A 55859-nucleotide genomic window follows, 5' to 3' on the forward strand; every position below is an offset into this window, starting at 1 on the left:
GAATCGATGAAATACTTCAGCGGCGCGGCCATGTTGCCGAAGCGGGTCGGGCTGCCCAGCGCCAGGCCGGCGCAGTGACGCAGGTCCTCCAGGTCGGCATAGACGGCCCCCTCGGCGGGGATCTCGGGGTCGACGGCCTCGCAGGTGGGTGAAACGGGCGGCACGGTACGCAGCCGTGCCTCGATGCCGGGGCAGGACTCGACGCCGGCGGCCAGCTGCTCGGCCATGCTGCGCGTGGCGCCATGCCGGGAATAATAGAGGATCAACACATAGGGCAGGGAGTCGCGCATCGTGGCTCCGATTCGAGTGGGCAGGCGATCAGTCGTGGGCATGGAGCAGGGCGAGCACGTCCTCCGGCGGGCGACCGATCACGGCGCGCTTGCCGTCGTCGGCAATCGGACGCTCCAGCAGCTTGGGAAAGCGAAGGAGGGCGGCGATCACCTGCTCCTGATCCTGCAGGTCGGTATCGTCGACTTCCTGCCACTCCGCCTCCTGGGTGCGCACCAGGCGCTCGCCGTCGGCGTCCAGGCGCGACATCAGATCGCGCAGCTCTTCCTCGTTCAGCGGCTCGTCGAGGTAGCGCCGCACGGTCACCTCGGCGCCGTGCTCCTCCAGCAGCGCCAGCGCCTGGCGCGACTTGGAGCAGCGGGGGTTGTGATAGAGCGTGATGGCCATGCGCGACTCCTCGATCCTTGGAAGGTTGGTCCATATTGTAGAAGGGGCGTCACCCAGGCCACAACCGCAGCCACTCGAAACTTCCGCGCCGATCAGTCGGTTGCGCCGGCGCCGGCGGGGTGCGATACCTCGCTCAGGCGGCGGTAGACCCATGCCATGCGGCCATCCGCCAGGCGCATGGGCACGCGTCGATAGCGTATCCCCAGGCGCTCGTAGCGATCCAGGCGCTCCAGCTCATCGGCGTCGACCACCACGATTTCACCCGGTACCCGCTCGCCCGGCGCCTCGGCCAGATCGAGCCCCTCGCGGCGAAAGCCTTCGAGCACGGCCGCCTGGGTCTCTCCCGCACGGCCCATCACCACCCAGCGTATAGGGGCGAAGCGCAGTGTGCCGTAGACGAAGACGGCATGCTCGCCTTCCTCGATCGGGGGGAGATGGTCGGGACGATCGTAGCTGAAGGGGCTGAGCAGGGTCAGCCATAGCCAGCCGAGCACGGCCAATGGGGTTACCAGTGCCACGATAACGGCATGGGACAGGCGCATACACGCTCCTTGCGTTCGTGATGGGATCTATCCTGACACGGCAGAGGCGAGGCTGTCCGGTTCTCCCTCGGCTCGACGCTCTGTTAGGATGCGAAGCATGGCTCGACCACCGCGGAGGATGCCCATGGCCCAGTCGGCACACGAGGATCAGGACTTCAGGGCGTTGATGGGAGATGTAAAGCCGCTACGCCGGCGCACCAACCGAGCCGATCCGGGCCAGCGACGACGCCGGCCCACGGAGGCCCAGTTGGCACGACGCGAAAGCGCCCAGGCCGAACTCGCCGAGGACAGCTTCCTGTCGGACGATTTCGTCGAGCTGCTTCCACCGTTCGATCCCGTCGCGTTTCGCCGCGACGGCATCCAGCAGGGCGTCGTCGACCGCCTGCGCCACGGCGGCTATCCCGCCCAGTCACGCCTGCATCTGCTGCGGCGCCCGCTGGCCGAGTGCCGGCGGGTACTGCCGCCCTTCATCCGCGAAGCCTATGCCCACGACCTGCGTTCGCTGCTGATCGTACACGGCCGGGGGCAGCAGCCCGACAGCCCGGCCAACGTGCTGCGCTCCTACCTGGCCAAGTGGCTGGCCCAGTTCGATGAGGTACAGGCGTTCGCCTCCGCCCAGCAGGCCGACGGCGGTCTGGGCGCCACCTGGGTGATGCTGCGCAAGAGCGAGCGGGCGAGGGCGGACAACCGCGAGCGGCAGCAGAAGCGACGCGGCTGACGCTGCCCCTGCACCACGAAGCCGGCACGCGGCCGGCTTCGTGGTTACACCAAGGGGGCTTTATGCCAACGCTGGCTCAGTGTGCTTTACCGCTTCGCGCATGCGCCGGCGGAACAGCGGCTCATCGACATCGACGGCCGGCTGATAGGCGCGGCTGAAGGCGTTGAGGGCCTGCAGGGCGTCTTCCAGCCACTGGTCTTCGCGCAGCGACAGGGCATCGAAGCCGCAGCGGGTGAGGAAGAAGGCTTGATCGACCAGCACGTCGCCGATGGCACGAATCTCGCCATCGTAGCCGTAGCGCTCACGCAGCAGGCGCGCGAGACTGTAGCCACGGCCGTCGGTGAACTTGGGGAAGTCGATGGCGATCAGCGGGGCAGAAGCCAGCTCGTCGGCCAGTTCCGGCGTCAGCTCGGTGTCGCTGCCCAACCAGGGCGCCAGCTCCTGGCTTCCTTTCAGCTCCTGCCAGCGCGCCAACGGCACGATGGCCGGAGAGGCGGGCAGCGCGGCGTCCTCTTCGCGAATCAGCACCCAGCGGTCTTCGGCCGGCTTGCCGCCACGAATGAAGGGGCGCACGGAGACGTTCTGATCAGGCATATACCCGCTCCTTGAAAGGCTTGAGGCCGATACGGCGATAGGTTTCGATGAAGGTTTCGCCCTCGACACGCTCACCGACATAGACTTGCAGCACCTTGTCGATCACCTCGGGCACGCTTTCGCGGTCGAACGAAGGGCCGAGAATCTTGCCCAGCGATGATTCGTTGCCCTGAGCACCGCCGAGCGAGATCTGATACCACTCCTCGCCCTTCTTGTCGACGCCGAGGATGCCGATATGGCCGACGTGGTGATGTCCGCAGGCGTTCATGCAGCCGGAAATGTTGAGATCCAGCGGCCCCAGGTCATAGAGGTAGTCGATATCCTCGAAGCGCTCCTGAATGGCCTGGGCCACCGGGATGGACTTGGCGTTGGCCAGGGCGCAATAGTCACCGCCCGGGCAGCAGATCAGGTCGGCGAGAGTGCCCACGGTGGGGTTGGCCAACCCGAGCTCGCCCAACCGGTGCCAAAGTTCCTCGAGGCGATCCACCGCCACGTCGGCAAGCACCAGGTTCTGCTCGTGGGTCACGCGGATCTCACCGTAGCTGAACTCGTCGGCCAGGCCGGCCACCTGATGCATCTGCTCCCAGGTCAGGTCACCGGGCGAGTGGTTCTTGCGCTTGAGTGACAGCGTCACCGCCTTGTAGCCCGGCACCTTGTGCCCATGCACGTTATTGGTCACGAAGCGGGCAAAGGCCCGGTTCTCGCCGCGCAGGCGCTCGAACTCGGCAATTGCCCCGTCGCTGACGGTGCGCCGCTCGGGGTCGAAGAAATGCGACTGCATCGCCTCGACGGCTTCGCGGGTCAAGGTCTGCGGCCCATCCTTCAGATGCGCCCATTCGGCGTCCACCCGACGGCGGAACTCCTCGACGCCCAGCGCCTTGACCAGAATCTTGATGCGCGCCTTGAACTTGTTGTCGCGGCGGCCGAACTGGTTGTAGACGCGCACCAGGGCCTCGAGATAGGTCAGCAGGTGCTGCCAGGGCAGGTCCTCACGCACCACCTCGCCGATCATCGGCGTACGACCGAGACCGCCACCGGCCAGCACCTTGACGCGAACGTCGCCGTGTTCGTCGCGCCATAGGCGCAGGCCCACGTCATGCACCTGGATGGCGGCACGATCCTCGGCGGCACCCGTCACCGCGATCTTGAACTTGCGCGGCAGGTAGGTGAATTCGGGATGGAAGGTCGACCACTGGCGGATCAGCTCGCACCACGGGCGCGGATCGACCTCTTCGTCCTCGGCAATGCCGGCGAACTGGTCGGTAGAGGTATTGCGAATGTCGTTGCCGCTGGTCTGGATGGCATGCATCTGCACGCTGGCCAGCTCGGCCAGCATGTCCGGCACCGTCTCCAGCTTCGGCCAGTTCAGCTGCAGGTTGGTACGGGTGGTGAAGTGTCCGTAGCCGCGATCGTAGTCGCGAGCCAGATCGCCCAGCTTGCGCAGCTGGTAGGAGGCCAGCATGCCGTAGGGGATGGCAATACGCAGCATGGGTGCGTATCGCTGGACGTAGAGGCCGTTCTGCACGCGCAGCGGCAGAAATTCCTCGTCGCTGATGCGGCCGGCCAGGTAACGGTTCATCTGCTCGCGAAACTGGGCGACGCGTTCATTGACCAGTGTCTGATCATGGGTGTCGTAGCGGTACATTCAGCCGGTCCTGCTGCTAGGGGATTGGCGAAGCGTCAGGGGGCACCATAACGCCCCTGCGATATTCTATGAAAGAATAAATATTCATATTTTTTATACGTAAAGACATATAAAGCGTCAAGGGGCATGCTGCCTGCTCAAAACTGCAGCCGAAGCCACTGACGACGCTGCCAGATCGCGGCAAACCACAGTGAATTCAGGCAGCGATAGCCGAGCTGCACCCACCAGATGCCCAGCAGGCCCTGCTCCATGGTCACGCCGACCCACCAGGCCAGAGGCAGGAAGACCAGCCACTGCAAGGTAAGGGTAGTGGTCATCACGGTACGGTTGGCCCCGGCACCCAGCAGCGCCTGCCCCAGAACCAGGGCAGCGGCATCCAGCACGATCATCACGGCAGTCAACTGCAGCGGCAGCCGGGCCAGGGCGATCAGCTCAGGATCGTACAGGAACAGCCTCAGGACATGCTCGGGCCACAGCGTCATGGGCAATGCCAGCGACGCCAGGCATAGCCAGGCCAGGCGCACCACGTCCCAACCCCAGCGATGCGCCTCGCCATGAGCCTGTTCGCCAAGCGACTGGCCCACCAGGCTCATCGCGGCCATGCCCAGGCCCACGCCGGGCAGGATCAGCAGCAGCGACAGATTCACCAGCACATGGCCCACCGCCACGCTGGCGGTATCGATCCGGCCCAGGATCCAGAACAACACGGCATAGCCGGCAGCGAACCAGAGCTGCTGAAAGGAGTGCGGCGTGGCCAGGCGCAGGGTCGTCAGTAGCGTAGGGCGCTCCGGCAGTTGCCTCATGAAACCGCAGGAGACGGCGTGACGGGCGCTGACCCAGGCCCAAAGGCCAAGCCCGGCGAGCAGCGAAAGGGTGGTTCCCGCGCCGGCTCCCGCCGCCCCCATGGCGGGCATTCCCAGGTAGCCGAAGATCAGACAGAGGCTGGCGAGCACGTTGACGACGTGCATCACCAGCATGATGCGCAGGTAGTAGCCACTCTGCTGGATGCCGTTCCAATAGCCACGAAAGCAGAAGATCATCGCCACGGCGGCGAGCGACATCACTCGCCAGCGGAAGTACTCCACCGCGACCTCGGTGACCTCGGCGCTGGGGTTGAGCCACCCCAGCAGCCACGGCGCCTGCCACAGGCAGAGCAGGGTAACGGGCAGCGACACCAGCAGGGCAATCGCAAGGCCGGCATTGAGCGGCAGGGCACGCAGGTGCCAGGCCTGCTCGCCGTGCCGCCAGGCGGTCTGTGCCTGCACCCCCGACGAAAGCCCGAACACCAGCGCGGTGATCAGGAACATGGCGTAGCCGCCGATGCCCACGCCGGCCAGCGGCACCTCGCCGAGCGAGCCGACCAGGGCCGCATCGATCAGATTGATCAGGCTCTGGGTGACCATGGCAGCGATGATCGGCAGAGCGAGGCGCAGGATTCTCCGGCGGCGCAGGGAGTCGGGTAACATCCGTACTATCGGTTCGCGTACTATCGGTTCATCTGAAAAACGCCCGTGCCGGTGGCACGGGCGGTGTCGAATGGCGACACGTCAGGCCGGATCGTAGGAGAGCACCGGCGACAGCCAGCGCTCCATCTCGGCAAGCGTCATGCCCTTGCGCTCGGCCAGCGCCTCGACCTGGTCGCGGGTGATCTTGCCGGTCGAGAAGTACTTCGACTGGGGGTGGGAGAAATACCACCCCGAGACTGCCGCGGCCGGCCACATGGCGAAGTTCTCGGTCAGCTCGATACCGGCGTTCGCCGTGGCATCGAGCAGGCGGAACAAGGTGCGCTTCTCCGTGTGGTCGGGGCAGGCGGGGTAGCCCGGCGCCGGCCGGATGCCCTGGTACTTCTCGGCGATCAACGCATCGTTGTCCAGCGTCTCGTCGGGCACGTAGCCCCAGAACTCCTTGCGCACCCGCTCGTGCATGCGCTCGGCGAAGGCCTCGGCCAGGCGGTCGGTGAGGGCCTGGACCATGATCGCGTTGTAGTCGTCGCCGGCGGCCTTGTAGCGCTCGGCCAGCGCCTCGACGCCATGGCCGGTGGTCACGGCGAAGCCGCCGATCCAGTCGGGCTTGCCGCTCTCCTTGGGCGCGACGAAATCCGCCAGGCTGTAGCAGACGCCGTCGCGATTCTTGGTGGTCTGCTGGCGAATGTGATGCAGCCGCTCGATCACCCGGCTGCGCGACTCGTCGGCATACACCTCGATGACGTCGTCATCGACGCTATTGGCCGGCCACAGGCCGATCACGCCGCGCGCCTCGACGCGCTTCTCGTCGATCAGCTTGCGCAGCATCTGCTGGGCATCGGCGAACAGGCTGCGCGCCGCCTCGCCGACCACGGCGTCGTCGAGAATCTTGGGGTACTTGCCCACCAGCTCCCAGCTCATGAAGAAGGGCGTCCAGTCGATGCGCTCGAGCAGCTCCTCGATATCGTAGCCATCGAACACCTTGAGGCCGGTGACGGCAGGCCGGGGCGGGGTATAGCCGTCCCAGTCGATGGGCAGCTTGCGCTGACGCGCCTCGGCATAGCTCAGGTCGGCCGCCTTGGGTCGACGCTTGGCATTGCGGTCGCGCACCTGCTCGTACTCGGCCTTGATCTCGGCCACGTAGGTGGGCTTGAGCGCGGGCGAGAGCAGCTTGCCGGCCACGCCGACCGCCCGGGAGGCGTCGGCCACGTAGATCACCGGCTCGTCGTACTGCGGCTCGACCTTTACCGCCGTATGCGCCTTGGAAGTGGTGGCGCCACCGATCAGCAGCGGCAGCGTGAAGCCCTGGCGCTGCATCTCCTTGGCCACGTGTACCATCTCGTCCAGCGACGGGGTGATCAGGCCCGAGAGACCGATAATGTCGGCGTTCTCCTCGCGGGCCGTCTGCAGGATCTTTTCCGCCGGCACCATGACGCCGAGGTCGACCACGTCATAGTTGTTGCACTGCAGGACCACGCCGACGATGTTCTTGCCGATGTCGTGTACGTCGCCCTTGACCGTGGCCATCACGATCTTGCCCTTGGCCTGCTGATCTTCCGCCGCGAGCTCGCTCTTCTCGGCCTCGATATAGGGAATGAGATAGGCCACCGCCTGCTTCATGACCCGCGCCGACTTGACCACCTGGGGCAGGAACATCTTGCCCGCGCCGAACAGGTCGCCGACCACGTTCATGCCGTCCATCAACGGCCCCTCGATCACCTCGATGGGGCGGCTGGCCTGCTGGCGGGCCTCCTCGGTGTCGTCCTCGATATAGGCCGTCACCCCCTTCACCAGGGCATGCTCGATTCGCTTGTTGACCGGCCAGGAGCGCCACTCGAGGTCCTCCTTTCTGGCCGCACCGCTGCCATCGCCCTTGTACTTCTCGGCCAGATCGACCAGTCGCTCGGTGGAGTCGCTGCGGCGATTGAGCACCACGTCCTCGACCGCCTCTCGCAGCTCCTCCGGCAGGTCGTCGTAGACCGCCAGCTGGCCGGCGTTGACGATACCCATGGTCAGCCCGGCACGGATCGCATGGTAGAGGAAGACCGAGTGGATCGCCTCACGCACCGGGTTGTTGCCACGGAAGGAGAACGACACGTTGGAGACGCCGCCCGAGACCATGGCGTGGGGCAGGTGCTCGCGAATCCAGCGGGTGGCCTCGATGAAGTCGACGGCGTAGTTGTCGTGCTCTTCGATGCCGGTGGCGATGGCGAAGATGTTAGGATCGAAGATGATGTCTTCCGGCGGGAAGCCGACCCGTTCGACCAGCAGCTCGTAGGCGCGCTGGCAGATCTCGGTCTTGCGCGCGAAGGTATCGGCCTGGCCGGCCTCGTCGAAGGCCATCACCACCACGGCGGCGCCGTAGCGGCGGCACAGGCTGGCCTGCTCGAGGAAGGCCGCCTCGCCTTCCTTGAGCGAGATCGAGTTGACCACCGCCTTGCCCTGCACGCACTTGAGCCCGGCCTCGATGATCTCCCACTTGGAGGAGTCGATCATGATCGGCACGCGGGCGATGTCGGGCTCGCCGGCGATCAGGTTGAGGAAGCGCACCATCGCCTCCTGGGACTCGAGCATGCCCTCGTCCATGTTGATGTCGATGACCTGGGCGCCGTTCTCCACCTGCTCCAGCGCCACCTCCAGCGCCGTGGTGTAGTCCTCTTCGACGATCAGCCGCTTGAAGCGCGCCGAGCCGGTGACGTTGGTGCGCTCGCCGACGTTGACGAACAGCGAACTCTTCTCGATGTTGAACGGCTCGAGGCCGGAGAGGCGGCAGGCGCGCGGGCGCTCGGGCACCTGGCGCGGCGCCAGGCCCTGGATGGCGGCATGGATCGCGGCGATGTGCTCTGGGGTCGAGCCGCAGCAGCCGCCGATGATATTGACCAGGCCGCTCTGGGCGAATTCGGCGACGATGGCGGCCATCTCCTCCGGCGTCTGGTCGTACTCGCCGAATTCATTGGGCAGCCCGGCGTTGGGGTGCGCGGAGACGAAGGTGTCGGCCTTGTTCGAGAGTTCCTCGAGATAGGGGCGCAGCTCCTCGGCGCCCAGCGCACAGTTGAGGCCGATGGAGAGCGGCTGGGCGTGACGCACCGAGTTCCAGAAGGCTTCCGTGGTCTGGCCGGAGAGGGTGCGCCCCGAGGCGTCGGTGATGGTGCCCGAGATCATGACCGGCAGGCGCTCACCGCGGGCCTCGAACAGGGTCTCCAGGGCGAAGATGGCGGCCTTGGCGTTGAGGGTGTCGAAGATCGTCTCGATCAGGATCAGGTCGGCGCCGCCTTCGATCAGCGCTTCGGCCGCCTCGTAGTAGTTGTCGCGCAGCTCGTCGAAGGTGACGTTGCGCTTGGCCGGGTCGTTGACGTCCGGTGACAGCGAGGCAGTGCGCGAGGTCGGCCCGAGCACGCCGGCGACGTAGCGCGGCACGCCGGTTTCGGCCGCCACGGCGTCGCACACCTCGCGCGCCAGGCGCGCCGACTCGCGGTTGAGCTCGGGCACCAGCGCCTCCATGCCGTAGTCGGCCTGGGACAGGCGGGTGCTGTTGAAAGTATTGGTCTCGATGATGTCGGCACCGGCCTCGAGATACTGGCGGTGAATGCGCGTGACCAGATCGGGGCAGGTCAGCGCCAGCAGGTCGTTGTTACCCTTGAGGTCGGAGGGCCAGTCGCCGAAGCGCTCGCCGCGGAAGTCGGCTTCGTCGAGCCGCGCATTCTGCAACATGGTGCCCATGCCGCCATCCAGCATGAGGATGCGCTCGCCGAGCCGTTCGGAGAGGGAGGCGGTCAGTGCAGAAGGTAGGGCGGCCATGGGTCGGGTCAGTCTCCAGCGAAAGTCACGTCCAGGAATCGAGGCCGCCCCGCGAATTCTTGTCGGCTGCTGGCGGTGGCGGTCGTGTCGGCCCGCCATGGTAGCAAAACCAGCGCCTTGAGGGCAGGGCCGATCAAAAACCGAGCAAAACAGTCGGGATTGTCTCTCAGCCGGCTTTTGCTTACCATAATGGCATGTCACTTACGGCCGGCCGACGCGGCCGAGGCCCGACCAGCGAGAACACCATGAGCGAGACCATCCAGATTACCGACAGCGCCCAGGACTACCTCGCCGAGCTGCTCGAGAAGCAGAACGTCGAGGGAATCGCGGTGCGCATCTTCATCACTCAGCCGGGAACCCCCTACGCCGAGACCTGCCTGGCCTACTGTCGCCCTGGCGAGGAGGAGCCGAGCGACGAGAGACTCGCGCTCGAAAAGATCGTGGTGTTCCTCGACAAGAACAGCCTTCCCTTCCTCGAGGAGGCCGTGGTCGACTTCAATGCCGACCGCATGGGCGGCCAGCTGACCATCAAGGCGCCCAACGCCAAGATGCCCAAGGTCAACGCCGATAGCCCGCTGGAGGATCGCGTCAACTACATCCTCTACAGCGAGATCAATCCCGGCCTGGCTGCCCACGGCGGCGAGATCAAGCTGGTCGAGCTGACCGAGGATCAGGTGGCGGTGCTGGCCTTCGGCGGCGGCTGCCAGGGCTGTGCCGCGGTCGACCTGACCCTCAAGGAGGGGGTGGAGAAGACCCTGATGGAGCGCATCCCGGAGCTGGCCGGCATCCGCGACGTGACCGATCACACCGATACCACCAACGCCTACTATCGCTGAGCCTCCCGCGGCGAGCCGCATCTGGCGGGATCGCCGCGGTTCACACCGAACGCGCCCACCGGGCGCGCCGCTCCTTTCAGCGAACGCTCTCGGAAGGCTCTATCCTGGAGCCTTCCTGGGTTTCGGCTCCCCGTTCCGCACGGCGTGACGCCTTTCCTTCCTCGTCAGGCTGCCAGGTTCGCCGCATCAGCTCCGCTTCGAGCGTACGCAGGCGTGCCGCCTGCTCGTCGATATGGCGTTTCTGGTCGTCGATGCGGGCCTGCAGCAACGACTGCTCGTGGCGCAGGGTATCGATGCGCTCCTCGGCACGGCTCCTGGCCCACTGGGTCTCGCGATGCTGTTTCTCCTCCCTGGACAGCGCCGCCTGGGTCTCGTGCAGCTGCCGCTGCATGTTCTCCTGGCGCTTCTCGAGTTGCGCCACCGTGGCGTCGTGTCGCTTCTCGGCCGACATCCGCTCTTGACGCGCCTCGTCGAGCAGGCCCATCAGTCGCGCCTCGGCGGCCTCGTGGCGCTGCTCCTCCTGGTTCAGGCGCGCCAGTTGCTGGGCGTCGCGGTCGGCCAGCGCCTGCTGGTGCGCCTGCATCTGCTGCTCGTTCTCTCGCTGCAGCTTGTCGAGCTGCTGCAGGGTGCGATTCAGGCGCTGTTCCAACTGGCGCGTGCGCTCCTGCCACTGGTCGCGCTCGCTCTCCACCTTCGCCAGCGCAGCACTACGCTGCTCGAGCCGCTGCTCCGTGCCCGCCAGGTGCGCTGACAGGGCGGCCTCGCGCTGCTCGGCATCCTCGACCTGGCGCTGCGCCTCCTGCATGGCGGCCTGCGCATCCGCCACGCGCCGGTCGGCCTGCTCGCGGTAACCCGCCAGCCCCTCGCCGGCCGCCTCCTGGGCCTTGTGCCACAGGCTTTCCGCCAGTTTCAGCACCGGTTCCGGCATGGATTGGGAGGCGGGCAGGTCGCGGCTGGCCTCACGCTGCAACCGCCACTCCCTCAGATGATCGCTGATGGTGGTAAAGCTGCCGGTTCCCAGCACGTCGCGAATCTTCTGGACGCTGGGCGCCTCCCCTTTGGCCAGCAGGGTCTCGATGGCCTGCTGGACGTCCTCGTACTGCACACCGCTGCGCGCCATGACGATCTCCTTGTGTGGTGGGGCGGCTGATCCTTGCTCTAGCGGCAGGCGTCGCTTGTTGTTGCTGTTTCCGTGCGCCCGCTTGGATACCTAAGCATAGCGACTTTCGTCCAAGGCGGAAAGCTAATTACATTATACGTAATTACGTAATTTACGTAACGCAGATCACCAAAAATTCATGATTACCCGTCTTATCTTGAATTTGTTGCCGCTACACGGGAGACTCAAGCACACGACAAGGGGCAGAAAGCACAGCGGCAGGGCAGGCGATGCACGAACGAGAGGCGTACGAGGAGAGCGGCAGTGACACCACCGCGAACCGGAACCAGGGGCGGCCGCCGGTTCGCCATGCCATCCCACCGACGGCGGTTCCTGTCGTGGCCAACGCCAATGGCGCTGCTCGTATCGCGGCCAGCAGCGATGCCGAGGCCGTGGCCCTGTGGCTTGCCGAGTACCGTGCCAGCCCGCAGACCCTGCGCGCCTATCGCCGCGAAGCCGAGCGGCTGCTGCTATGGCTGGAACACCGGGGGCGGGGTCTCGAGCAATTGCACCGCCAGGACCTGGACGCCTTCGAGGCGTTCCTGGCGTCGCCCACGCCGCGCCACCTCTGGGTGGGGCCGCCGCGGCCGCGACACGCGCCGGACTGGCGGCCGTTTCGCGGACCGCTGTCGCCGGCCAGCCGCAGGCAGAGCCTGGTGATCCTGCAGGGCATGTTCGCCTGGCTGGTCGAGGCGGGGTGGGTCGAGCACAACCCGTTCCGCTTGATGCGCGACAAGCGCCGCCGGCTCGACAATCGCCAGCCCGGCATCGATCGCTATCTGGAGCGCCCGCTGTGGGAGTGGCTGTGGCAATGGCTCACCCAGCCCCTGGAAGATGACGCCAGCGCTCGCGAGCGTTATCTATGGCAGCGTCGGCGCGTGATATTCGGCTTCGCTTACCTGCTGGCACCGCGTATCGGCGAGATGGCCGGCGCCGAGATGGACGACTTCTTTCAGCGCGAAGGGCGCTGGTGGTGGCGCGTAGTGGGGAAGGGCGACAAGGCTGCCCGGATACCGGTGCCCGACGACATGCTGGCCCTGTTGCGTGACTGGAGGCGTGAACTCGGCTTATCCGCTGAGCCTGCGCCCGGGGAGGCAGGCCCCGTGCTGCGCGGACTGGACGGCCAGCGTGGCCTGGGCGACAACCAGCTCTACCGCCTGATACGCGACACCTTTCACCAGGCCGCCTCGGCCCTGGAAACCGAGGCCGGCGATACGGCGACGGCACAGGTGGCGCGGCTGCGCAGCGCCACGCCGCACTGGCTACGCCATACCGCGCTCACGCACCAGGCCCAGGCCGGCGTGGAGCTGCGCTACCTGGCCAGCACCGCTCGCCATGCCCGACTGGACACCACCGCCCAATACCTCCATACCGAAGACGAGGAGTGGCATCGCCAGCAGTCGGCCCATGGATTGCCCGGCAGGGCGGCTGAGCCGGTATAATGGTGGACGAGCCAATACGGGAGACGACATGACTACCGAAGCCACGGCCGAACAGGCCCAGCAGGCGCTGCTGGAAGAGTTCGAGATGTTCGACAACTGGATGGACCGCTACCAGTACATCATCGACATGGGCAAGCAGCTGCCGGCGTTTCCCGAAGAGTGGAAGACGCCGGAGCGCAAGATCCAAGGCTGCCAGTCCAACGTCTGGATGCATCATCGCCGCGAGGGCGAGGTACTGCACTTCGACGCGATATCGGATGCCGCCATCGTCTCCGGCCTGATCGCCGTGCTGATGCGCATCTACAACGACCGGCCGGCCGCCGAGATTCGCGACACCAGCCCGCATTTCCTCGAGGATTTGGGACTGGACAAGCACCTTTCGCCGACGCGCAGCAACGGGCTGCACGCCATGCTCGGCAAGATCTACGAGGTCGCCGACAGCGAGGCAGCCTCGGCCTGACGCCGCCCCGGCGCGAGCGCGATGGCGTGCCGTCGCCGCTCCCGCGCGAGGATGCCCTCGGCATCCAGACTGGTGATGGAAACGTCACGCGCGGCAGGGATCTCGCCCGCCAGTTGCAGCGCCTGGTAGCGACCACAGCAGACGCGCAGGAAAGAAGCGAAGTTGGCGGGGTCGTGGCCGGCCTCGGCGCACTCCCGCGACAGCTTCGCCAACAGCTGGCTCAGGGACAGCCCGTCGCGCCTGCCGATCTCCTCCAGGATCGCCCAGAAGAAGCGCTCCAGGCGCACGCTGGTGGAGACCCCGTCGAGGCGGATGGAGCGGGTCCGGGGCTCCCAGAGGCTGGATTCGGCGCCGATGAAAAGCCTGCACATGCCGTTGTCCCCCTTGCTGGCCCGACCGACACCTCATCATGGTACCGGATGCGGGCCAGAGCAAGGCGATCAGGGCTCAATGCGCGTTCCGAGGACCTGCAGGAACTGGGCGAGCCAGGCAGGGTGGGCGGGCCAGGCCGGAGCGGTGACCAGCTTGCCATCGGTAACCGCATCGTCCACCGCAATGTCGGCATAGCGCCCCCCGGCCAACTCCACCTCGGGTCGACACGCCGGGTAGGCCGAGCAGGTACGCCCCTCCAGCACCCGGGCGGCCGCCAGCAGCTGGGCGCCATGGCAGATCGCCGCCACTGGCTTGTCGGCCTCGAAGAAATGACGCACCAGGCCGATGACCTTGTCGTTCAGGCGCAGGTACTCCGGCGCCCGGCCGCCGGCGATGACCAGGCCGTCATAATCGGCCGGCTCCACCGTAGTGAAGTCGGCGTTGAGCGTGAAGCGATGGCCCGGCTTCTCGCTATAGGTCTGGTCGCCCTCGAAATCGTGAATGGCGGTGGCGACGGTGTCGCCGGCCCGCTTGTCGGGGCATACGGCGTCGACGCGATGCCCCACGGCCTTGAGGGCCTGGAACGGCACCATGGTCTCGTAGTCTTCGGCAAAGTCGCCGCACAGCAAGAGCAGTCGCTTGGCAGGCATGGCGTGTCTCCTCATCGACTCGTCGTGGTGGATGTGCCCACGCATCAGTCTGGCACGGGCGGGCCGGAGGAGGGTGGTAGCGGGCTACTACAGCCACTCGTCAAGCAAAGGCAGGCGCGCGACGAGGCGCCGGCATGGCAGTGTCAGCGTTCAGGCAGGTGGCACGCGTGGCGACAGCGAAAGTGCTCGTCCAGCTCGGGGTCTTCGCGACAGAGCCGTTCGCTGGGTCCGCCGGGCACGGGATCAAGGCCGCCTTCGCTACCGGGGTGGCAGCGTACGATGCGCTTGGCGGCAAACCAGCCGCCGCGCAGCGGGCCGTGGACCTGAATGGCTTCCACCGTGTAGTGGGAGCAACTGGGCCAGAAGCGGCAGCGTGGGCCCAGCAGAGGGCTGATCGCCAGCTGGTAGAGCCTGACCAGGCCGATCATCGCGAACCCAAGAGCGCCGCGTAGCAATCGACCAAGGCAGGCGAGCCAGGCCGCCAGGCAGGGCATGGCTCAGCGCCCCTCCGCCGGCTTGCGGTAGAGGGTTTCCGGGTCGATCAAAGGCTCGCTGGTGATGCGCGCTTCGCCGTTTTCCAGGGCCACGTAGAAACAGCTGCGCCGCCCGGTATGGCACGCGGGGCCGGTCTGTTCGACCTGCAGCAGCAGGGTGTCGCCGTCACAGTCGAGGCTGGCTCCGCGCAGGTGCTGCTGCTGGCCCGACGACTCCCCCTTGCGCCACAGCTTGCCGCGGGAGCGCGACCAGTAGCAGACGCGCCCGGTGGCGAGCGTCTCTTCCAGCGCCTCGCGGTTCATCCAGGCCATCATCAACACTTCACCGCTGTCGTGCTGCTGCGCAATGGCGGGGATGAGGCCGTCGCCGTTGAAGCGTACGGCGCCGAGCACCTCGGCCAGCGGCACTCGGGAGTCGAGCTCGGCATGCTCGAGTTGCTTGAAGGTATCGGTCATGGCTTTTCCGTTATGACTCGCTCAGGCCTGCGCCACTGCCTTCAGGCACAGGTCGCAGCTGCCCAGCAGCTCGATGGTCTGGCGCTCGACGCGAAAGCCGAGGTCGCGGGCCTGGGCGCTGAGCTGGGCGTTGACGTCGTCCAGATGCAGCTCTTCGACGCGCCCGCAGTGGCGGCAAATCAACAGCTGGAAGCCGTGTGCATGCTCGGGGCAGGGGCAGGCTACGTAAGCGTTGAGCGACTCGATGCGATGCACCAGCCCTTGCTCGATGAGGAAATCGAGCGCGCGGTAGATGGTCGGCGGGCGGGCAGCCGCATGCTCGACGGCGAGCCGATCGAGCAGCTCATAGGCCTTGAGGCCGCCGCTGGCCCCGGCGATCATCTCGAGTACGCGTCGCCGGATCGGGGTGAAGCGCACCCCGCGAAGCTGACATTGTCTTTCGGCCTGCGCGAGCAGGGTGGTAGCGTCGGTCATGGGCGACCCAGGATTTCAGGAACAGCCACCATTCTACGTGGTGACACAAGGCTCGGCCAGCTCGGGATCGGGCAGGTCCTTGAGTTCGCCGCGGCGAGCGAAGTGCTGCTGGGCGAACGCGACCCGCGCCTTGACGCCCATCCCTTCGGGCTGCTTTTCCACCAGGTCCAGGCGTGAGCGCAGCCCCTCACCATTGGCCATTTGGATGGCGAGACCCGGGCGAGCATTGAGTTCGAGCAGCATGGGGCCGCGGTCGCGGTCGATCACCATGTCGGTACCGAGATAGCCGAGCCCGGTCATCTCGTAGCAGCCGGCGGCCAGTTCCAGCAGGTTGGTCCAGTCGGGAATGCGCAGGCTGGCCAGCTCGTGGCCGGTATCCGGGTGGTCGCGACGCGAGCGGTCGAACTGGACGCCACGCACCGCCGTGCCTGTGGCGATGTCGAGCCCCACCCCCACCGCGCCCTGGTGCAGGTTGGCCTTGCCGTCCGAGGCGGCCGTGGAGAGACGCATCATGGCCATCACCGGGTAGCCGCGGAAGATGATCACGCGAATGTCCGGCACGCCCTCGTAGGTGTACTCGGAGAGCTGCTCGTCGAAGTTGATCAGCGCCTCGATCATCGCCACGTCGGGCGCCCCCCCCAGCGAGTAGAGCCCCGACAGGATGTTCGAGATGTGGCGGTGCAGGTCCTCGAGGCTGAGCTTGGCGCCGCTGGGCTTGACGAAGCCATCGCTGTCGACCCGCTCGATCACCAGGATGCCCTTGCCGCCGCTACCCTTGGCCGGCTTGATGGCGAAGCCGCCATGCCCCTCGATCATCTTTCCGACCTGCTTGACCTCGAACTGCGTGGTCACCGTGCCGATCAGTGCCGGTGAGGTGATGCCGTGCTTCTCGGCAAGCAGCTTGGTTTTCAGCTTGTCATCTACCAGGGGGTAGAGACGGCGCTTGTTGTAGCGTCCGATATAGCGGATGTTGCGCCGGTTCATGCCGATGATGCCGCGGCTACGGAGTTGGCTTGGCCATACCCACATGATGCTCAGTCCTCGGTGACCGGTTTGAAGCGCCGCAGCTCGAGCAGGCGGTAGCCGGTGTAGTTACCCAACAGCATGATCAGCGCCATGATGATCAGCTGGACGCCCAGGAAGTTGAAGGTGATGTGACGAATCCAGGGATTGTTCATCGCCAGGTACGCCAATACCGCCGTTATGAGGCTTCCGCCGCCCTGAATCAATACCTGCTTGGGGCCTTCCTCTTCCCACAGGATCGACATGCGCTCGATGGTCCAGGCCAGGATGATCATCGGGAAGAAGGTGATCGTCAGGCCCGCGTTGAGGCCCACCCGGTAGGAGAGCACGGAGAAGATCGAAATGATGGCGATGACCGTGATGATCACCGCCGAGACTCGAGCCACCAACAACAGGTTGAGATAGGAGAGGTAGTTGCGTATCACCAGCCCGACGGAGACGACCAGCAGGAAGCCGACCAACCCGGTGGGCAGGGTCGTCTGGATGAAGGCCAGTGCGATCAACACGGGCATGAAGGTGCCCGAGGTCTTGATCCCGACGAGGATGCGCAGGAACACGACGACCAGCGCGCCGATGGGAATGAGCAGGATGGTCTGGAACAGCGCCTGCTCCTCGAGCGGCAGGCTGTGAATGGAAAAGTTGAGCAGGGTATCGTCGGCCAGCTGGCTGCGTACGGCAGCCGCAGCAGGCTGGCTGCGCGACAGCATGGAGAAGGTGACACGCGAGTTGGTGCCGCCCTGGACCTCGAGCACGGCACGTCCGGCCGTCTCCCAGAGCAGGAGATTCTCCGGCTGACCCTGGTCGGCGGTGCGCGGGTTGAACAGCGCCCAGTTCTCTTCGTCCTCGAAGACCATGATCCAGGAGGTCAGCGTCTGGCGCCGGCGCCCGTCCTCGAGCATCAATCCGCTGACTTCGCGGGCATGCACGCCGGCCTGATTGAGCAGGCGCACCAGCAGGGGCGTACGCTCGAACTGGGTCAGCAACAGGCGTGCGTTCTCGCCCTGGCGATCGTCGTTGAAGTCGCGGATCAGCTCGCGTGTGAACGTGTAGGGATCGGCGCTGCGCATCCAGGCGCGCTCGATCACCTGCGCCGCCGCGGTATCGTAGGGGCGCTCCCAACTGACTTCGCGCAGGGAGGGGCGCGAGATCTGGCGCTTGCGCTGGTCATCGGTCACCAGCAGGCGCACGGAGTAGTAGAGCTGCTGGCTGCCGGTGGCCTGGCGGATCGACCACTGCGCGCGCCGCCCGGTTTCATCCTGCAGGAACGACAGCCCGTAGCCCGGGGAGGCGGTGTTCTCGGTCAGGATCCGGTAGCCGCGCTGATGCGAGGGCAAGGCCAGTTCGACGCGGGCGGGCTCGCCCAGGGCGGTGAAGTCGACGACCGCTTCGACTTCCCAGACCTGGCGCTGCTCGCCCGGGGTCCAGGGCACCTCCATCGCGATGTGTCGATGCAGGCTCGTGCCGATACCGAGCACCATCAGCAGACCCACGATGAGATAGAAGGGCAGTCGCGACATGTATCATCCTTGGCAGATAGGCAGATAGGGTAGTGAGGCTCGGTATCAGCCTTCCTCTTCGTCCCGGTCGTTGATCTCGTCTTCCGCCGCCTCGGAGGCCGGGCGGCCGCCGGGGAATTCGGGCCGTGGGTGAATGTAGTTCTCCGCCACGTCGATCAGGGCGATATCCATCAGAAAACGTCGACCCAGCAGGACCGGATAGTTGAGGTGGGTACGGTCGTTGAGGGTGAACTCCACCGTTTCACGGATCGGCCCCAGGGTCATCAGCAGGCTGACGACCGGGCGCGACGTGCTGCCGGCGGCCTGCATCACACGCACGCGACGCTCGACCGGCCGTTCGATCCACTCGTCGCGCACGCTGTCGACGACGACATCGTCCTCGTTCAAGCCCAGCTTGAAGCGCACCCAGTCCTCGCCGTCGCGCTCGAAGCGAGTGATATCGGTAGCCGAGAGAGAGGAAGTGTTGGCTCCGGAATCGACCCTTGCCCGCAGGTAGGTGCCTACATCGGGCAAGCCGATCCATTCGGAGCGACCGACCATCGACTTGGACGAGAGCGTCTCGCTCAGTTCATTGTTGCATTCCGCCGGAATCACCTGGGGCTCGTCGCCACGCTGCTCGAGCCGCTCGATATCGCCGCGTAGATGGCGAAGGGTGACGCCGGCATCGCGCAGCTCGGCGAGCAGCTCGGCCTGTCGCTGGTCGCTGGCAGCCTGGCCATCGGAACGGTCGCAGCTCTGCGCGATCTGTTCCTCGAGCTGGCCGATACGCGCCTCGAAGGCCGTAGGGCTGAGTGTGGGTTCGGGCTCCGGCTCTGGTGTGAGGGCGCATCCGCTGATCAATAATGTACTCAGCAACCAGGGTATGGGTGCGGATAGCGTTCTCGGTCGCATTGGAATTGACAGCCTCCGGTCGGGCTACGGGCGAGGCGTAGCGGCAGTGGGCTTGGCTTGAAGGGTGCGCGCGTCGTCGCGGTGAAACATGACGGTGGATGATAAGGATTTCGAGGTAGCGTTGTCCAACGCCGTGACAGAGATCCGATTTAACATAATATACATTACACGAACTAACGGATCAGGCTAGGCGGGCCGGATCGCACCAGGCAAAACGGCCCGCTGTCTGCCGGCATCGGCTCCCGCGTGACGCTATCCACACGACGAACCCCGACTCGCCGGCCGGGGTTCGTGGCTTCGCTGACGCGGCGGCCAATCGCCTTCATCTCATGCCTCGTCGGCCGGCGCGTAGGAGCCGTCCTCGCGATGCACTTCCTTGCCGGTAATCGGCGGCGTGAACACGCAGGCCAGGTGCATGGTCTTGTGGGCGCGCAGCAGGTGCTCGTCGTGCTGGTCGAGAATGTAGATGTCACCCGGCTTGATCGGCCAGATTTTGCCGTCGGCCAGGGTTTCCACTTCGCCTTCGCCCTCGATGCAGTAGACCGACTCGTAGTGATGCTTGTAATGAATGTGCGTCTCGGTGCCTTCGAAGATCCGCGTGATGTGGAACGAAAAACCACCGCCATCATTGGCCAGCACCAGGCGCGTGCTGTCCCAGGTGCCGCTCTCCGCCTTGACCAGGCGCTCGGTCTTGCGCGCTTCCTCGAGATTGCGAACGATCATTTTCCCAAGTCTCCGTTCAATCCATGGATTGGCCGGCAGCCGCTGCAGCCGGCCGACAAAAGGTCATGGGTGCCGCGTCGGACGGACGTCGCTCAGGCCATGACTTCCTTGACACTTGCCTCGAGAATGTCCAGCCCCTCGAGCAGGTCCTCGTCGGGAATGGTCAACGGGCACAGGCATTTGACCACCTCACCGGCCTGACCGCTGGTCTCGATCACGAGCCCCTTCTCGAACGCCTTGGCGGTGATCCTGTCGGCCAGCTCGCCATCGCCGACGTCGATACCGCGCATCAGCCCACGGCCACGCTCTGACGCCGCTACGCCCTGCTCGCTGATCCAGGCCGCGATCTTCTGGAAGCGGTCCTCGACTACCCTGCCCTTGCGCTGGACATCGCGCTCGAAGGTATCGTCCCGCCAGTACTGTCGCATGGCGGCGGCGGCCGTGGCAAAGGCCAGATTGAAGCCGCGGAAGGTGCCGTTGTATTGGCCCGGTTTCCACTTGTCCAGGTCGGGACGCATCAGCACGTGAGCGAACGGCAGGCCGAAGCCGGACAGCGACTTGGAGTTGGTCACGATGTCGGGCTTGATGCCGGCGTGTTCAAAGCTGAAGAACTTGCCGGTACGGCCGCAGCCGGCCTGGATGTCGTCGACGATCAGCAGGATATCGTTGTCGCGACAGATCCGCTCCAGGCGCTTGAGCCAGTCGAGGCCGGCCACGTTGATGCCGCCCTCGCCCTGTACCGTCTCGACGATCACCGCCGCCGGAATATCCAGGCCGCTGGAGTTGTCGCCCAGCAGTTTCTCGAAGTAATCCAGGCTGTCGGCGTGCTCACCCAGGTAGCCGTCATAGGGCATGAAGGCGCTGCCCTGCAGCGGAATGCCGCCGGTGGCCTCGCGGAACTTGCGGTTGCCGGTGGCGGCAAGCGAGCCCATGGTCACGCCGTGGAAACCGTTGGTGAAGGTGACGATGTTGTGTCGCCCCTGGGCGACCCGGGCCAGGCGGATGGCCGCCTCGACGGCGTTGGTACCGGTCGGGCCCGGCAGATGGACCTTGTACTCGAGCCCGCGCGGCTTGAGGATCACCTCCTCCAGCGTCTCCAGGTAGTCGCGCTTGGCGGCAGTCCAGAAATCGAGGCCGTGCACGATCCCATCGCTCTCCAGGTAGTCGAGCAGCGCCTGCTTGAGGTGGGGGTTGTTGTGACCGTAGTTGAGGGTGCCGGCGCCGGCGAGGAAGTCGATGTATTCACGGCCGTTCTCATCGGTCAGCCGGGCGTTCCTGGCCTGGGTGAAGACGACCGGGAAGGAGCGGGAATAGGTCCGCACGTTGGATTCGAGCCGTTCGAGAGTCTGGGTCTGCATGTCGACCTCCTGTCGGGATAGTCAAGCGTAGGAAAGCATGGACGGCCGAGGGGCTCGACCATCCAGCGATTCGGGTAGGATCAGATGCGCCGTGTGTCGAAGGGACCGATGCGCACGAGGTTCTCTGGGTCGTGTTCGCCGCCGAGCTGGTCCGTGGAGAAGTATTCACGACTGTTGAGCGGTGCCTGCCAGCGATCGGCCAGGCGCCGGAAAAGCCCCCAGGACGCCTGGTTGTCCGGCGTGATGGTGGTCTCCAGATGGTGGACCTCTCCCTGCTCGGGGCGACTCATGACGGCCTCGACGAGGCGGCGGGCCAGGCCGGTGCCGCGGGCCTTCTCACCCACCGCCACCTGCCAGAGAAAGTAGGTATCCGGCGCGTTGCTCTTCACGTAGCCCGAGACGAAGCCGACGATCTCGCCCTCCTCGTTGGTGGCGACGGCACAGCTATCGCGGAACTGGGTCGCCAGCAACAGGTAGGCATAGGCGGAATTCACGTCGAGCGGCGGACACGACTTGACCAGCTCGTAGATTCCCCAGCCGTCGTCGGGGTTGGGCTTGCGAATGAACAGTGGCGAGGCATCACTGCCGACCACGGCATCGGCCACGCTGGGGCGGGCCAGGTCGGCGGAAGGTGTGAAGGGCTGCGTTGTCACGTTCATGGTTAGGCTTCGCTGTAGCGATGTTGCTCGTAATGATAACAGGGCTCATCATTAAATCAAAACTAGCATTATGAGAGCGGCACAGTTCAATAACAAAAATTTATCGACAGTTGCCGAAGCGCCAGGGAAAGTGTAGCCCAGGAAACGACCGGGAGTCGGAACGACATCGGGCCGCTCGAAGGCGGCCCGAAGTGGCGTGGAGGAGCGCTTCAGCGGCGTGAAAGGGTGCGCATGGTGACGAACTCCTCGGCACCCGTCGGATGGATACCGACCGTGGCGTCGAAATCCGCCTTGGTCAGGCCGGCCCTCACGGCGATGGCGACGCCCTGGATCAGCTCGCCGGCCTCCTCGCCCACCATGTGGGCACCGACGACCACGTCGCTGTCGTCGGCGACGATCAACTTCATCAGGCAGCGCTCCTCGCTGCCGGAGAGCGTATGTTTCATGGGGCGAAAGTCGGTGCGGTAGACCCGAATCGCCCCGTACTGCTTGCGCGCCTGCTCCTCCGAGAGCCCGACCGTGCCGATGTTGGGATGACAGAACACCGCAGTGGCGATATTGCGGTAATCCATCGGGGCCGGTGGGGCGTCGCCGAAATGCTGCTGCACCAGATGCATCGCCTCCGCCAGCGCCACGGGGGTCAGCTCCGGCCCGCCGATGACGTCGCCCAGCGCCAGGATGGAGGGAACGGACGTCTCGAAGCGCTCGTTGACCTTGACCGTGCCGTCGCCGTTGAGCTCGATGTCCAGCGCATCGAGCCCCACGCCTTCCAGGTGGGGCCGGCGCCCCGTCGCCGCCAGCACGGCGTCGACCTCCAGCGACTCGCCGTTGGTGAGCGTGACCAGAAGCCCACCCTCGACCTTGTCGATACGCTCGACGTTGGCTTCGAAATGCAGCCTGACGCCCTTGGCCGCCATCTGCTCGCGGGTGAACTCGCGAACCTCGCGGTCGAAGCCTCGCAGGAACAGCTCGCCCCGGTAAACCAGATGGGACTCGCTGCCCAGGCCGTTGAAGATGCTGGCGAACTCCACCGCGATGTAGCCGCCGCCGAGGGCCAGGAAGCGCCGCGGCAGCTGCGCCAGGTCGAACACCTCGTTGGAGGTCACGGCGAGCTCACGCCCCGGGAAGTCGGGCACCCAGGGCCAGCCACCGACGGCCACCAGGATCTTGGCGGCGGTAATGCTCTCGCCCGCCACCTCGACGCGGTGCGCATCCACCACCCGTGCACGACCATGGATCAAGCGTACGCCGGCGCTGTCCAGCAGGCGGCCGTAGATCTCGTTGAGCCGGATAATCTCGCGAACCTTGTTGTCACGCAGCGTGGCCCAGTCGAACACTGGCGCTTCGGGCAGGCGCCAGCCGAAGCCACGGGCGTCCTGGAAGGCGTCGTGGAAGTGGGCCGCATAGGAGTAGAGCTTCTTGGGCACGCAGCCCACGTTGACGCAGGTACCCCCAAGGTAGCGATCCTCGGCAACGGCCACCCGGGCACCGGCGGCCGCTGCGGTGCGGGCGGCGCGCACTCCGCCGGAACCGGCTCCGATGACGAATAGGTCATAGTCGAAGTCAGACACTCGATTCTCCTCGTCTTGCCGGGCGTGGGACGACGGCCCGGTCGAATCGCTCGATCTTACCAGCGCGACCCATGGCGTGTGGAGCCGCCCCCGCGACTGCGCCGGTTGACCCCCATCCGCAGCGGCGGTAAAAGAGGCCCTCGACAACAGCCCCGGCGAACGGACCCAGCATGGACAAGGACATCGAAACCCTGCTCGACAACAACCGCTCCTGGGCGGAGCGAATGTGCCGCGAGGATGCGGACTACTTCACACGCCTGTCGCAGCAGCAGAACCCTGACTACCTCTGGATCGGCTGCTCGGATAGTCGGGTACCCGCCAATCAGATCGTGTCGTTGCCACCGGGCGAGGTCTTCGTGCATCGCAACGTCGCCAACCTGCTGCATCACAACGACATGAATGCGCTGTCCGTGGTGCAGTACGCCGTCGACATGCTGCAGGTCAAGCACATCATGGTGGTGGGCCACTACGGCTGCGGCGGCGTGAGGGCAGCCGTGGCCGGCGGTGAATGCGGCATGGTCGACTACTGGCTGCACTCGGTGCGTGAACTCTACAGTCAGCATCGCTCCGTGCTGGCGCACCTGCCACTCGACCAGCAGATCGATCGCATGTGCGAGCTCAATGTCCAGGCGCAGGTCAACAACCTGTGCCGCACCAAGATCATCCAACTCGCCTGGCAGCGTGGTCAGCCGCTGGCCGTGCACGGCTGGATCTACGGCCTTGGCGACGGCCGCATCACCGACCTGAAGTGCACCGTGAAGGGCCTGGACCAGGTGGCTACGCTCTACCGTATCGACCGCATCGAGGCGAGCCCCGACGCCTCCTGACTCGGGCCGACTCGAAACCGTGGGCGATGCCCCCTACACTGCGAGCGACGACACCCCAGGGAAACGCCATGGCCGATCCACTCGCCACGCTTCAGCAGCAACATCTCCAGGCCCTGGAACGCCATTACGTCGAGACCCTGGCGGCCCTGGGCTACGATGGCGTGCTGATCTACAGCGGCCGCCCTGCCCTGCACTTCGGCGACGACCAGTACGCCAGCTTCTGCAGCTATGGCCATTTTCAGCACTGGACCGGCCAGGCCGGCCTGGCCCATAGCTGGCTGCTGATCCGCCCGGGACGACGGCCCGTCTGTTACCTGCATGCCCCCGACGATTTCTGGCATCTGCCGGCGCAGCTCCCCGACGAGGCCTGGACCGAAAGGCTCGAAGTGATTCCTGGACGCTACGACGAGGCGCCCCCCATTGCCGCCGGCGGTCGCCTTGCCGTGGTCGGCGATGTCTCCGCCGCCACATCCGCCGCGCTTGGTGCGGAACTCAACCCAGCCGCCCTGCTCACCGCGCTGGATGAAGGCCGTGTACGCAAGTCCGATTACGAGGTCGCCTGCCTGGGCGAGGCCAATCGCATGGCCGGGCTCGGGCACCGCGCCGCGCGGGAGGCCTTCCTGGCCGGCGGCAGCGAACTCGACGTCCACCTGGCCTATCTCCAGGCCTCGCGTCAGCGTGAAAGCGAGCTCCCCTACGGCAACATCGTCGGCAGCGGCGCCCATGCCGCGGTGCTGCACTATCAGCACTACGACACGCAAGCGCCACGTGAGCGATACAGCCTGCTGGTGGATGCCGGTCACCGCCATCGCGGCTACTGCGCCGACATCACCCGCACCTGGGCCGGGGCAGATGCCGAACCGCTCTTCGGCGACCTGGTCGCGGGGATGCACGATATCAAGCAGCGCCTCGTCGAAGCGGTCGCGCCCGGCGTTGACTTCGTCGAACTGCACGAACGGATGCATTGCCTGCTCGGCGAGCTGCTGGTCGCCAGCGGGCTGGTCACCGGCTCTGCGGAGACGGCCGTCGAAAGCGGCATCACCCGTGCCTTCTGCCCGCATGGACTCGGCCACCTGCTCGGCATCCAGGTCCACGACGTGGCCGGCCGCCGGGCCAGCGACGGCACGGCGCTGCCTCCGCCCGCCCAGCACCCGGCGCTGCGCCTGACACGGGAACTGGAAGCGGGAATGGCGGTCACCATAGAACCGGGGCTGTACGTCATCCCCATGCTGCTCGAGCCGCTCACGTCGGGGCCTGCTGGGCGGCACCTCAACCGGGCTTCGATCGAGCGCCTCGCCCCCCATGGCGGCATTCGGATCGAGGATAACGTGGTTGTCACGGCCAACTCAGCCAGGAACCTGACCGCAGACATCGAGTGACCCATGCCTGAACGGTGGCAGCAGACCGGCTTCGTTCCCCCGCGCGGGTTGGCCAACCCGCACGTGCAGACGCTGCTGCCTCGATGCCTGCCTCGGCCCCACCTCGCACGCAACAGCGAGGTCCTCGAACTGCCCGACGGCGATTTCGTGGAGCTCGACTGGATCCTCCCGGCCCCTGCCGACTCCGGCGCGCCGCTCTTCGTGCTGTTCCATGGGCTCGAGGGCTCGTTCCAGTCACCCTATGCCCGTTGGCTGCTGGCCACGGCCAGCCGCATGGGCTGGCGGGCTCTGCTGATGCACTTTCGCGGCTGCGGCAGCCGACCCAACCGGCTGCCGCGCGCCTACCACAGCGGCGACACCGCCGACGCCTACTGGCTGATCGGTGAATTGTCGCGGCGCTACCCCAAGGCGCTGAAGGTGGCCGCGGGTGTCTCGCTGGGAGGCAACATGCTGCTCAAGCTCGTCGCCGAACAGGGCGGCGGCGGTCTCGACCTGGCCGGTGCGATCGTGGTCAGCGCACCGCTCGACCTCGCCGCCAGCGCCGAGAGACTGCACCGGGGGTTTTCCCGCCTCTACGAACGCCACCTGCTGAACGCCCTCAAGCGCAAGGTCGCGCCACGTCTCGCACGCGGCGAGCTGCCCCTGGCATTGGATAGCCGTGCGCTGGCACGCATCGATAGCCTGCGCGACTACGACGACGCCGTCACCGCGCCGCTGCATGGCTTTAGCGATGCCGCCGACTATTACCGCCGCGCCTCCGCCGGGCGCCTGCTCGGCGAAGTCGAGCTGCCCACCCTGATCCTGCACGCCGACGACGATCCGTTCATGCCCGCCGGCCTGTTCGAGCGACTGCCCGATCCGGCCGATGCAGTGCGCCTGGAGATCACCCGCCACGGCGGCCATGTCGGCTTCATGGAGTGGCGCGAACGGCGCCTGCAGCCCTGGCTGGCCCGGCGCCTGGCCCATGAACTCGCCTGCTGGGCAGACACCGGCGCGTCCTGCCAATCGGCGATGGATCACCACCTCAGCCGATCGGACAACTGACCCCGGTTCCCTGCAGGCCGCAGTACCCCCCCGGGTTCTTGTGCAGGTACTGCTGGTGGTACTCCTCGGCCAGGTAGAAGACGTCGAGCGGCGCGATCTCCGTGGTAATGCGGCCACGCCCGGCCTGGGCCAGCGAGTACTGGTAGGCGTCGCGGCTGTGCTGCGCGGCCGCAAGTTGGGCATCGCTGGTGGTGTGGATCACCGAGCGATACTGGCTGCCCACATCGTTGCCCTGCCGCATGCCTTGAGTGGGGTCATGGGCCTCCCAGAACACCCTGAGCAACGTCTCGACATCCACCTCCTGCGGGTCGAAGACCACCCTGACCACTTCGGCGTGGCCGGTGCGCCCGGTGCAGGTCTCCTCGTAGGTGGGGTTGGGCGTCACGCCCCCGGCATAGCCCACCGCCGTGACGTAGACGCCGGGCAACTGCCAGAACAGGCGCTCGGCGCCCCAGAAGCAGCCGAGGCCGAAGACGATTGTCGCGTGTCCCGCGGGGAACGGCGGCAGCATCGAGCGACCGTTGACGGCATGCACGCCCGAGACGCGCATCGGGGTGTCGCGCCCTGGCAGGGCATGGGAAGGCTCGACGGTCATGGCGATTCTCCTGTTAACGGGTCCCGTTGACGCCCCGTGACGCCCGCCCCGGGGCAGCCGATCATGGCGCTTCGTCGATCCGGGGCGGCTTGCCCGGCCGGGTGAAGATGTAGACCAGGTCCACGGCCTGGGCGGCACCCGAGACGGCCTGCACGTAGAGGTTACGCCACAGGGTGTAGCGCAGCGTCAGTTCGGCGATCGGCGAGAAGATACCGACACCATAGCTGACGCGCAGATCCTCTGTCAGGTAGCCGCTCACCACCACCTGGCTTTCGTCGCCGACCCCGGTGGTCTCCAGCGACAGGTCGTCGATGCCGAAGGCCTGGCCGATCGCCCCCACGGCGCCGCCGGTACGCCCCAGGGTGAGGCCAACCAGCGCGGAGGTCAGCGCGCCATCGGCGTCGCCATCCCGCGGTGCACGCCCGCGCAGCAGGTAGGAGAGCGCGCGAGCCTCGTCCATGGCCGGTTCGGAGAAGATCGTCAGGGTCGGTTCGGCAGCGAAGCCGGTCACTCGCAGGCCAGCGATGACGCCGTCCTCGGTGATGTCCGGATTGCGAATGGCCTCGAAGTCGAGCAGCGGCTGGTCCGGCGGGCCGCTGAACAGCAGCTGGCCCTGGCGGATCAGCAGATCCTGGCCGAAGGCGCGGAAGCGGCCATCGACCAGGTTGACCTCGCCGAACAGCTGCACCGGGCCGTCCTGCTGACGCACCTGCAGGGTGCCGGCCAGCCCGGTCTCGAGTCCCGACGCGGCGAGCTGCATGTCCGGCCCGAGATGCAGCTCGAGGCGCACATCCAGCACCATGCCGGCCTCGCGCAGGGCCACGGCGGCCGCTTCGTCGTCGCCCGCGGTGGCCGGCAGGTCCTCGCGCTGCCGGGCCCGCGCCTCGTCGCGCCGGGTGATGATGATCTCGTCCGGGCTGGGGCTGACGGCCGCCGGCGGCGCTTCGCCGATCTCCAGCCTCGCCCAGGGCACCTGCACATCGCCGCGCACGCGCAGTCGCCGGGGATCGATACGCACGGCGATCTCCGGGGCGATGCGCAGGCGCCCGAACTGGGGCAGGCTCACCAGCAGCGGGCGGCGGGTGCCGTCCAGGTCCACGGCGATGCGCCACTCGTCGAGAGAGGGCCAGTTGGCGTTGCCGTCGATGACCAGGCGCCCCTCGTCGCTGGCGACGTAACCCATCAATCGCGCGCTGTCGCCGGCGAACTCGACGCGTATGCGGCCATCCTCGACGATCAGCGGCACGTCGAGACCCGAGGCCTGCAGTCCGGTGAGTTCGAGCGCCCCGTCCAGGCTCGGGTTGTCGCGGGTCCCCGATATCCCGACCCGACCGCTGACGACACCCTCCAGCGTGTCGAGCCCTTGCACCAGGGTGCGATAACGCGACAGATTGAGCCCGTCCAGCACCAGGGTGCCGCTCAGCTCGGCGGCCCCCAGCGGGTCGTCGAGACCGATATCCAGATCGAGCCGCCCGGCATCGCCCAGGGTCAGGTCAAGATTGAGTGCCGTACGCGCCTGATCGGCATCCAGCGTCACGTTGAGTCGCGTATCGGGCATCGACCAGGGCTGGCCGTAGATGTCGACTCCCTCCAGGTCCAGCGCGCTGTCCAGCTCCGCCTCGACGTTCCAGCGGTTGCCGCCCTGGCGCCAACCTGCCTGGAGCCGCAGGTCGGTCTCGCCGCTCGCGCGCCACTCCTCCGGCAACCACTCGGCGAGCAGGTCCATGGGCAGGCCGCGCATCGACAGCACAACCTGTCCCTGGTCGGCGCCGGCCTGCAGCGTCTCGTCCAGGCAGACCCGCCCCCCCTGCTCGCGACGCAGGCAGAAGGGCTGCACCTGGGCCCGCCCGTTGGCGAGGTCGGCTTCGAACTCGACCGGCGAATCGAGACGCATGTCACCGTAATCGCTATCGACCTCAAGCGGTTCGATACGCCCCGTATAGCGCTGTCGCTCGGTGGAGAGCCCACCCTCGAGGCTCAGCTCTGCCCGCGAGAGCGGCATGTCGCGCCCGGCAAGCGCCGTCAGGTTTGCCCGATGTGACGACAGGCGACCGCTCAGGTCGAGACTCACGTCACTGAAGCGCTGGCCTCCGGCATCAAGGCGCTGGAGGTCCAGCGCCAGGTCGAGTTCGGGGTCGTCGAGCCCCTCCACACTGCCCGACAGTGCCAGCGCCTCGACGCGGTTGTCAGCGAAGGCCAGCCGGTTGCCCTGCAGATCGAGGTTCAACCGCGGCCGCCCCGACGTACCCGCAGTGCGGAAGCGCCCGGTCACGCTGCCGCTGAGCTCATCGTGCAGGCTGCCGAGCTCGGTGAGCGAGATGTCCCCGCCAAGATCCATGCGCTGCTCGGAGATGGCGCCTTCCGCCGTGATGCGATTGTCACCCTGGCGGAAGTCGAACTCATGCACCTGCCATTGCATGTCGCTGTCGCCTGCCAGGCGTGCCCGCAGCGACAGCGGCAGCTCCTGCAGCACGCCGTCGATGGCGAGGCGCGGCACACTCAGTTGCCACCCCGCCGGGGTCTGGCGGAAGGTCGCGTCGACGTTGCCGCTCAGGCGCCCCTCCATCGCTTCGGTGAACAGCCCAGGATCGACATTGTCGAGGCGAGCGGTGGCATCGACGCTCAAGCCCTCCTGCCACTCGATCCGCCCGCGGCTGACCACCGAGGCATCGCCGAGTGCCAGCGACAGCGGCGTCCAGGCGAAGTGCTCGAAATCGCCGCTTCCCGACAGGGCGACCCGGGTCAGGGGAATGTCGGGGCCTTCCAGGCGCATCGACAGCGCGGCGGTGTAATTCTCCAGGCTGCCCGACGCTTTCAGCGTCAGGTCCTCCACCACGAACGGCTCGGCGACTTCCGTGCCGTCGGCCTGAGCGGCGGCCATCGGCAGCGGCCACTGCAGGAACTCGCTCTGCAGCGCGGCATCGAACGGCACGCGGGGGTCCAGCACATCGGCGCTGGCGGTCAGCTCGGCGTCCACCGGGCCGCGCGCGGTCAGCCGTGTGCTCAACTCGCCCAGGTTGCCGTCCAGCGTCAGTTCGAGGCGCTGGCCGGCCAGCTCGGGCATCGTTTCGGGCACCCACAAGGCGGCCTCGAGTCGTGCCTCGAGCGGATAGTCGTCACGCAGCATGACCCGGGCGGTCAGGCGGGCGTCGGCATCGAGGCTGGCAACCTTCAACGCCGCAATCTCCACTTCCTGGCCACTCGCCTCGAAGGCGAGCGTCAGGAACCGCAAGTCGTAGTCCACGGGCCCGCTCACCTCGATGCCATCGACATGCACGCGCGGTGCCGACACGGTCACCGGCAGGGTGATATCGGGCAGCGCGATGCGTTCGCGCTGGTCAAGGGGTAGCGACGCCGCTTCGTCAGCGCTGGCCGGCGCCTGCACGGCCTCGGCTGCCGCCAGCGCCCGCTCGTCCAGCACCGCGGCGTCTCCCGCCGCCTCCAGGGCCAGCGCGGTGGCCGCCGGAGGCATCGCGACCCGCAGCGCAACGAGCCGCGTCGGCAACAGGGTGAGCCGCTCGTCCTCCGCCTCGACGCCTGTATGCAGGCGATCCCATCCGATACGCGTCCCGTCGGCAAGTCGCAGCTCGACATCCTCCACGTCGATTTGCGGCGCCACGATATCGAGCGGGAAGCGGAACGGCACGACGGCAGCCCCGGAGGCCTCATCCACGAACGGTTCCTCTGCCGGGACCGGAGGCGCCCCTTGGCCCGCTTCCGGCGTCGGCTCCGGTGACTGCGGCAGTTCGACACGCAGGCCATCGGCGCGGGAGGCCGCCAGGTGCAGCTGGCTGTTCTCCGCCTGGGCTGCCGTCGCCAGCCGCTCGAGCTCGATCCGGGTGCCGTCCGCCAGCTCGACCCGGGTGTCCTGCAGTGTCAACTCCCGGACCTCCAGGGGCAGCGGCAACTGGATGGGGTCGCTCGCCTCGACCTGTCGTTCCGGTTCTCCCGGCTCGCCAGCCCCGGTCTCATGCAGCCTTACGTGCCCTCCCTGCATGGCCAGGCGCTCGATGCACAGCCGGCCACGCAGCAGGCAATCGTCCGCCCAGGCGAGCTCGAGCCGCTCGGCGGCGATCTCGGCGGGGCCGGCCTCGAGTCGGAAGCCATGCAGCACCAGGCGGTCCAGCGGCGCCCCTTCGACCCGCTCCAGTTGGTAATAACCGCGCTCGGCGCCCTCCTCGAGCAGCAGACCGGCGCCCCACGGTGACAGCGCCAGGCCGATCACGAGAAACACGACCCCGGTCGCCAGCACAGGCAGCACAACCAGCAGTTTCAGAATGGCAAGAATCAATGACCGCATCTTAGAATTCCGGGCCGATGGCGAAGTGCAGGCGCCACGAGTTCTCCTCGTCATCGAAGGGATGGGCGATGTCGAAGCGCACCGGCCCCACGGGGGAAATCCAGCGTACGCCGAGGCCGGCCCCGGTATTGAGGGCCTGCGGCCACCAGTCGTCGAAGGCATCCCCGCTGTCGACGAAGGCCGCCCCCCACCAGTTGCCGGTGACGCGGCGCTGGACCTCGACGCTGCCGGCCAGCATCTGCTGGCCGCCGCGCAGCAGGCCCTCTTCGTTGCGGGGCGCCAGGGTCTCGTAGCCGTAGCCGCGAACCGAACGATCGCCACCGGTGAAGAAACGCAGCGAGGGAGGGACCTTGGAGAAGTCGCTGGTCTCGATGGCGCCCAGGGCGAGACGAGTGACGAAGCGCAGATCGTCCCCCAGCATGCGTATCCACTCGGTATTGCCCGTCATGCGCAGGAAGTCGGCACCCGACCCCCAGGACGTGTCGGAATACTCGAAAGTGACGCGTTGGCGATCGCCCCAGGTGGGGAAGCGAGGATCACGGGTCCGCACGCGCGACCAGCTCACCCCCGGGTAGTAGATGAAGACGCTCTCGTCCTCCCCGCCCTGGGTGAAGTCCTCGTAGGTAGCGCGCGCGAACAGGGTCTGCACCCAGCGGTTGTCGAACTCCCAGCGTCGAGCCAGCTCAACGGTCGCCTCGTTGGATCGCGTATCCTCGTTGTCGCGGTGGCGCAAGCCGTACTGGAAGCGGTACTGATCGCGCAGGGGGTCGTCGAGCGGCATCAGGTAGGTGCCGCTCAGCTGCTGTTCCGGCTGCGAGAGAAAGACGTCGTGCTCGAGGCTGTGACCATAGCGGTTGATCCACGGCTGGTTCCAGCCGAACTGCAGCCGCGGCCCGACATCGGTGGCGTAGCCGATGCCGGTCTCGAACTGGTGGCGATCGGCGGGATCCAGCGCCACGTCGATTGGCATGCTGGGGCGCTCGGGGGCATTGAGCCGCGCGGCGGCGTCCAGCGCCAAGGCGGAGAGCCGGGGGCCTGCGGTCATGGCCGTACGCGACGACGGCGCCTGCGGCAGCGCGGCGTCGCCCTCGGTTTCCACCACGTTCCACCAGCCCAGGGTCGGCGGCGCCAGGGCCAGCTCACGACGGGCATCGAGCCGGGGTCGCACACTGACCGAGCTGAACCAGTTGGTCTGCCCCAGGCGCTGGGCATAGAGCGCCACCTGACTGGCCCGATAGGGCTCGCCGGGCTCGAAGGGTGCCAGGTTGCGCAAACGCTCCTCGACGATGTGGCTGCCGCGAATGGCGATGTCGCCGAAGGCGTAGCGCTGCCCGCTGTCGAGGGTGAGATAGAGCCTGGCACTCTGGTCGAAGGGCCGCACCTCCATGCGCCGGTCGGTGAAGGCCCAGTCGAAGTAGCCGCGCTCGAGCGCGAGATTGGCCAGCCGGCTGCGCATGCGATCCCAGGGCGCATGCACCAAAGGGTCCCCCTCTTTCAGCGGGAAGGCGCCCAAGGTGTCGTCGAACGGCTCGTCCCCGGCAGCCTCGCCTTCGAGGCGAACGTCGAGAACCTCGATCACCACCCGGGGGCCGGGGTCGATGGCGAGGCTGACGTAGCGCGGGGGATCCTGTTCATCGAGCCGTGGGCGCACCCGCGGCTCGTAGTAGCCATAGACGCGCATGGCCTCGCGCGTGCGGCGTACCGCCTCGCCTTCCAGACGACGGCGGTCATACTGCGCAGCATCCAGATCGTCGAGGTAGTAACGAACGTTGTCGGCAACGTCGCCTTCCAGTCCGTCGATACGTGCCTCGAGTGCCAGCGCTCCATGCACCATGCCGAGACACAGGGCCGCCGCCCCCATGCGTGAGATCACGCCTCTTCCCATATTCACGGCTTCCCGACTTGACTCTCGCCCGGCCCGCACCTGGGCCAGGCAGATTACCGCAGGGCTTCCAGCCCTGCGCTGAGTGACAGCTGCTCCTGACGCAGCTCACGGAGCTCGGCCTCCATCGAGGTCAAGCGCCCCCTCAGGGTCTCGATGTCCTGGGCGGCATCGCCGCGCTCGGCAACCGCCTCGAGCTCGCCGGACAGCTCGTCGAGGCGCTCCTGCAGGGCCGCTTCCCGTGTCGCGAAGCTTTCCTCCAGCGCGGCAAGCTCCTGTTCGACGAGCTGCCGGACTTGCTGATCCGTGCTGTCGAACCGCTCATCGAACGATGCTCTCACGCCCTGCTGGCTTTCCGCCAGCTCCTCCTGCTGAGAGCGCAATTCGTCAAGGCGCTGGCCGTGGCGCTCGCTGGCCTCGGCCAGCGCCTCGACCCTGGCGGCCAAGGCGTTGCGCCCCTCCTCGCCGGCACGTTCCAGCGAGTCGAGGGAGGCGCGTACCGCCACCAGCAGGGCATCACGATCCTCGGCCTCCTCGGCCAGCCGCCCGAGCCTGGCCGACACGTCATCGACACGTTCGTCGAGCGCCTCGAACCGAGAGGCGTCCCCTTCGCTGACCTGCTGGACCTCGACCTCCAGCCCCGCCATGCGTGCCACGATCGACTCGGCATGCTCCTCGGTGGAGGAGAGACGCGACTCGATGTTCTCCAGACGATCGCCGCGCCCCTCTTCCGCATCGAAGCGGGCATGGACGTTGGACATCTCGGCGGAAACTTGCTGCAGCTGGGCATTCAACCGTTCGCGCTCCTGCCAACCCAGCCATATCGCCACGAGCAGCAGGGCCAGAAGCAGCAGTACGGCGAACTTCAGTGGCCACAGGCGTGGTTGCGGTTGGGAAGGACGGCGCGGCCTTGTCAGGCTGGAATCCGGATCGGGCACGATGGGACGTCGCTCGGAGGGACGCGCTTCGGGCATGTCAAGCTCCTTGTGGGCAGATGCGGCAGGCGCCTGTCCATTGTAAGCAGGTCAAGCACCTGCGCGCACACTGCTGCCTCAACGCGTCGCCGGCCGCTCTCGCGCATCCGCGCGGCGACCGATGCCCCGGTAGGTCAGTCCCCAGCTGGCCACGTGGTTGGGGTCGTAGATATTGCGGCCATCGAGCAGCAGACGCTCGCGCAGCAGCTCGGCCAGGCGCGGCCAGTCCGGGTTCCAGTAGTGCTTCCATTCGGTGACCAGCATCAGTGCATCGGCACCCTCGCAGGCGGCATAGGGGTCGCCGTCGAACAGCGACAGCAACGGATGGTCGCCCACGGCGGCGTGCAATGCCGGGGTCGCCGCCGGATCGTGCAGTCGCACCCGCACGCCCTGGGCCCATAGCGCTTCGAGCAGCGTGAGCACCGGGGCGTGATCGATGCGCGCCGAGCCCGGCTTGAAGGCGGCCCCCCAGATCGCCAGGGTGCGCCCCTCGAGCTGGCCCTGGAAATGGGTCCAGAGCTTGCGGAAGAGCGTCTCCTTCTTCTGCTCGTTGATGTCCAGCACCTGCTCGAGCAGCGCCGAGTGACGCCCGCTGGCCTCCTGCACGTCGGCCAGGCGCATCAGGTCGCGCGAGAAATGCGGTCCGCCGAAGCCGCAGCCGGGATAGAGGTACTCGTAGCCGATTCGCGAATCCGCCCCCATGCCTTGGCGTACGTATTCCACGTCGACCCCCAGGCTGTCGGCGAGCCCCGCGATCTCATTCATGTAGCTGATCCGCGTGGCCAGCATGCCGATCGTCGCCAGCTTGGTCAGTTCGGCAGCCCGGCGCGGCATCAACTGGATCACGTCGCGGCGACGATTGAAGGCACGCAGCAGTTCGCGCACCTGGGTCTCGGCCTGCTCGTCGTCGCAGCCCAGCAGCCAGCGGCCCGGACGGGTGAAGCTGGCCCACGCCCGCCCCTCCTCGATCATGTCGACCAGGGCCACCGCGCGCCGCGCGCCGCTCTCCAGGCGCGCCTCCAGCCGCTCGGTCTCGCCGACGGGAAAGGTCGAGTTGTTGACCAGGGTCAGCGGGCCCGGTTCGCGCGAGGCGACCCGGGCGACCAGGTCACCGGCTTCCTCGCGCTGCTCAGGCGACAGCGCGAGCCAGAGGATGTCGACACCTTGCGGCGAGGTGTCGGTTCCACCCTCCCCGTTGGCCAGGTGCAGGGTCCCCTGCTCCAGCCCCTCCTCGAGGCGGTCGAGCAGGTCCGGCTCCCGGCGCAGCCAGTCGGCCTTGCTGAGCGATGGCCAACGCATGCTCTCGTGCGGCACCCAACGCACCTGATGGCCGACCCAGGAGAGTGCGGCGGCGGCTGTCGCCGCCGCCAGCTCACTGCCATGTATCTCGATGCGCATGACGCTCACCTCGCCTGGCTATAGCGGGCCAGCAGCTCGCGGAAGCCTTCGCCGAAGCGCGGGTGACGGCGGCCATAGACCAGCGTGGCCTCGAGATAGCCGAGCTGATGCCCGCAGTCGTAGGTCTTGCCGCGCATGCGCCAGGCATCGACACCGTCGCGCTGACGCAGCGTCTCGATGGCGTCGGTCAACTGGATCTCGTCGCCGGCGCCGGGGGGCGTCTCGGCCAGCAGGGGAAAGATGCTGCCCGGTAGCACGTAGCGACCGATCACCGCCAGGTTGGAGGGCGCCTCCTCGCGAGCAGGCTTCTCGACCACGCCGGCCAGCGGACAGGCATTGCCGGCAGTCGGAGCCTCGCCTTGGGGACTCACGATGCCGTACTTGTGCACGTTCTCCCAGGGCACCTCCTCGACCATCAGCTGCGAGCGCCCGGTCGCCTCGAAGGCCTCGAGCATGCCGGCGAGGTCGTTGCGCTCGAGTCCCTCGTCGTCGACCAGCACGTCGGGCAGCAGCACCGCGAAAGGCTCGTCGTCGCCGATGACGGGGCGCGCGCAGAGCACGGCATGCCCCAACCCCAGCGGCTCGTGCTGGCGCACGCTGATGATGTTGACGTCGGCGGGCACGATGGCACGCAGCTCGTCGAGCAGCTCCTGCTTGTTCTTGGCCTCGAGCGTTGCCTCGAGCTCGTAGTGAGTGTCGAAGTGGTTCTCGATGGCGCTCTTGCTGGCGTGGGTCACCAGCACGATGTCACGGATACCGGCCTTCACCGCCTCGTTGACCACGTACTGGATCACGGGACGGTCGACGATCGTGATCATCTCCTTGGGAATTGCCTTGGAAGCCGGCAGGCAGCGGGTGCCGAAACCGGCCACGGGCAGTACGGCCTTGCGGATCATGGGTGCCTTCCTTGTCGGTTGATGAATGGACGTGAACGATACTCCCCGGGCCGGTCCTTGATTCCGTCATGGGAAAGCCCGGGCAGCTACGGGTACAATGTGCATGATACCGAAGGTAAAGAATGTTGCCAGGGTGCCGGACCAATTGACACGGAGAGACCACATGAGCGCTACCCTCCACCACAATGTCGACCAGGGCGAGATCGCCAAGTTCGAGGCCCTGGCCAGCCGCTGGTGGGATCCGCACAGCGAGTTCAAGCCGCTGCACGACATCAATCCGCTGCGCCTGGACTTCATTGACGCCCGCTGTGGCCTGGCCGGCCGCGAGGTGCTCGACGTGGGCTGCGGCGGCGGCATTCTGGCCGAGGCCATGGCGCACCGCGGCGCGCGGGTCACCGGCATCGACATGGGCGAGGCGCCGCTTGGCGTGGCACGCCTGCATGCCCGGGAGAGCGGCGTCGAGGTCGCGTATCGCCAGGCCAGCGCCGAGGCCATGGCCGCCGAGCACCCGGGCAAGTTCGACGTGATCACCTGCATGGAGATGCTCGAGCACGTGCCCGACCCCGGCTCGGTGATCCAGGCCTGTGCCACCCTGGTCAAGCCCGGCGGCCACCTGTTCTTCTCGACCATCAACCGCAACCCCAAGGCCTATGCCCTGGCCATCGTCGGCGCCGAGTACCTGCTGCAGATGCTGCCCCGCGGTACCCATGAGTATCGCAAGTTCATCCGCCCTTCCGAGCTGGCCGGCTGGTGTCGCGAACACGGGCTTGCCGTTCGCGAGCAGAGCGGACTGGTCTTCAACCCGCTGACGCGCCGCTATCGCCTCTCGCCGCGGGACGTCTCGGTCAACTACCTGATGCACTGCCGCCGGGAGCCGGCATGACAGCTTCGCCCCATGCCCTGCTGTTCGACCTCGACGGCACGCTGGTCGACACGGCCCCGGACCTGGCCCGCGCCACCAATGCCCTGCGCGCCCACCATGGCCTCGCGCCGCTGCCCTACCCGCTGATTCGCGCCCAGGTGTCGAACGGTGGCAGTGCCCTGGTCACCCTGGCGCTGGGGATCGAGCCGGCGCACCAGGACCACGACGCGGCGCGTCAGTTCCTGCTCGACGCCTATGGCCAGGCCGTGGCGGAAGAGAGCTGCCTGTTCCCCCACCTCGACCGGCTGCTGGCCAGCTGGGAAGCGGGGAGCCGCCCCTGGGGCATCGTTACCAACAAGCCCCGCGCCTATGCGGCGCCGCTCGTCGAGGCGCTGGGTCTGGCACCGGGCGCGCTGCTGTGTGCCGATGACCTGCCGCAGCGCAAGCCGGCGCCGGAACCGCTATGGGCCGCCGCCGAACAGCTGGGCGTACCGGCCTCGCAGTGCTGGTACATCGGCGATCACCTGCGCGACATGCAGGCGGCCCGCGCCGCCGGCATGGTCGCGGTGGCCGTCGGCTACGGCTACATCGAGGAGGGAGACGACTACCGGGAGTGGCCGGCCGACTGCTGGTTCGAGACCTGCGAGAAACTGGTCGAAGCCCTGCTGGAGCCTGCCTGAGACGCCCCAGGCAGTCCCGCGCAGCCATTTGCTTACCTAGGCGGCTGGGCGTCGAAGCGCTCGCCGTTGTGCCCTTTGCTCTCCGGCCCCATCAGCCACAGGTAGGTCGGCATGATCGCTTCCGGCGTGCGCAGGGTATTCGGGTCTTCTGCCGGGTAGGCATTGACACGCATCGCCGTACGGGTCGCCCCGGGATTGAGCGAATTGACGCGCAGCGTACCCAGGTGCTCGACCTCGTCGGCGAGGACTTCCATGAAGCCCTCGGTGGCGAACTTGGACACCGCGTAGGCCCCCCAGAACGCCCGCCCCTTGCGCCCGACGCTGGATGAGGTGAAGACCACCGAGGCATCGGGCGAGGCCTGCAGCAGCGGCAGCAGGGCCTGGGTCATCCAGATCGGCCCGTTGAAATTGACCTGCATCACCTGCTCCCACAGCTCCGGGTTGTACTGCTCGAACGGCGTGATGCGACCCAGCAGCCCCGCGTTGTGCAGGATGCCGTCGAGCCGGCCGAACTCCCTGTCCAGGGTCTCGGCCATGTCATGGTAGTCCTTGTGCGTGGCGCCCTCGAAGTTGAGCGGGAAGATGGCCGGCTGGGGGCCGCCGGCGGCCTCGATCTCGTCGTAGACCTTCTCCAGCTTGGCGATGGTGCGGCCCAGCAGGATCACGGTGGCACCGTGTCGAGCGAAGGCCAATGCCGCCGCCCGACCGATACCGTCGCCGGCCCCCGTCACGAGGATGATGCGATCGGCGAGCAGGTCGGCCGGTGCCACGTAGTCGATCTTGCAGGTCATCTTGGCTCCTTGGACGAGACCAGTCCGCTACAGGGACTGGCGCAGGAAATCGTTGGCAAGCCCCGCCGCGCTGGAGTCGGGGTAATCGTCACGCACGCGCTCGAGCAGCCCACGACTCTCGTCGAGTTCGCCCTGACGCGCCTTGATCAGGCCCAGCTTGTAGAGCGCATCGGGCACCTTGCTGCTCTGCGAGAAGTTGTCGATGACCTGGCGAAAGGCGGCTTCCGCCTGGTCCAGGTTGGCTTCCGCCGAGTGCAGCTCGCCCAGCCAGTAGTAGCCGTTGGCGGTCAGGTTGGTATCGGGGTAGTCGGTGACGAAGGCTTCGAAGGCCTGGATGGCCTCGGCGAACTCCCGCGACTGGACGCGAGCGAAGGCGGCCTGGTAGGCGGCCTGGGCGTCGGGGCTGTTGCCGCTTGGCGAGGGGGTCTGCGCCACCTGGCGGGCCGACTCCTGATCGACCTGCGGGTTGGCCTCGATGCCGGCGCTGCCGGCCATCAGCCGCTCGTCGAGATCGAGGTACTGCTGGCGGGTCTGGTTGCGCAGCTGCTCGAGCTGGTGGCGCAGTTCCTCGATCTGTCCGCGCAGCTGCTGAATCTCGCGCTGATGCTCCTGCAGCTGGTTGTACATCACCAGACTGCCGCCGGCCTCCTCGCGCACCTCGGCCTGTTCGAGGAACCCCCGCGGCTGTGCGGTGCGGTCTTCGACGATCGGGCGCTGCTGGGCTTCTACAAGGCTCATCACGGACAGCGGGAGCACCAGGGCTCCCGCGCCGCACAGCCTTTTCAGACTGTGTCTCATGCTTCACTCCATTGGCGCACGTCGGCGCCAGTTCGCTCAGTAGGCAAACACGACGCGGCGGTTCTGGGCATGAGCATCGTCGCTGTTGCCACGTGCAGCCAGGCGCTCCTCGCCATAGCTCACCACCTCGAACTGGGACGGGGAGACGCCCTGCACCTCGAGGAAACGCTTCACCGCGTTGGCACGACGCTCACCCAGCGCCATGTTGTACTCGCGGGTGCCGCGCTCGTCGGTGTGGCCCTGCAGCACGACGCGTGCATTGCTATTGGAACGCAGATAGCGCGCATGCGACACCAGCACCGATTCGAATTCCGGACGGATGCTGTCGCGGTCGAAGTCGAAATAGATGGTGCGAACTTCCGGGATGCGGCCGTCGGCCTGCTGGCCGGAACGGTCGCCGCTGACGCCGGAGCCGCTGACCTGGCCCGAGCCGGCCGTTCCGGTCCCGACGCCGCCATTGGCGCCCGTGCCATCCATGGACCCGTCACGGCTTCCCCCGGTGCTCGAACAGCCGGCAACCAGAGCCAGGGACAGGGCAATTGCCAGGATTCTGGCATGCGACTTGAATTGCATCGTCAAACTCCTCACAGGATTCGAATGACACGTACCATTAGTTCAAGAACGGTGACCATGCGGGTTCACGCACGTCACCCTGTGCCGAAGGCAACCGGTAGGACGCCCGTCCATCGGCCGACACGGCCCCCAACACCCCGCTGTTACCTTGCTGGGTGGCGAAGATTACCATGGTCCCGTTGGGTGCAACACTAGGGGATTCATCCAAACGGGAGTCACTGAGTACGACCAGGCGGCCGGAATCCAGGTCCTGCCGCGCCACCTGATAGCCGTCATTGCTGCGATGGATCAGGAACAGCGACTCGCCGTCCGGCGAAATGCGTCCCCGCGCATTGTAGTTGCCGGTGAAGGTCAGGCGCTCGGCCTCACCGCCACCGAAGCTGTAGCGATAGATCTGCGGCCCACCGCTGCGATCCGAGGTGAAGATCAGGCTGCGCCCGTCGGGCGACCAGGCCGGCTCGGTGTCGATGCTCGAGTTGTTGGTGATGCGCTCGAGATTGCGCGAGCCGACATCCATCACGTAGATCTCGGGCTGGCCGTCCTTCGACAGGGTCATGGCCAGGCGACGTCCGTCGGGCGACCAGGCCGGCGCCCCGTTGATGCCGTCGAACGAAGTCAGCCTGGTCCGCTGCCCGGTGTTCACGTCCTGCACGTAGATCGCCGGTCGCTCGGTCTCGAAGGAGACGTAGGCCAGCCGACGGCCATCCGGCGACCAGGAGGGAGACAGGATCGGCTGGCGCGAATTCAGCACTTGCTGGCTATTGTGGCCATCGGCATCGGCAACGTAGAGAGCATACTGTGCGTCGTCACCGGTGCCCTGGGCGGTGACATAGGCGATCCGGGTCGAGAAAGCCCCTCGGATGCCGGTGATGGCCTCGAAGATCTGATCACTGACGAAGTGAGCGACGGCACGCAACTCGTTGGCGCCACCAGTGACGCTCTCGCCGAGCATGCGGCGCTGACCGCTGACGTCCATCAGCTCGTAGCGGATGCGGTAGCCCTCCGCCCCGCGGCTGACCTGACCGACGACCAGATAGCGCACGTCGAGCGCACTCCACTGGCCATAGCGCACCTGGTCGCCGGAGCTGGGACGGTCGTACATGGCATCGCGCGGCAGTGGCTCGAAGAAGCCACTGCGCTCCAGATCGTCACTGATGATCTGGGCCACGTCCCCGGGCAACTCCTCGCCGTCTGCTGCGAACGGCACGATGGCGATGGGGGTCGCCCGGTCGCTGCCGCGGGTGATCTCGATGGTCAGGTCGGACTGAGCATGGGCGAGCGCGCCGAACATCAGCAGCACGGCAGCCAGCCAGGTGGTCATCAGGGCTTTCATCAGCGTACATCTCCCGGTGTGAAACGCAGATTGAACTGGCGGAAGTCACGTTGCGCCGTTGGCGGCAATTGGCGCAGTTCGTTGAACGGGGCGGCAGCTTCCACCGCCTGAATGGCGGAGCGGTCGAAGCTGCTGTCTCCGCTACTCTGACTAATGGTAGCGCCAAACAACTCTCCCGAGGGCCCGAGCTGGACCTGAACGGTAGCAGACAGCCCGCCGCTGGCCCCGGGCGGGATCACCCAGGCCTGCTCCACCGCACGGCGGACCAGGTTGATGAAGCTGTTGGCCGCCTCCTGGCCCTGCCGGGCATCGGCCACGCTATCCGACTCGCCCTCGATGGCACGCTCGAGTCCCTGGGAGGCAGCCTCCGCTGCACGGCGCGCCTCCTCCTCGCGACGCCGCTGCTCCTCGGCCTCGCGCTGGCGCTGGGCTTCCTCCTCGGCCTCGCGCTGGCGTTGGGCTTCCTCTTCGGCCTCGCGCTGGCGCCGGGCTTCCTCCTCGGCCTCGCGCTGGCGTTGGGCTTCCTCCTCGGCCTCGCGCTGGCGCCGGGCTTCCTCCTCGGCCTCGCGCTGGCGCCGGGCTTCCTCCTCGGCCTCGCGCTGGCGTTGGGCTTCCTCCTCGGCCTCGCGCTGGCGCCGGGCTTCCTCCTCGGCCTCGCGCTGGCGTTGGGCTTCCTCCTCGGCCTCGCGCTGGCGTTGGGCTTCCTCTTCGGCCTCGCGCTGGCGCCGGGCTTCCTCCTCGGCCTCGCGCTGACGCCGGGCTTCCTCCTCGGCACGACGCTGCTCCTCGGCCTCGCGCTGGCGCTCGGCCTCCTGTTCCTCGCGCAGCTGGGCCTGCCGCTCGGCCTCCTCGGCGCGGCGCTGGGCCTCCGCCTCGGCTTCCTCGCGGGCCTCCTGCAAGCGGCGCGCCTCCTCCTCGCGTTCGGCCTGCTCCTGCTCGGCCTGGCGCGCCTGCTCTTCGGCCGCCTGCCGTTCGGCCTCCTCACGCGCCTGCTCCTCGGCCTCGGCCTGCCGGGCCTCTTCTTCCTGTTGCGCCTGCTCCTCGGCCTGCCGGGCCTCGGCGCGCGCGCGGGCCTCCTCGGCCCGCTGGGCCTGGTCGGTCGTGGTCTCGGTGCTGACGAGCGTGGCCTGGACGATGGAGGTCGTCTGCGACTCCGGCTGACGCTGGGGCAAGGTAACCACGCTGAGGATCAACACCAGCACGTGCAGGCCAATCGCCAGCAGCGCCGGCACGCCATAGCCGACCGGTCGGTCACTTACATGAGCAGGTCCACGCTGACGTCGGGCCATCACGTCTCCTACTTTGCTAATCAAGAAGCGCCTAATCACGCGGTGGCGGCTCGGAAATCAGCCCGACATTGGCCACGCCGGCCACCTGCAGAGTGCTCATCAGGGTCACGATTTCGCCATAGGGGACGTAGCGGTCGCCGCGCACCATGACCGGCGTGCCGGGCTGGCGATCGAGCAGGATGATCACCCGGTCACCCAGCTCCTCGAGCTCCACGTTCATCTCCTCGCCGCCGATCGAGAGGTAGTACTGCCCCTCTCGATCCACCGACACGATGATGGGTTCTCGGTCCTCTTCGACGTCGATCGGCTCGGAGGTGACCTGGGGCAGCTCGACCTGCACGCCCTGGGTCAGCATCGGTGCGGTGATCATGAAGATGACCAGCAGCACCAGCATGACATCGATGAAGGGGACGACGTTGATCTCCCCCATCGGCTTGCGGCGGCCACCGCGGTTGAACGGTCCATGCATGTCGCGACTCCCTCAGGCGGCGCCGGCTTCGCTGCGGCCCTGCAGATTGCGATGCAGGATGGAGTGGAACTCTTCGGCAAAGTCCTCGTACTTGCCCAGCATGCGGTCGGTTTCGGACGACAGGCGGTTATAGAAGATCACCGCCGGGATGGCGGCGAACAGGCCCATGGCGGTTGCAATGAGCGCCTCGGCGATCCACGGCGCCACGGTGGCCAGCGTGGCCTGCTGGGCCATGGAGAGCGACTGGAAAGAGCCCATGATGCCCCACACGGTGCCGAACAGGCCGATATAGGGGCTTGCCGAGGCCACCGTGGCCAGGAACACCAAGTGCAGGGTGAGGCGCTCCTCCTCCCGCGACCAGGCGACACGCATGCTGCGCTGAACGCCGTCGAGGATGGCATCGGCGCTCTTGGTCTTGGCCATCAGGCGATTGAACTCACGAAAACCGGCGCGGAAGACATGTTCGGCGCCCTGGGTCTCCTGCTCGGAGGGTGTCTCGCGGTAGAGCTCGTTGAGGTCGACCCCCGACCAGAAGCGCTCTTCGAATGACTGGTGCGCCCGGCGTGCCCGACGCAGCACGAAGGTGCGCTGGAAAATCACCACCCAGGAGAGAATCGAACCTATCACCAGGATCAGCATGACCAGCTGCACCACGGTGCTGGCGCTCATGATCAGGTGTGGTATTGACATGGAGTCGTTCACGGGCTTCCTCGCTGATCTTGCAGTTGACCGTTGAGAACCGCGGCGAGCGCCGGCGGCCAGGGCATGGGTTTGAGACGCACGGCATCCACACAGGCGATGTCGACCCGCGCCTCGCACAAGGGTTCCTCGCCACGCATCACCGCCTGAGAAAATCTCAACCGGCAGCGGCCGGTGGTTTCGACGGCCGCCGTGACCGAGAGTTCGTCGTCGAGATGGGCGGGCTTGGCATAGCGGCACTCGAGCCGGTGCACCACCAGTTGGATACCGGCGTCGAGCAGTTCACGCTGGGTGAAGCCGCGCTGGCGCAGCCACTCGCTGCGCGCCCGCTCCATGAACTTGAGATGGTTGACGTAGTAGACGATGCCACCGGCATCGGTATCTTCGATGTAGACCCTCAGCGGCAGGCGAAAATCACTCACTGACGCACCTCGCCAGAGGCATCCAGAGCCTGCTCGTGCGGCACCAGGTCGAAGTGCTGCCAGGCCTGGCGGGTCACCACCCGACCACGGGCAGTACGCATCATCAGGCCCTGCTGGATCAGGTAGGGCTCGATCACGTCCTCGATGGTATCGCGCTCCTCGCCGATCGCCGCCGCCAGCGAATCGATACCCACCGGGCCACCGTCGAACTTCTCGATCATGGCCAGCAGCAGGCGACGGTCCATGTGGTCGAGCCCATGGTGGTCGACGTGCAGCATGTTCAGCGCCTGATCGGCCACTGTCGCGTCCACCTGGCCATTGCCGCGCACCTGGGCGAAATCGCGCACCCGGCGCAGCAGTCGGTTGGCGATGCGCGGCGTACCGCGCGAGCGGCGCGCCACCTCGCGGGCACCGCCTCGGTCCGCCTCGACGCCGAGCAGCCTGGCCGAGCGCGCAACGATCTCGGTGAGCTCCTCGATGTCGTAGAACTCCAGGCGCTGGACGATGCCGAAGCGGTCACGCAGCGGAGAAGTGAGCAGGCCGGCCCGGGTGGTGGCGCCCACCAGGGTGAAGGGCGGCAGATCGAGCTTGATGGAGCGTGCCGCCGGGCCCTCGCCGATGACGATGTCGAGCTGGAAGTCCTCCATCGCGGGATAGAGGATCTCCTCCACCACCGGCGACAGGCGGTGGATCTCGTCGATGAAGAGCACGTCGCCGGGCTGCAGGTTGGTGAGCATGGCGGCGAGGTCGCCGGCTCGCTCCAGCACCGGCCCGGAGGTGGCCTTGAGCCCTACCCCCATCTCGGCGGCAATGATGTTGGCCAGCGTGGTCTTGCCCAGCCCGGGAGGACCGAACACCAGGGTATGGTCGAGACTCTCGTCGCGCCCCCGCGCCGCACTGATGAAGATCTCCAGCTGCTCGCGCACGCGGGGCTGGCCGATGTACTCGGCTAGCCGCTTGGGGCGAATCGCATGGTCGACGCGGCTCTCGCCCTCGCGCTCGTCGGCGGCGATCAAGCGATCATTGTGCATCATGTCGAACACTCGTGGCGCTCATGAAAATGCCCTCTGTCACCGATCGGATGAATCCTGGCACCGTGATGGAGACATGCGTCGAGCCTCGCCCTAACCCGCCATGCGCCGGGTCAGCGCCGCCTTGATCATGGCCTCGGTCGACAAGCCTTCGTCGAGCCCCGAGAGCATCCTGGCCGCCTCGGTGGGCTTGTAGCCCAGGCTGACCAGCGCGGCCTCGGCGTCGGCCAGCGGGTCCTGACGCCCCTGTCCGGTGGCGGGTGACGGCTTGGCGCCGGCGAGGTCGGTCGCTCCCGGGTGTTCCCAGTGGGGAAAGCGGTCGCGCATCTCGACGATCAGGCGCTCGGCGGTCTTCTTGCCGACACCGGGCAGACGCGTCAACGCCTTGGCGTCATCCTCCATCACGCAGCGGATGAAAGCCGTCTCGTCCATGCCGGATAGAATCGCCAGGGCCAGCTTGGGGCCGACGCCATTGACCTTGATCAGCGCACGAAACAGTGCCCGCTCCTGCTCGCTTGCGAAACCGAACAGCAGATGCGCATCCTCGCGCACGGTGAGGTGCGTATAGAGAGAGACGGGCTCCCCCGCCCCGGGCAACGCCATCAGCGTCGTCATCGAGGCTTCGAGCTCGTAGCCGACGCCGGCCACGTCCACCACCAGCCAGGGGGGCTGCTTCTCGAGCAGGGTGCCACGCAGGCGTCCGATCATGGAATTCAGTGTCCCGATCCGTATACGACCATGGCCAAAGGCCTTCCTGGCGCCACTATACTGATCACTCAAGCGCCTGACCAGTCTAGAGTAAACGGTGTTCGACAATTAATCGACTGCCGCTGCCCGGCCTCATTCAAGGGCGGAAATCGCGCCAGGAACCGCCTCGGCGCCGCGAGCGATGCCCGCCGAAACTGCCTCGGGTCAGCAGCCCGAGCCTGGCATGGGCGTGGGTCAGCGCGATGGCCAGGGCATCGGCGGCATCGGCCTGCGGCGAGGCGCCGAGCCCCAGGATCGCGACCACCATGTGCTGCACCTGGGCCTTGGTCGCCCCACCGCTGCCGGTCACCGCCTGCTTGATCTGGCGCGGCCCGTATTCGTCGACCGGCAGGCCATGGTTGGCGGCGCAGACGATCGCCGCCCCTCGCGCCTGGCCGAGCTTGAGCGCGGAGTCCGGGTTCTTCGACATGAACACCTGCTCGATGGCCACTTCCCCCGGACGATACTCGCCGATCAATTCGGCGATACCCGCATAGATGCGCGCCAGGCGCTGCGGCAACTCGACGTCCTGCAGGCGGATGCAGCCGCTGGCCACGTAGCGCGGCGTGGGTGTGCTGACGTCGAGCACGCCGTAGCCGGTGATGCGCGAGCCCGGGTCGATACCGAGGATCAGCACGCTGCGTTCCCCCGTTCGCGGGCGACCGACACGCGCCCGGCATGACGTCGCTTGACGCGTCGTGAAACCGGCGCCACGTGGGCGCCGGTTTCTTTCATCGCACAGCAGGCTGGCGTATTCACTCCTGCCCTTCCGCCTTGGCCTTCTGGCGCAGGCGGATGTTGAGCTCGCGCAGTTGGTCGCCGCTCACCTCGCCCGGGGCGTCGGTCATCAGGCAGGCCGCGCTCTGGGTCTTGGGGAAGGCGATCACTTCACGGATGGTGCGCGCCCCTGCCATCAGCATCACCAGGCGGTCGAGACCGAAGGCCAGGCCGCCGTGGGGCGGCGCGCCATAGTGCAGGGCGTCGAGCAGGAAGCCGAACTTCTCGCGGGCCTCCTCCTCGCCGATGCCGAGGATCTCGAACACGGTGCTCTGCATCTGCTGGTCGTGGATACGGATCGAGCCGCCACCCAGTTCGGTACCGTTGAGCACCATGTCGTAGGCTCGCGAGAGCGCCGCGGCCGGGTCGGACTTGAGCGCCTCGGGGCTGCACGAGGGCGAGGTGAACGGGTGGTGCAGCGGACTCAGGCGCCCGCTGTCGTCGGTCTCGAACATCGGGAAGTCGACCACCCACAGCGGCGCCCAGTCACGGGTATAGAGGTTGAGGTCCTCACCCAGCTTGACCCGCAGCGCCCCCAACGCCTCGTTGACCACCTTGGCCTTGTCGGCGCCGAAGAAGACGATGTCGCCATCCTCCGCACCGATGCGGTCGAGCAGCTCCTCGATCACGTTCTCCATGAACTTGACGATCGGCGACTGCAGGCCCTCGAGCCCCTTGGCGCGCTCGTTGACCTTGATCCAGGCCAGGCCCTTGGCGCCGTAGATACCGACGAACTTGGTGTAGTCGTCGATCACCTTGCGCGACATGCTGGCCCCGCCCGGCACCTTGAGCGCCGCCACGCGGCCGTCGGCGGCATTGGCCGGGCCGGAGAAGACCTGGAAGTCGACCTGCTTCATCAGGTCGTCGACGTCGACCAGCATCAACGGGATGCGCAGGTCGGGCTTGTCGGAGCCGTAGCGATCCATGGCGTCGGCCCAGCTCATGCGCGGGAACTCGGGCAGCTCGACGTCGAGCACGTCCTGGAACAGCTCGCGGATCATGGATTCGGTCACACCCATGATGTCCTCCTCCTCGACGAAGGAGGCCTCGATATCGATCTGGGTGAACTCGGGCTGTCGGTCGGCGCGCAAGTCCTCGTCGCGAAAGCACTTGGCGATCTGGTAGTAGCGGTCGAAGCCGGCCACCATCAGCAGCTGCTTGAACAGCTGCGGCGACTGCGGCAGGGCAAAGAAGCTGCCCGGATGGGTGCGGCTCGGCACCAGGTAGTCGCGCGCGCCCTCGGGCGTGGCGCGGGTCAGGATCGGCGTCTCGATGTCGAGGAAGCCCTGGCCTTCGAGGAAGGCGCGCACGTGGTGCGAGATGCGCGAGCGCAGGCGCAGCTTCTCGATCATCTCGGGCCGACGCAGGTCGATGTAGCGATGCTTGAGGCGCACCTCCTCGCCCACCTTGCCATGCTCGTCGAGCTGGAACGGCGGCGTGGCCGCCGTGTTCAGCACCTCGACGTCCTTGGCCAGCACCTCGACCAAACCGGTGGGCATCTTGGGGTTCTGGGTGCCTTCGGGGCGCAGCCGCACGCGACCGGAGATGCGAAGCACGAACTCGCTGCGAGCCCGGTCGGCAGTGGCGAAGGCCTCGGCGGTGTCGGGGTCGACCACGACCTGGGCGATGCCGTCGCGATCGCGCATGTCGAGGAAGATCACGCCTCCGTGGTCACGGCGGCGGTGAACCCAGCCGCACAGGGTGACCGTCTGGTCCACCAGGGTCTCGTTGAGCTGGCCGCAATAATGGCTGCGCATGTCGTATCCTGTTTCGTTAAGCGTTGTCTGTGAAATGGTCGGTATGGGTCACGGTCAGGCCGCGGCGCCGTCCTTCGCCGGCGCCTTGCTCTGCTTGCCTTCTCCGCCGCCACTTCCCGAATCGCCGGCGAGGTTCTTCTTGCTGCCGGATTTGAAGTCGGTCTCGTACCAGCCGCCGCCGGCCAGACGGAAGCCCGCCGCGGAAACCAGGCGGCCGAGCGCCGGTGCTTCGCAGGCGGGACAGTCGGTCAGGGGAGCGGCGCTGAGCTTCTGGAGCTTCTCCAGTCGATGGCCGCAGGCCTTGCACTGATATTCATAGATGGGCATGGTTCAATTCACTCCTGATTCGACAGCGCGCAACCAACGGCGATATAGGGTCGAGCGGTGCACTTTCCAAGCCTGCCGTGAAAGCCCGATAGTATAACGTGCCCTGCAAGGCCTGTCCCAGCCCTGCCGCGGCGAACCAACACAAGGAATCCAGCATGAAAGCCGTGATACTCGATGCCGCCAGCCTGGGCCCTGACGTCGACCTCACCGCCATCCGCGAGCAGGTCGATACGCTGGAGGTCCACCAGACCAGTACCACCGCGCAGAGCCGCGAGCGCCTGGCGGGCGCCGAGATCGCCATCGTCAACAAGGTGGTACTCGACGGCGCCACCCTCGAGGCGCTGCCCGAGCTCAGGCTGATCTGCGTGCTGGCCACCGGCACCAACAACATCGACATGGCCACGGCGGAGCGCTTGGGCGTTCCGGTGCGCAACGTCACGGCCTACGGCACCGCCAGCGTGGCCCAGCATACGCTGATGATGATCCTGGCCCTGGCCAATCGCCTGCCGCTCTACCAGCGCGACGTGGCGACCGGGCGCTGGAATCAGAGTCCCTTCTTCTGTCTGATGGACCACGGCACGCTGCAGCTCGAAGGCAAGCACTTGGTCATCGTCGGCCAGGGCGAGCTGGGCAGGCGCGTGGCTGCGCTGGCAGAAGCCTTCGGCATGCGTGTCAGTTTCGCCGCCCGGCCCGGCAACGAGGCCGGCGACAGCCGCCCTGGCATCGCCGAGCTCGCCCCCGAGGCCGACGTGATCAGCCTGCACTGCCCGCTCACCGAGGCCACCCGCCACCTGATCGGCGCCGACCTGCTCGCCTCGCTGAAACCCGGTGCCCTGCTGGTGAACTGCGCCCGCGGCGGCATCATCGACGAGGAAGCGGCACTGGAAGCGCTGCGCGGCGGGCGCCTGGGCGGACTGGGTGTCGACGTGCTGCCGGTGGAACCGCCGCGTGACGGGCATCCCCTGCTCGACGCCCTGGGCGAGCCCCTGAACCTGATCGTCACCCCGCACAACGCCTGGATCACCCCCGAAGCGCGCCAGCGCATCGTGGCGCTCACCGGTGACAACCTGCGCCGCTGGAAGGCCCAGCGGGACGGAGCATGACCATGCTGCACAACTCCATGCTTCACAACCTCGGCTCGATCAACCTCGACCACTTCTATCGGGTACCGCACCTGGTCCACCCCGGCGAGACGTTGGCCAGCCGCAGCTATCAGGTCGGCCTCGGTGGCAAGGGCGCCAATCAGTCGCTGGCCATGGCCCTGGCCGGCGGCCAGGTGTGTCACTGGGGGCGGCTGGGCCGACAGGACGGCTGGGCCCGCGACAGGCTGGCCCGCGCCGGGGTCGACGTCACGCATGTCGAACTGGTGGACGAGCCCAGCGGCCATGCCATCATCCAGGTCGACGACCATGGTGAGAACGCCATCATTCTCTGCCCCGGCGCCAACCACGGCTTCACCCGCCGCCACCACGAAGCGCTGTGCGAGACGGCCAGGCCCGGCGACTGGCTGCTGGTGCAGAACGAGTGTAACGCCCTGCCCGAGCTGCTCGAGTGCGCCCGCCAGCAGGGGCTCGCCATCGCCTTCAATCCCGCGCCGATGAGCGACACGGTGCTGGCGCTGCCGCTGGAAGCCTGCCAACTGCTATTCGTCAACCGCGGCGAGGCCGCCTGGCTCGCCGGCCTGCCCGAGACGAGCGACGCCCGCGTACTGCTGGAAGGCTTGCACGCGCGACTGCCGGCTACAGCCACGGTGTTGACCCTCGGTCGCGAGGGCGCCTGGTACCAGTCCGGCAGCGAGCGTCACTTCCAGCCCGCGCTGCCGGTGGCGCCGGTGGATACCACCGGCGCCGGCGACACCTTCATCGGCTTTTTCATGGCGGCGCTGCAGGAGCAGCGCTCACTCCCCGACTGCCTGGCGTTCGCCGCTCATGCCGCGGCGCTCGGCGTACAGCGCCCCGGCGCCGCCGACAGCATCCCGTCCCGCGACGAGGTCGAACGGTTCCTCGCCAGCCCCTCAAACGCCTGACACCCACAAGGAGGCAACGTGTCGCATCCGATCATCTTCGATACCGACCCCGGCGTCGACGACGCCCAGGCCATCGCCATCGCCCTGCGCCATCCCGAGATCGAGCTGCTCGGCCTGACCACCACCTACGGCAACGTCGACATCGAGACCGCCACTCACAACGCCCTGCTGCTGAGCGAGCTGGCCGGTCGCGACATCCCCGTCGCCCAGGGTGCCGCCGGCCCCATGGTCAAGCCACGCCACCCGGCGCCGGCCCACATCCACGGTGCCAATGGCCTGGGCAACATCGAACTGCCCGAAGTGAGGGGCGAGAAGGATCCGCGCAGCGCCGCCCAGTTCATCGTCGATACGGTGAATGCCCGCCCCGGCGAGGTCACGCTGGTCGCGGTGGGGCCGGTGGGCAACCTGGCCGCCGCCCTGCAGCTCGACCCGGGGCTGACCGAGAAGGTCAAGCGCGTGGTGATCATGGGCGGTTCGATCCGTGAGGGTGGCAACGTCACTCCGGTGGCCGAAGCCAACATGTTCAATGACCCGCATGCCGCCCAGCGCGTGCTCACCGCCGGCTGGCCGCTGACCCTGGTCGGGCTCGACGTCACCCACCGCTGCGTGCTCAGCCAGGCGCACATGCATCGCATCGAGGCGGGCCAGGGCGAGCTCGGCAAGGTGCTGGCCGGCAGCTACGCCTTCTATCGCGACTTCTACCGTGAATTCCTCGGCATCGACGGCTGCTGTCCCCACGACAGCTGCGCGCTGGCCTGGCTGCTGCGCCCGGAGCTGTTCACCACCGCCCCGGGGCACCTGTCGGTCGTCACCGAGGGCATCGCCGAGGGCCAGACCCTGTTTGCCCCCGAGGGGCGCGGCTTCATTCAGGAGCGCTGGTCGCAGACGCCCCTGGCGGAGGTGTGCCTCGAGGTCGACGGCGAGGCCGTGGTGGAGTGGATTGCCGACACCCTGAGCTAAGGGGCCTCCCCGGCATTACAAACAGACGAAGTTGTCCGGGTCATGACACTCCAGCGCTTCCAGCTCGACGTGCGTGACCCGGGCATTCGGCGGCCCCTGCCACAGCCAGTTGGCAACCTGATTGACCGCCTCGCCGTCACCGCACAGCAGCACCTCGACCTGGCCGTCGGCCAGGTTTCTGGCATGGCCGGTCAGGCCGTGCTGCAGCGCCTGCTCCTGAACCGCCCGGCGGTACCACACACCCTGTACCTTGCCAGCCACCAGGGCCTTCACGCAGCGCTTGTTCATGCTTCCCTCCTCGCTCCGCCAGTTGGTGTTCGTCCATCCCAGTCTGGCCACTCGCGTCAAGCCTGAACAGGAGATCGGTATCAACGCTCGAAGCCGGCGAGCGGGATTCCAGCCATCTGCCCAAATGCTCTAATCTAGATAGTAGGGATGCGGCCTCGCCACAAGCAACGGCCGCCCCACTGGAAGCGCTGCCACCCACCGCGCTTACGACCACAACAATGGATCCTCACAAGGGAGATAACGCCATGCGGGTCTTCGACCACCCCGAGTTCGACCATCACCAGCAGATCGTCTTCGGCTGCGATGAAGCCAGCGGTCTGCGCGCCATCATCGCCGTCCACGACACGCGCCGCGGTCCCGCCCTGGGCGGCCTGCGCATCTACCCCTATGCCAACGAGGTTGACGCCCTCACCGACGTGCTGCGGCTGTCCCGCGGCATGACCTACAAGTCGGCCCTGGCCGACCTGCCCCTCGGCGGCGGCAAGGCGGTCATCATCGCCGATCCCCGTCGGGACAAGACGCCTGCCCTGCTGCGCGCCATGGGCCGGCTCGTCGAATCGCTGGGCGGACGCTACATCACCGCCGAGGACTCCGGCAGCGGCGAAGAGGACATGCGACTGATTCGGGAGGAGACCCGTCACGTCAGCGGCCTGGGCCATGACGGCGAGTCCGGCGACCCTTCGCCCTTCACCGCCCATGGCGTGTTCTGCGCGCTGAAGAGCACCGTGCGTCATCGCTTCGGTCGCGACGACCTGAAGGGCCTGCGCGTGGCCATCCAAGGTGTCGGCCACGTCGGCGCCCACCTCGCCCGCGAGCTGCACGAAGCCGGCGCCCAACTGCTGTTGACCGACATCGATCGCGGCAGCCTGGGCCTGCTCAGCGACGAACTGGGGGCGCGAAGTGTCGCACCGGGGGAAATCTTCGATGTCGATGCAGACGTCTTCGCTCCCTGCGCCATGGGCGCCGTGCTGACGGAAGCGGTGGCCGAACGGCTCAAGGCCAAGGTGGTCTGCGGGGCGGCCAACAATCAGCTCGCCACGCCCGACGTGGCGGAGCGCCTGCATGCGCGTGGCATCCTCTACGCCCCCGACTACGTAGCCAACGCCGGCGGCGTCATCGAGGTTGAGGCCCAACGCCATGACCACTACGACCGGGAAGCCGTGATGCGCCACGTGGAGCGGATCTCCGCCACCATCGACGAAATCCTCACGCGCGCCCGGGAAGAGGACAGCAACCCGGCAGAGGTGGCCGACCGGCTCGCCCGCGAGCGCCTGCAAGGCTGAGCCGTTGCCGGGCGCCATCGGCGCCCGGCTTCGTCACTCGCTCACTCCGTCAACAGCTCGCGCCTGACGATCACGGCGCTGTTGCGCGGTACCACCTCACGCCCCATCGCGACCACGTAGCTACGCGTGAAGGCGGCGCCGAACAGCAGGATCAGCGAGCTGTAGTAGACCCACAGCAGGATCATCACCAGCGAACCAGCGGCGCCGTAGGTCGAGGCGGTCGCGGTATAGGCCAGATAGTAGGCGATGGCACTGCGACCGATGGCGAACAGCAGTGAGGTGACCAGCGCTCCCAGCAGTACGTCCCGCCAACTCAGCACCACATCGGGGAGCACCTTGAAGATCGTCGCGAACAGCGCGGCGATCACAGCCAGGGAGATGAGGAATTCCGCCCCGGCCGTCAGCGGCCCCACCAGCGGCATGGCGTCGTCGATGGCCTGCAGCACGGCACGCAGCATCACGCCCACCAGCAGCGAGACGAGCAGGATGAAGCCGATGGCGAGCACCACCGTGAGCGACAGCAGTCGCTGCTTGAGGAATACCAGGACACTGTTGCGGCTGGGCTTGGCGGTCACGCCCCAGATCATGTTCAGTGAATACTGCATCTGGGCGAACACCGTGGTGGCCCCCACCAGCAGGCCGCCAAAGCCGAGCAGGGTCGGCACGAGACCCGACTCCTCGATACGCGACGCCGCCACCGCCTGTTCGACCGCTCGCGCCGCCTCTTCACCCAGCGTTCCCTGCAACTGGGCGACGATCTGCCCCTGGGCGGCATCCTCGCCGAACACCACGCCGATGACAGCAACGGCGATGATCACCGTCGGCGCGAGCGAGAACAACGTGTAGAAAGCCAGCGAACCGGCATAGCTGAAGGCATTGCGCTCCAACCACAGGCTGAAGCCTTGCTGCAGCGCATTCCACCAGAACCTTAACGAGAGACTGTGCACGCCACCTCCTTGTCAACAACTTTCGTACCCAGCTTAGGCAATCGAAATGCTCCTGTCGGCCAAAGGCTTGCATTGCAGCCCCAAACCGACCGCGCCCATAATAAGGCCCCCGAGCCACACGCGAAGGATACGCCGATGAGCGATACCGATCACGATTTCGACTGTCTCGTCTTCATCGGGCGTTTCCAGCCTCCCCACCTCGGGCACCTGGCCGTGATCAACGAGGCCCTGCGCCATGCGCGTCAGGTCATCGTGCTCGTTGGTTCGGCCTGGCAGGCACGCTCGCTGCGCAACCCCTGGCGCTTCGACGAGCGACAGGCGCAGCTGCGCAGCTGCTTCGACGAAGAGGAAAATGCACGGCTGGAGATCGTGCCGCTACTCGATGCGCTCTACAACAACGACGTCTGGGTGCGCGACGTGCAGCGCAAGGTGCGCGACATCGCTGGCCATCACCACGCCCGGCTGCCACGCATCGGCCTGATCGGCGCGAGCCGCGGCCAGTCGAGCTACTACCTCTCGCTGTTCCCCCAGTGGGAGTCGGTCAGCGTGCCGCTGGTCGATGGCATCTCCGCCAGCCAGATCCGCGAGCGCCTGTTTCGTTCACCCTCCTCCACCGAGGATTACCTCAGCACCGGGGCAGCCCACGACCTGCCGCCCGGGGTGTGCGATGCGCTGCGCGACTTCGCCGGCAGCGACGCCCACCTGCAGCTGATGGAAGAGCAGACGCTGCTCGACCAGTATCGCAGGGCCTGGGCCAACGCCCCCTACCCGCCGATCTTCGTCACCGTCAACGCCGTGGTGGTGCAGTCGGGCCACGTGCTGCTGGTGCGGCGCACCGCGGCACCGGGCAAGGGGCTGCTGGCGCTGCCGGGTGGCTTCGTCAACCCGCACGAGCGCCTGCTCGACGCCTGCCTGCGCGAACTGCGCGAGCGGGTCCGTCTCAAGGTACCGGAACCGGTACTCAAGGGCTCGCTGCGCGGCCAGC

General features: G+C 67.0%; 55 protein-coding genes (2 of these 55 only partly in view). 14 read left to right on the forward strand and 41 right to left on the reverse strand.

The features are described 5' to 3' along the window. From wrbA to I4484_RS10870, 3 genes are all read right to left on the reverse strand, one after another. On the reverse strand, positions 1 to 290 hold the beginning of the coding sequence (gene wrbA, locus I4484_RS10860) for an NAD(P)H:quinone oxidoreductase (RefSeq protein ID WP_197447326.1). The gene continues 334 nt to the left of window position 1, outside the view; 290 of the gene's 624 nt are visible here — the first part of the coding sequence; the start codon lies at positions 288 to 290; the stop codon falls past the left edge of the window. Between the two features lie 28 nt (positions 291 to 318). Then, a complete protein-coding gene (arsC, locus tag I4484_RS10865) occupies positions 319 to 675 on the reverse strand; it encodes an arsenate reductase (glutaredoxin) (protein ID WP_197447327.1) in 357 nt (118 codons plus the stop codon). A 92-nt stretch (positions 676 to 767) separates the two neighbouring features. After that, a complete protein-coding gene (locus tag I4484_RS10870) occupies positions 768 to 1217 on the reverse strand; it encodes a gamma-glutamylcyclotransferase family protein (protein WP_197447328.1) in 450 nt (149 codons plus the stop codon). A gap of 124 nt (positions 1218 to 1341) precedes the next feature. Here I4484_RS10870 and smrA point away from each other — a divergent pair, with 124 nt between their 5' ends. After that, a complete protein-coding gene (gene smrA / locus I4484_RS10875) occupies positions 1342 to 1935 on the forward strand; it encodes a DNA endonuclease SmrA (RefSeq protein WP_197447329.1) in 594 nt (197 codons plus the stop codon). A gap of 60 nt (positions 1936 to 1995) precedes the next feature. Here the strand turns inward: smrA and I4484_RS10880 are convergent, their stop codons facing one another. From I4484_RS10880 to metH, 4 genes are all read right to left on the reverse strand, one after another. Then, positions 1996 to 2529, reverse strand: coding sequence for a DUF934 domain-containing protein (locus tag I4484_RS10880; protein WP_197447330.1), 534 nt, complete (start codon positions 2527 to 2529; stop codon positions 1996 to 1998). Beyond that, complete coding sequence (locus I4484_RS10885; protein WP_197447331.1) at positions 2522 to 4174, reverse strand: nitrite/sulfite reductase; 1653 nt, start codon at positions 4172 to 4174, stop codon at positions 2522 to 2524. Before I4484_RS10885 ends, I4484_RS10880 begins: the two co-directional genes overlap by 8 nt. A 137-nt stretch (positions 4175 to 4311) precedes the next feature. After that, the gene (locus I4484_RS10890; RefSeq protein WP_197447332.1) at positions 4312 to 5640 is read right to left on the reverse strand and encodes an MATE family efflux transporter; all 1329 of its coding nucleotides are present in this window, start codon (positions 5638 to 5640) and stop codon (positions 4312 to 4314) included. Between the two features lie 81 nt (positions 5641 to 5721). Next, positions 5722 to 9435 (reverse strand): methionine synthase, encoded by a 3714-nt coding sequence (gene metH / locus I4484_RS10895; protein ID WP_197447333.1) that lies wholly within the window; start codon positions 9433 to 9435, stop codon positions 5722 to 5724. 245 nt (positions 9436 to 9680) lie between these two features. Here metH and nfuA point away from each other — a divergent pair, with 245 nt between their 5' ends. Then, the gene (gene nfuA / locus I4484_RS10900) at positions 9681 to 10271 is read left to right on the forward strand and encodes a Fe-S biogenesis protein NfuA (RefSeq protein ID WP_197447334.1); all 591 of its coding nucleotides are present in this window, start codon (positions 9681 to 9683) and stop codon (positions 10269 to 10271) included. A 76-nt stretch (positions 10272 to 10347) separates the two neighbouring features. On the opposite strand, the gene I4484_RS10905 is transcribed toward nfuA, so the two are convergent. After that, the gene (locus tag I4484_RS10905) at positions 10348 to 11391 is read right to left on the reverse strand and encodes a DNA-binding protein (protein ID WP_197447335.1); all 1044 of its coding nucleotides are present in this window, start codon (positions 11389 to 11391) and stop codon (positions 10348 to 10350) included. 269 nt (positions 11392 to 11660) lie between these two features. On the opposite strand from I4484_RS10905, the gene I4484_RS10910 reads away from it, so the two are divergent. Together I4484_RS10910 and I4484_RS10915 are read left to right on the forward strand one after the other, a co-directional pair. Beyond that, positions 11661 to 12872, forward strand: a complete 1212-nt coding sequence (locus I4484_RS10910; RefSeq protein WP_197447336.1) for a site-specific integrase — start codon at positions 11661 to 11663, stop codon at positions 12870 to 12872. A gap of 28 nt (positions 12873 to 12900) precedes the next feature. Further along, positions 12901 to 13332: a SufE family protein gene (locus tag I4484_RS10915; RefSeq protein ID WP_197447337.1), complete on the forward strand. Its 432-nt coding sequence runs from the start codon at positions 12901 to 12903 to the stop codon at positions 13330 to 13332. Here I4484_RS10915 and I4484_RS10920 read toward each other — a convergent pair. From I4484_RS10920 to gorA, 12 genes are all read right to left on the reverse strand, one after another. Beyond that, a complete protein-coding gene (locus I4484_RS10920; protein WP_197447338.1) occupies positions 13296 to 13703 on the reverse strand; it encodes a ribbon-helix-helix domain-containing protein in 408 nt (135 codons plus the stop codon). The two genes, I4484_RS10915 and I4484_RS10920, sit on opposite strands and share 37 nt — an antisense overlap. A 69-nt stretch (positions 13704 to 13772) precedes the next feature. Then, entirely contained in the window at positions 13773 to 14354 is a 582-nt protein-coding gene (locus tag I4484_RS10925; protein WP_197447339.1) for a DJ-1/PfpI family protein, read from the reverse strand. A 143-nt stretch (positions 14355 to 14497) separates the two neighbouring features. Continuing rightward, the gene (gene yidD / locus I4484_RS10930) at positions 14498 to 14848 is read right to left on the reverse strand and encodes a membrane protein insertion efficiency factor YidD (protein WP_197447340.1); all 351 of its coding nucleotides are present in this window, start codon (positions 14846 to 14848) and stop codon (positions 14498 to 14500) included. Between the two features lie 3 nt (positions 14849 to 14851). Beyond that, complete coding sequence (gene hisI, locus I4484_RS10935; protein WP_197447341.1) at positions 14852 to 15304, reverse strand: phosphoribosyl-AMP cyclohydrolase; 453 nt, start codon at positions 15302 to 15304, stop codon at positions 14852 to 14854. Positions 15305 to 15325: 21 nt separating this feature from the next. Further along, the gene (locus I4484_RS10940; protein ID WP_197447342.1) at positions 15326 to 15778 is read right to left on the reverse strand and encodes a transcriptional repressor; all 453 of its coding nucleotides are present in this window, start codon (positions 15776 to 15778) and stop codon (positions 15326 to 15328) included. Between the two features lie 33 nt (positions 15779 to 15811). Further along, positions 15812 to 16807, reverse strand: coding sequence for an alpha-L-glutamate ligase-like protein (locus tag I4484_RS10945; RefSeq protein WP_197447343.1), 996 nt, complete (start codon positions 16805 to 16807; stop codon positions 15812 to 15814). Positions 16808 to 16812: 5 nt separating this feature from the next. Next, positions 16813 to 18318 carry an inactive transglutaminase family protein gene (locus I4484_RS10950; protein WP_197447344.1) on the reverse strand — a complete coding sequence of 502 codons (1506 nt, stop codon included), beginning with the start codon at positions 18316 to 18318 and terminating at the stop codon, positions 16813 to 16815. Positions 18319 to 18363: 45 nt separating this feature from the next. Further along, positions 18364 to 19158, reverse strand: a complete 795-nt coding sequence (locus I4484_RS10955) for an ATP-dependent zinc protease (RefSeq protein ID WP_234283489.1) — start codon at positions 19156 to 19158, stop codon at positions 18364 to 18366. Between the two features lie 378 nt (positions 19159 to 19536). After that, complete coding sequence (locus I4484_RS10960) at positions 19537 to 19932, reverse strand: ectoine synthase (RefSeq protein WP_197447346.1); 396 nt, start codon at positions 19930 to 19932, stop codon at positions 19537 to 19539. Positions 19933 to 20024: 92 nt separating this feature from the next. Beyond that, a complete protein-coding gene (gene ectB / locus I4484_RS10965; RefSeq protein ID WP_197447347.1) occupies positions 20025 to 21290 on the reverse strand; it encodes a diaminobutyrate--2-oxoglutarate transaminase in 1266 nt (421 codons plus the stop codon). Positions 21291 to 21370: 80 nt separating this feature from the next. Then, entirely contained in the window at positions 21371 to 21949 is a 579-nt protein-coding gene (gene ectA / locus I4484_RS10970) for a diaminobutyrate acetyltransferase (protein WP_197447348.1), read from the reverse strand. Positions 21950 to 22158: 209 nt separating this feature from the next. Continuing rightward, positions 22159 to 23520 (reverse strand): glutathione-disulfide reductase, encoded by a 1362-nt coding sequence (gene gorA, locus I4484_RS10975; RefSeq protein WP_197447349.1) that lies wholly within the window; start codon positions 23518 to 23520, stop codon positions 22159 to 22161. Between the two features lie 170 nt (positions 23521 to 23690). Here gorA and can point away from each other — a divergent pair, with 170 nt between their 5' ends. The 3 genes from can to I4484_RS10990 all read left to right on the forward strand — a co-directional run bounded on the left by can (position 23691) and on the right by I4484_RS10990 (position 26770). Beyond that, positions 23691 to 24347, forward strand: a complete 657-nt coding sequence (gene can, locus I4484_RS10980; protein ID WP_197447350.1) for a carbonate dehydratase — start codon at positions 23691 to 23693, stop codon at positions 24345 to 24347. 68 nt (positions 24348 to 24415) lie between these two features. Next, positions 24416 to 25726, forward strand: coding sequence for a Xaa-Pro dipeptidase (pepQ, locus tag I4484_RS10985; protein WP_197447351.1), 1311 nt, complete (start codon positions 24416 to 24418; stop codon positions 25724 to 25726). A gap of 3 nt (positions 25727 to 25729) precedes the next feature. Continuing rightward, positions 25730 to 26770, forward strand: coding sequence for a hydrolase (locus tag I4484_RS10990; protein WP_197447352.1), 1041 nt, complete (start codon positions 25730 to 25732; stop codon positions 26768 to 26770). Here I4484_RS10990 and msrA read toward each other — a convergent pair. From msrA to galU, 6 genes are all read right to left on the reverse strand, one after another. After that, positions 26751 to 27365 carry a peptide-methionine (S)-S-oxide reductase MsrA gene (msrA, locus tag I4484_RS10995; protein WP_197447353.1) on the reverse strand — a complete coding sequence of 205 codons (615 nt, stop codon included), beginning with the start codon at positions 27363 to 27365 and terminating at the stop codon, positions 26751 to 26753. The two genes, I4484_RS10990 and msrA, sit on opposite strands and share 20 nt — an antisense overlap. A gap of 61 nt (positions 27366 to 27426) precedes the next feature. Continuing rightward, complete coding sequence (locus I4484_RS11000) at positions 27427 to 31665, reverse strand: translocation/assembly module TamB domain-containing protein (protein ID WP_197447354.1); 4239 nt, start codon at positions 31663 to 31665, stop codon at positions 27427 to 27429. Position 31666: 1 nt separating this feature from the next. Then, positions 31667 to 33538, reverse strand: coding sequence for an autotransporter assembly complex family protein (locus I4484_RS11005; protein WP_330932856.1), 1872 nt, complete (start codon positions 33536 to 33538; stop codon positions 31667 to 31669). A gap of 65 nt (positions 33539 to 33603) precedes the next feature. Beyond that, positions 33604 to 34521 carry a hypothetical protein gene (locus I4484_RS11010; RefSeq protein WP_197447355.1) on the reverse strand — a complete coding sequence of 306 codons (918 nt, stop codon included), beginning with the start codon at positions 34519 to 34521 and terminating at the stop codon, positions 33604 to 33606. A 78-nt stretch (positions 34522 to 34599) separates the two neighbouring features. Beyond that, complete coding sequence (locus tag I4484_RS11015; RefSeq protein ID WP_197447356.1) at positions 34600 to 35919, reverse strand: UDP-glucose/GDP-mannose dehydrogenase family protein; 1320 nt, start codon at positions 35917 to 35919, stop codon at positions 34600 to 34602. A 5-nt stretch (positions 35920 to 35924) separates the two neighbouring features. Continuing rightward, on the reverse strand, positions 35925 to 36815 hold the full coding sequence (gene galU, locus I4484_RS11020; RefSeq protein WP_197447357.1) for a UTP--glucose-1-phosphate uridylyltransferase GalU: 891 nt from the start codon (positions 36813 to 36815) through the stop codon (positions 35925 to 35927). A gap of 163 nt (positions 36816 to 36978) precedes the next feature. On the opposite strand from galU, the gene ubiG reads away from it, so the two are divergent. After that, entirely contained in the window at positions 36979 to 37698 is a 720-nt protein-coding gene (ubiG, locus tag I4484_RS11025; RefSeq protein ID WP_197447358.1) for a bifunctional 2-polyprenyl-6-hydroxyphenol methylase/3-demethylubiquinol 3-O-methyltransferase UbiG, read from the forward strand. Next, positions 37695 to 38357, forward strand: a complete 663-nt coding sequence (locus tag I4484_RS11030) for an HAD-IA family hydrolase (protein ID WP_197447359.1) — start codon at positions 37695 to 37697, stop codon at positions 38355 to 38357. The genes ubiG and I4484_RS11030 overlap by 4 nt, the downstream gene beginning before the upstream one ends. Positions 38358 to 38389: 32 nt before the next feature. Here the strand turns inward: I4484_RS11030 and I4484_RS11035 are convergent, their stop codons facing one another. From I4484_RS11035 to I4484_RS11095, 13 genes are all read right to left on the reverse strand, one after another. Then, positions 38390 to 39148, reverse strand: coding sequence for a YciK family oxidoreductase (locus tag I4484_RS11035; RefSeq protein ID WP_197447360.1), 759 nt, complete (start codon positions 39146 to 39148; stop codon positions 38390 to 38392). A 27-nt stretch (positions 39149 to 39175) separates the two neighbouring features. After that, the gene (gene ybgF, locus I4484_RS11040; RefSeq protein WP_197447361.1) at positions 39176 to 39946 is read right to left on the reverse strand and encodes a tol-pal system protein YbgF; all 771 of its coding nucleotides are present in this window, start codon (positions 39944 to 39946) and stop codon (positions 39176 to 39178) included. Positions 39947 to 39982: 36 nt separating this feature from the next. Next, complete coding sequence (gene pal, locus I4484_RS11045; protein WP_197447362.1) at positions 39983 to 40519, reverse strand: peptidoglycan-associated lipoprotein Pal; 537 nt, start codon at positions 40517 to 40519, stop codon at positions 39983 to 39985. Positions 40520 to 40556: 37 nt separating this feature from the next. Next, positions 40557 to 41852 (reverse strand): Tol-Pal system beta propeller repeat protein TolB, encoded by a 1296-nt coding sequence (gene tolB, locus I4484_RS11050; RefSeq protein ID WP_197447363.1) that lies wholly within the window; start codon positions 41850 to 41852, stop codon positions 40557 to 40559. After that, the gene (tolA, locus tag I4484_RS11055) at positions 41852 to 43141 is read right to left on the reverse strand and encodes a cell envelope integrity protein TolA (protein ID WP_197447364.1); all 1290 of its coding nucleotides are present in this window, start codon (positions 43139 to 43141) and stop codon (positions 41852 to 41854) included. The genes tolB and tolA overlap by 1 nt, the downstream gene beginning before the upstream one ends. Positions 43142 to 43172: 31 nt before the next feature. After that, positions 43173 to 43610 (reverse strand): protein TolR, encoded by a 438-nt coding sequence (gene tolR, locus I4484_RS11060; RefSeq protein ID WP_197447365.1) that lies wholly within the window; start codon positions 43608 to 43610, stop codon positions 43173 to 43175. A 12-nt stretch (positions 43611 to 43622) separates the two neighbouring features. Beyond that, positions 43623 to 44300, reverse strand: a complete 678-nt coding sequence (tolQ, locus tag I4484_RS11065; RefSeq protein WP_179951204.1) for a protein TolQ — start codon at positions 44298 to 44300, stop codon at positions 43623 to 43625. Between the two features lie 8 nt (positions 44301 to 44308). After that, complete coding sequence (ybgC, locus tag I4484_RS11070) at positions 44309 to 44731, reverse strand: tol-pal system-associated acyl-CoA thioesterase (RefSeq protein WP_197447366.1); 423 nt, start codon at positions 44729 to 44731, stop codon at positions 44309 to 44311. Continuing rightward, the gene (ruvB, locus tag I4484_RS11075; RefSeq protein WP_197447367.1) at positions 44728 to 45765 is read right to left on the reverse strand and encodes a Holliday junction branch migration DNA helicase RuvB; all 1038 of its coding nucleotides are present in this window, start codon (positions 45763 to 45765) and stop codon (positions 44728 to 44730) included. Before ruvB ends, ybgC begins: the two co-directional genes overlap by 4 nt. Before the next feature lie 90 nt (positions 45766 to 45855). Further along, a complete protein-coding gene (gene ruvA, locus I4484_RS11080) occupies positions 45856 to 46470 on the reverse strand; it encodes a Holliday junction branch migration protein RuvA (RefSeq protein WP_197447368.1) in 615 nt (204 codons plus the stop codon). A 136-nt stretch (positions 46471 to 46606) separates the two neighbouring features. After that, positions 46607 to 47146 carry a crossover junction endodeoxyribonuclease RuvC gene (gene ruvC, locus I4484_RS11085; RefSeq protein WP_197447369.1) on the reverse strand — a complete coding sequence of 180 codons (540 nt, stop codon included), beginning with the start codon at positions 47144 to 47146 and terminating at the stop codon, positions 46607 to 46609. Between the two features lie 118 nt (positions 47147 to 47264). Then, a complete protein-coding gene (gene aspS, locus I4484_RS11090) occupies positions 47265 to 49043 on the reverse strand; it encodes an aspartate--tRNA ligase (RefSeq protein WP_197447370.1) in 1779 nt (592 codons plus the stop codon). 54 nt (positions 49044 to 49097) lie between these two features. Continuing rightward, the gene (locus tag I4484_RS11095) at positions 49098 to 49370 is read right to left on the reverse strand and encodes an FmdB family zinc ribbon protein (RefSeq protein ID WP_197447371.1); all 273 of its coding nucleotides are present in this window, start codon (positions 49368 to 49370) and stop codon (positions 49098 to 49100) included. A gap of 155 nt (positions 49371 to 49525) precedes the next feature. Between I4484_RS11095 and I4484_RS11100 the strand changes: the two genes are divergently transcribed. Genes I4484_RS11100 through I4484_RS11110 form a run of 3 tightly spaced genes read left to right on the forward strand, consistent with a single transcriptional unit; the run spans position 49526 to position 52356 of the window. After that, positions 49526 to 50473: a D-2-hydroxyacid dehydrogenase gene (locus tag I4484_RS11100; RefSeq protein ID WP_197447372.1), complete on the forward strand. Its 948-nt coding sequence runs from the start codon at positions 49526 to 49528 to the stop codon at positions 50471 to 50473. Next, on the forward strand, positions 50470 to 51396 hold the full coding sequence (locus tag I4484_RS11105) for a ribokinase (RefSeq protein ID WP_234283488.1): 927 nt from the start codon (positions 50470 to 50472) through the stop codon (positions 51394 to 51396). Before I4484_RS11100 ends, I4484_RS11105 begins: the two co-directional genes overlap by 4 nt. 18 nt (positions 51397 to 51414) lie before the next feature. Continuing rightward, positions 51415 to 52356: a nucleoside hydrolase gene (locus I4484_RS11110; RefSeq protein WP_197447373.1), complete on the forward strand. Its 942-nt coding sequence runs from the start codon at positions 51415 to 51417 to the stop codon at positions 52354 to 52356. A 15-nt stretch (positions 52357 to 52371) separates the two neighbouring features. Here the strand turns inward: I4484_RS11110 and I4484_RS11115 are convergent, their stop codons facing one another. Further along, entirely contained in the window at positions 52372 to 52644 is a 273-nt protein-coding gene (locus tag I4484_RS11115) for an acylphosphatase (protein WP_197447374.1), read from the reverse strand. Positions 52645 to 52889: 245 nt separating this feature from the next. Between I4484_RS11115 and I4484_RS11120 the strand changes: the two genes are divergently transcribed. Then, positions 52890 to 53927, forward strand: a complete 1038-nt coding sequence (locus I4484_RS11120; protein ID WP_197447375.1) for a Glu/Leu/Phe/Val dehydrogenase — start codon at positions 52890 to 52892, stop codon at positions 53925 to 53927. A 41-nt stretch (positions 53928 to 53968) separates the two neighbouring features. Here the strand turns inward: I4484_RS11120 and I4484_RS11125 are convergent, their stop codons facing one another. Continuing rightward, positions 53969 to 54874 (reverse strand): YihY/virulence factor BrkB family protein, encoded by a 906-nt coding sequence (locus tag I4484_RS11125; protein WP_197447376.1) that lies wholly within the window; start codon positions 54872 to 54874, stop codon positions 53969 to 53971. Positions 54875 to 55009: 135 nt separating this feature from the next. Between I4484_RS11125 and I4484_RS11130 the strand changes: the two genes are divergently transcribed. Next, a protein-coding gene (locus tag I4484_RS11130) for a bifunctional nicotinamide-nucleotide adenylyltransferase/Nudix hydroxylase (protein ID WP_197447377.1) crosses the window boundary here: on the forward strand, positions 55010 to 55859 show its 5' portion. It continues 227 nt past the right edge of the window; only the first 850 of its 1077 coding nucleotides appear in the window; the start codon lies at positions 55010 to 55012; its stop codon lies off the right edge, out of view.

It is taken from the genome of Halomonas sp. SS10-MC5 (genome assembly GCF_015992245.1).
In the GTDB taxonomy this organism is placed as follows: Bacteria; Pseudomonadota; Gammaproteobacteria; order Pseudomonadales; family Halomonadaceae; genus Halomonas; species Halomonas sulfidoxydans.

Excerpts from the sequence above, each read along its gene's own strand:
- arsC (WP_197447327.1), bottom strand. The coding sequence starts at position 675 with ATGGCCATCACGCTCTATCACAACCCCCGCTGCTCCAAGTCGCGCCAG.
- I4484_RS10870 (WP_197447328.1), bottom strand. The coding sequence starts at position 1,217 with ATGCGCCTGTCCCATGCCGTTATCGTGGCACTGGTAACCCCATTGGCC.
- smrA (WP_197447329.1), top strand. The coding sequence starts at position 1,342 with ATGGCCCAGTCGGCACACGAGGATCAGGACTTCAGGGCGTTGATGGGA.
- I4484_RS10880 (WP_197447330.1), bottom strand. The coding sequence starts at position 2,529 with ATGCCTGATCAGAACGTCTCCGTGCGCCCCTTCATTCGTGGCGGCAAG.
- I4484_RS10885 (WP_197447331.1), bottom strand. The coding sequence starts at position 4,174 with ATGTACCGCTACGACACCCATGATCAGACACTGGTCAATGAACGCGTC.
- I4484_RS10890 (WP_197447332.1), bottom strand. The coding sequence starts at position 5,640 with ATGTTACCCGACTCCCTGCGCCGCCGGAGAATCCTGCGCCTCGCTCTG.
- metH (WP_197447333.1), bottom strand. The coding sequence starts at position 9,435 with ATGGCCGCCCTACCTTCTGCACTGACCGCCTCCCTCTCCGAACGGCTC.
- nfuA (WP_197447334.1), top strand. The coding sequence starts at position 9,681 with ATGAGCGAGACCATCCAGATTACCGACAGCGCCCAGGACTACCTCGCC.
- I4484_RS10905 (WP_197447335.1), bottom strand. The coding sequence starts at position 11,391 with ATGGCGCGCAGCGGTGTGCAGTACGAGGACGTCCAGCAGGCCATCGAG.
- I4484_RS10910 (WP_197447336.1), top strand. The coding sequence starts at position 11,661 with ATGCACGAACGAGAGGCGTACGAGGAGAGCGGCAGTGACACCACCGCG.
- I4484_RS10915 (WP_197447337.1), top strand. The coding sequence starts at position 12,901 with ATGACTACCGAAGCCACGGCCGAACAGGCCCAGCAGGCGCTGCTGGAA.
- I4484_RS10920 (WP_197447338.1), bottom strand. The coding sequence starts at position 13,703 with ATGTGCAGGCTTTTCATCGGCGCCGAATCCAGCCTCTGGGAGCCCCGG.
- I4484_RS10925 (WP_197447339.1), bottom strand. The coding sequence starts at position 14,354 with ATGCCTGCCAAGCGACTGCTCTTGCTGTGCGGCGACTTTGCCGAAGAC.
- yidD (WP_197447340.1), bottom strand. The coding sequence starts at position 14,848 with ATGCCCTGCCTGGCGGCCTGGCTCGCCTGCCTTGGTCGATTGCTACGC.
- hisI (WP_197447341.1), bottom strand. The coding sequence starts at position 15,304 with ATGACCGATACCTTCAAGCAACTCGAGCATGCCGAGCTCGACTCCCGA.
- I4484_RS10940 (WP_197447342.1), bottom strand. The coding sequence starts at position 15,778 with ATGACCGACGCTACCACCCTGCTCGCGCAGGCCGAAAGACAATGTCAG.
- I4484_RS10945 (WP_197447343.1), bottom strand. The coding sequence starts at position 16,807 with ATGTGGGTATGGCCAAGCCAACTCCGTAGCCGCGGCATCATCGGCATG.
- I4484_RS10950 (WP_197447344.1), bottom strand. The coding sequence starts at position 18,318 with ATGTCGCGACTGCCCTTCTATCTCATCGTGGGTCTGCTGATGGTGCTC.
- I4484_RS10960 (WP_197447346.1), bottom strand. The coding sequence starts at position 19,932 with ATGATCGTTCGCAATCTCGAGGAAGCGCGCAAGACCGAGCGCCTGGTC.
- ectB (WP_197447347.1), bottom strand. The coding sequence starts at position 21,290 with ATGCAGACCCAGACTCTCGAACGGCTCGAATCCAACGTGCGGACCTAT.
- ectA (WP_197447348.1), bottom strand. The coding sequence starts at position 21,949 with ATGAACGTGACAACGCAGCCCTTCACACCTTCCGCCGACCTGGCCCGC.
- can (WP_197447350.1), top strand. The coding sequence starts at position 23,691 with ATGGACAAGGACATCGAAACCCTGCTCGACAACAACCGCTCCTGGGCG.
- pepQ (WP_197447351.1), top strand. The coding sequence starts at position 24,416 with ATGGCCGATCCACTCGCCACGCTTCAGCAGCAACATCTCCAGGCCCTG.
- I4484_RS10990 (WP_197447352.1), top strand. The coding sequence starts at position 25,730 with ATGCCTGAACGGTGGCAGCAGACCGGCTTCGTTCCCCCGCGCGGGTTG.
- msrA (WP_197447353.1), bottom strand. The coding sequence starts at position 27,365 with ATGACCGTCGAGCCTTCCCATGCCCTGCCAGGGCGCGACACCCCGATG.
- I4484_RS11000 (WP_197447354.1), bottom strand. The coding sequence starts at position 31,665 with ATGCGGTCATTGATTCTTGCCATTCTGAAACTGCTGGTTGTGCTGCCT.
- I4484_RS11010 (WP_197447355.1), bottom strand. The coding sequence starts at position 34,521 with ATGCCCGAAGCGCGTCCCTCCGAGCGACGTCCCATCGTGCCCGATCCG.
- I4484_RS11015 (WP_197447356.1), bottom strand. The coding sequence starts at position 35,919 with ATGCGCATCGAGATACATGGCAGTGAGCTGGCGGCGGCGACAGCCGCC.
- galU (WP_197447357.1), bottom strand. The coding sequence starts at position 36,815 with ATGATCCGCAAGGCCGTACTGCCCGTGGCCGGTTTCGGCACCCGCTGC.
- ubiG (WP_197447358.1), top strand. The coding sequence starts at position 36,979 with ATGAGCGCTACCCTCCACCACAATGTCGACCAGGGCGAGATCGCCAAG.
- I4484_RS11030 (WP_197447359.1), top strand. The coding sequence starts at position 37,695 with ATGACAGCTTCGCCCCATGCCCTGCTGTTCGACCTCGACGGCACGCTG.
- I4484_RS11035 (WP_197447360.1), bottom strand. The coding sequence starts at position 39,148 with ATGACCTGCAAGATCGACTACGTGGCACCGGCCGACCTGCTCGCCGAT.
- ybgF (WP_197447361.1), bottom strand. The coding sequence starts at position 39,946 with ATGAGACACAGTCTGAAAAGGCTGTGCGGCGCGGGAGCCCTGGTGCTC.
- pal (WP_197447362.1), bottom strand. The coding sequence starts at position 40,519 with ATGCAATTCAAGTCGCATGCCAGAATCCTGGCAATTGCCCTGTCCCTG.
- tolB (WP_197447363.1), bottom strand. The coding sequence starts at position 41,852 with ATGAAAGCCCTGATGACCACCTGGCTGGCTGCCGTGCTGCTGATGTTC.
- tolA (WP_197447364.1), bottom strand. The coding sequence starts at position 43,141 with ATGGCCCGACGTCAGCGTGGACCTGCTCATGTAAGTGACCGACCGGTC.
- tolR (WP_197447365.1), bottom strand. The coding sequence starts at position 43,610 with ATGCATGGACCGTTCAACCGCGGTGGCCGCCGCAAGCCGATGGGGGAG.
- tolQ (WP_179951204.1), bottom strand. The coding sequence starts at position 44,300 with ATGTCAATACCACACCTGATCATGAGCGCCAGCACCGTGGTGCAGCTG.
- ruvB (WP_197447367.1), bottom strand. The coding sequence starts at position 45,765 with ATGATGCACAATGATCGCTTGATCGCCGCCGACGAGCGCGAGGGCGAG.
- ruvA (WP_197447368.1), bottom strand. The coding sequence starts at position 46,470 with ATGATCGGACGCCTGCGTGGCACCCTGCTCGAGAAGCAGCCCCCCTGG.
- aspS (WP_197447370.1), bottom strand. The coding sequence starts at position 49,043 with ATGCGCAGCCATTATTGCGGCCAGCTCAACGAGACCCTGGTGGACCAG.
- I4484_RS11095 (WP_197447371.1), bottom strand. The coding sequence starts at position 49,370 with ATGCCCATCTATGAATATCAGTGCAAGGCCTGCGGCCATCGACTGGAG.
- I4484_RS11100 (WP_197447372.1), top strand. The coding sequence starts at position 49,526 with ATGAAAGCCGTGATACTCGATGCCGCCAGCCTGGGCCCTGACGTCGAC.
- I4484_RS11105 (WP_234283488.1), top strand. The coding sequence starts at position 50,470 with ATGACCATGCTGCACAACTCCATGCTTCACAACCTCGGCTCGATCAAC.
- I4484_RS11115 (WP_197447374.1), bottom strand. The coding sequence starts at position 52,644 with ATGAACAAGCGCTGCGTGAAGGCCCTGGTGGCTGGCAAGGTACAGGGT.
- I4484_RS11120 (WP_197447375.1), top strand. The coding sequence starts at position 52,890 with ATGCGGGTCTTCGACCACCCCGAGTTCGACCATCACCAGCAGATCGTC.